The organism is Bradyrhizobium sp. DOA9 (assembly GCF_000617845.2).
GTDB lineage: Bacteria > Pseudomonadota > Alphaproteobacteria > Rhizobiales > Xanthobacteraceae > Bradyrhizobium.
In genome coordinates, this window is the sequence record NZ_DF820426.1 from 690,255 (window position 1) to 736,085 (window position 45,831).

Genomic DNA, 45,831 nt, shown 5'->3' on the forward strand with positions numbered 1-45,831 from the left:
CCGTTTGCGATTTGAGCTGCTTTGGTTTTGTCTTTAAAGAGCTCAAGGTGCTGGTCGCGATTGCTGCCGGCGCTCTTCTGACTGGCGGCTTGGCTGATCTTCTCATTCAGCGTTGGTTGTTCTTGCGCGACATGCGCATGACGCAGAGCGAATCCAAGCGCGAGTCCAAGGAACAGGATGGTAATCCGCAGATCAAGGGCGAACACCGCAGGCTCCGCCGGGAGTCGGCGAACGAGTCTCCGCTTGGCGTCCATCGGGCGACAGTGATAGTGACGGGGCGAGCGACGCTGATTGGGCTGCGCTACGTTCGGGGCGAGACCGGCGTCCCGGTATTGGTGTGCCGCGGTGAGGGCGAAACGGCTTCACAATTACTGGCGGAGGCGCGCGCCCAACGTCTGAGCATTGTCGAGGATCATGTGTTGGCGCGTCAGCTGATCCGAAAAGGTGCGATGGGCAAGGCCGTTCCGATGGAGTGTTTCGAGAGGGTTGCAAAGGCAGTCTTTGCCGCCGGCCTAGTTTAGCGTCGCACAAAACAGCGATGCGCTCAAATCTCTGGTCAACGACCCAACTGTCCCAAACCTGATCTGCAAGCTGCACGATCCCAAGAAAGGATCGAGCAAAGAGTCGAATCCTGGAGGCTCGTCGGCCGATTCCAAGACTGACATGGACAAGAATAGCCAACCGACGTTCATGCTGGTCGGGTCTGATGCGCCGCTTATTGGGTTTCTGGCACAACCCTGTTATGCGTTTCATCCTCCAAATTACTCCTGTTGCCCGCCGACGTGGCCCCACGCGCGGTGATGGGAAGCACTGCACGATCACCACTGGTCGGCATGACAGCGTCGTTGCCTAACAAGTCGCCAGGTTCATTGACCATGACCGCAAGGTTATTCCGGACTGAGCAGCCAAGGGTTGGATTGAACGAATTGTCGTTCACTGTAGGACCGACGATGGAGAGCGAGGGGCAGACCGGAGGATGGGCTTCGAAAGTGATCGCTTCGATCCTCACCCCGGAACGAGCCGGCAAATCCACACGAGAAGCGGACAGGCGGATGTTGTAGGTGGCAACGCCCATGGCGCGAGCCTCGTGGGCCACCTGTGCAATGAGTCTGGGTGGGCCGATGACACCCACATGGAGGGCATCCCGCCGGCCGCGACTGGTCGCTGCAATAAAGCTTCGCAGCCGATGCCGTTCGGGGCCACGGAGGCTCTGCAGGAACAGCACGCTACTCTTCTGCTCGACCTGGATCTCTTGGTCAGCCGGCGCGGGCTGGATCGAGGCAGTATTTGCGCAGCCCCCCAATGTTGCTCCAATAGCGATCGGGTAGCACAGATGTCGCAAAGTCATTTGGCGATCCTCATTCGATAATAAAGCCGGAGCTGCCGGTCAATCCTGGCGCGCTAGCGCGAGGCGCATCGCGCTCTCGCGGCGGCCGGGCAACCGTGTTCGTCAAAATCCGCCCCGCGTCTGAGGGCGGTGAGATGCGGTCGCTCGGCGCACTCATCCGGTTTGGATTCGGTCCGGGTCGCACGATATAGGGCGTGACAATAATGACCAACTCGGTTTCACGTTTTTGAAACGATGAGGAGCGAAAAAGCGCGCCCAGGATCGGCACGTCGCCGAGCCAGGGAAACTCGCCGATATCAGTGTTGAAGTTGCGCCTGATGAGGCCGCCGATTGCAAAGCTCTGACCGCTGGCGAGCTCGACCACGGTGCTCGCCCGCCGGGTCGAGAGGGCAGGGACCGCTATGCCATTGATCTTGACTTCGCCCTCGCTCGACAGTTCGCTGACTTCGGGCTTCACACGGACATTGATCTGATTATTGTTGAGAACCGTCGGAACGAACTCAAGGCTCACTCCGAACTGACGAAATTGGACGGAAACCTGCCGGTTGTCCTGCATCACCGGAATGGGGAATTCGCCCCCGGCGAGGAAGCTTGCGGCTTCGCCGGACATCGCCGTCAGGTTCGGCTCAGCCAGGATTGAGGCGAGGTGCTCGCTCGCGAGAGCGTCCAGAACAGCGCTCAAGTTGGTGTGGCCGGCGCTAAACCCAATCCCGATCGTGCCGCCGCCGCCGGCTGCGCCGGACCCTCCCCCTTTGCCGGTGACTAGGAAAGCGCCGTTTGGGCTCGAGGCGGTGAAGTTGATGTTGAGATCCTTGACGGCGGTGCGGGAGACCTCTGCCACCCGTACGCTGAGATTTACCTGTAATGAGCCGGCGACCTGGATCTTGTTGGCAACCAGCGCACCAGCCCCAAGAAAATGCTCAGTGACCTTCCTGGCGGTCTCGACAACCTCGGCATTAGGCGCCGTACCGCTAAGGATCGCGCCGCGCGGGGTATAGCTGACCTGAATCGGATAGTCGCCGACCTCGGCCTTCAGCGTGGCCCGCAGATCCTCGATCGGTTGGGTGACGACAACACGCAGCTCGGCGAGAGCCTCTCCGTTGTCGTTTAGGGCGAACAGGCTAGTCCGTCCCGACTTTTTGCCAAACACGAAGATCGTGGTGTTCGACGGCGCCTGATAATCCGCGATGGTCGGGTCGGCAATAAAAACGCTCGCAGCCGGTCCGGTCAGATGAACCGTCTTTCCCTGTGAGGAGGTAAGGTTGAGCGTGCCGGTGGTGCTGCCAGGCGCCGCACGCGGCGCTTCTCCTTTGCCATCTCGCTTTACCTGAGCTGCGGCAGCAAGTGGAAATAGCAGAGCGACTGCACACAGGGCGTAGCAGAGGCGGGGAAAAGCGGCAGAGTGCGAGCTGCTGGCGGCCACCGACGGCTCATCGGCGCCGGTGTCATTGTTAACGACGTTCAAGGGATTGTTGCTTTCAAGTGAGACTGCTAGGCAGCCGATGCTGCGCCGATGAGTTCAAGAGTGTAGCCGATACCGCGCGCGGTCTTGATCATGAGCGTTGCCCCCGCCTGGTTCAAATGCGCTCGTAAGCGGTAAATCCCGACTTCCAGCGCATTGGTCGAGACCTCGTCGTCAAATGCATACAAGCTTTCTTCGAGCGCTGTGCGGGGCACGGTACGGCCCGCGCGGTTGAGCAAATGTTCAAGAATGCACACTTCGCGGCGCGCAATTCTCAGTCTTCGTCCACCGACGGAGACTTGTCTTGCGATCGGATCGAAATGCAGATTCCCGAATGTCACCACCGGCGCCGTCATCTGCGTTGATCGTCGCAGAATAGCTCGCATGCGAGCAACGAGCTCGTCGATAGAAACGGGCTTGGGCAGAAAATCATCCGCTCCGGCGTTGAAGATCGCAATCCGCCGACTGAGATCATTGAGATTGCTCATCATCATAGTCGGCATTGATCGTCCTTCGCGCCGCAGCTGCTTCAACCAGTCCAAACCATCCCCATCGGGCAAGAAGCATTCGAGCAGTATCATGTGGTAGTTCGCGCAATCCAACGCGGCCGACGCCTCATCCAGCGTCTGCGTCACGTCGACAGCGAACCCGCAACTCAGAAGCGCTTCCTTTACGGCGCGGCCAAAGTCCGCATGATGATCAACCAGTAGAGTTCGCATTCATCGCCTCTCGTCCATCCTCGGCAGGAGTTGAGCGTGCCACGCTTGACCATGACGATCGGCGGAACCAGAGGATGCCGCTTTGACGTGAATTCGAAAACCCGTGCGCGATACGCACGGGCTTGTTGGCAGGGCAGCCAATGTCTGCACGTCCGCCGTCGGCGGATAGGTGGGGGCCTGCGGCGGATGGCTCCAGCTCGCGGCGCAGCTCACAATCTCCTTTACGCCGGCAGAGATCTGCAATCTTTCACGAGGCTGAGAGCCCCCGCGATGTGCTGATTCATCTGCGGGCCGAGCATAACGGTGGCTGCATGCATTAGGCGAACGCCTGCAGTGGCGATCGCGCCAAACTCGCGGAGCGGCGAGAGCGGCTGTACTTGCCGCCGAACGGACTTGCAAAACCGACATTGGAACTCCTAAATCGTCTTGATCCGCGGTCAGTCCTGCAGGGCTGTTGAGCCTGTAGTGTCGTCAAGTCACTACGATACAGTTTTACGCGTTCAAGACAGTTCACGCGCTATGCGTCGGCCGACGGGCTGTAAAAGGCCAAGATGCGATGAAACAATCAACACGCCCATCGGAGGGTTAGACATTGTCTCGCTCGCCGGTGGTAATGGCCAGACATGGTGTCAACCGTCCTGAAGCTCGGTTGCTTCCAAGATCTTCTCCGCACCAGCCGAGCGAAGGCTGCCAAGGAAGGACAAATAGAGACTGGCATTGCTGTCGCGCATTGTCTGAGGTCGTGAGGCCGGCTCAATTTCGTCAGACGGGTTGAACGGCGCAAGAACGATCTAGTCTCGAGCTTGGACTCAGCCTGTGATTGGTACGGCGATTGCTCGTCTTGTTCTCGCGCGCTGGATCCTTGTCTGGCTGCGAAGAGCGCGCTTCGTCTTACGTTCACAGAGCAGATTAACGATGCACGCTCTGAATCTGAGCAGTCGAGCAGTGTCCCAAGCCGTAACGGCCGAGCATTGAGGTTCTGAGACGTTCGCAATTGTCGCTACCTGTCAGGAAGAGTTCACGCGAGTGGATTCTGTCGCGAGACTGTCGAAAATCCTACAATCTGACGCTGGGTGAGATTCAAGTGCCTTTCAGGGCTCTTGTATCGGCGCCATCAACATCGGACTCCTTGTGAGGCAATGACGACATGCTGTCGAGCTGTGCTAAGGTCAATCGCCCTCTGTCCAAGGCCGAGAGCATTTGTCCGTCCAATCAAGCCTAGCGCCATAACTCAACCATGTTGAGCCAGCTTGCGTGCTTGGGAGTGTAGTGGAACTCGAGCCGTCGCAAGATCCGCCTGGCTTCGGCAGGCGGGAACGCCTGATAGAGGGCGCCGGCGGAGTGGGTCGATAGATTGTCCTGGACGACCCGGATGATCTCGGCGTCGGGATAATGGATGTCGACGAGATCACGCATGCATTGGGCGTAATCTTTTGCGGCTCGCCGCTCGGTGACTTTGATCTTGCGCCAAGGACGATGCACGTCGAGGAGGACGAAGAGATTGACTGTCCCATTGCGACGATACTCGTAATCGTAACGTTCGAGCTGGCCCGGCTTGGCCGGGATGGGCTGACGCACCTCGCCGATGAGTTGCACCGGGCTTTCGCCGAAGCACACCACTGGCCGTCTGGAGTCGGGCGCCTCGGCATAGAGGGCGAGCACATCCTCCATGCGGGCGACGTATTCGCCGTCGACCTGCGGAATGCACCACATGTCTTTGCGCCAGGGCTTGAGGCCATTCTCGGCCAGGCGCCGCCGAACCGTCTCGTGCGACAGGCTCTTGTGTTCGGTGAGCTTGACCATCGCACCCGCCAAAAGCTTGAGCGTCCAGCGGGCACGGCCCTTTGGCGGACTGGCGCAGGCTGTCGCCACCAGCAAGGCTTCTTCCTTGCCCGTGAGTTTGCGTTCCGCCCCGGGACGCGGCTCTTCGCTCAGCGCCCGCTCCAGATTGCCCTCCACGAAGCGTCGCTTGGTCCTATACACGGTCGAGCCGCTCAGGCCGACGCTTTTTGCGATCTCTCGTCGCTGGTCCCGGCATCGGCGGCCAACAAAATCTGCGCTCGCTTGAGCTTGCGGGACGCATGCTTGCCGCCGCTGAGCAGCGCCCTCAGTTCGGTGCGCTCGATCTGGCTGAGTTCGACCCGATCGCGTACATTCATGGCGTGCCTCCTCGTTCGAGGCACGCACGAACAACTGAATCGGATGGCCGGCGTGAGTATTTCGACAAAACCCTTCACGCCCACGCAGGGGCAGTATCTGGCTTTTATCCACCTCTATACCCGGCTGCATCGCAGGCCCCCGGCCGAAACGGACATGCAGGAATATTTCCGCGTCAGCCCAGATGGTGCTGACGCTGGAACGCGCCGACCTCATCAGACGGCAGCCAAGGACGCCTCGCAGCATCGAGCTCCTCATTGATCCAAAACTCCTGCCGGAGCTAATCTGACCGCCGGACCCAACCCGTCAAAATCACCGTGCAGAGCCACTAGTGGGAAAATCGGAGCGGGCGCGGGACCATGTGACGCGCAGGACCTAGCGTTCGGAATGCAGACTGCCGATCGCGCGAGCCAAGTGGTTCGGCAACCGGCTGAGGAGAGAGACGATTGCGAAACGTCATTTTGAATGCGGTCTCCATACATTGCGATCGACTATGAGGTCTTTAGGCATGCTCGGCAAAATTCATTGTTTTGATGGAACGCATTCAGGTTGCGGATCGGTTGTCTCCTGCGGAACGACAGCAACGGCGGCATACCAGTCCGCCCGATCGATCCCAACGAGATCGGTTCCATCAACCAGGATGCGCATCGATTTCAATGCTGGCTTAAAGACTGTCGATTTACCGCATCCGGTGTCGCCGATCAGGAAGGTAATGCCGCCGTGCGTAGCCGTAAACGATACATTGGTAACACCGCGGCCTTTTTCGTAGAAATAGCCAACGCCTTCGAATTTCAGCCGGCCGGCCGAGGGTACGAAATCGCGAGTATGAGATACCCACCGCTCCTGCCATGCCGCCCACACACGGGCGAGAGGTATGAGGTCGGCGCGCGAGCGTGCCACGTGTTCGATCGCGCGCGCGACCATTTCGAAGGGGCATATTGAGTTGGAGTAGGAGCGTGTTAAACAGCGCATATCGCCGATCGTTACTGCGCCGGCTTTGTACTTAGATGGGAGAAGTCGACTCGTAACGGCAAATTGTAACGCCACGCCGGGACCGAGCGCAGCGATGTAGGCGACCCGCTGCACCACATAAGCTCGCCAGTTGTCGTGGACTTCTCGCGCCTTCATCGTGAAGCGCAGGCTCATCCAGGAATGACTGCCGAAATGGCGCAAGGTCTCTATGGCGTTCAAGACGTTGCCGATAAAGCGCGCATTCGCCTGGCCGGCTTCGCTGGCCCGGTCGAGGAACACCCTGGCCCGTCGCGTAGAACTCCACGTCAAAGCAATCGCGGCTCCACCATTGATCTGAGGCCGGCAAACTGGACCATTTTTGGCTAGAGTTGCGCTGCGTCAATCCCCTCGGCTGGGGGGAGCGGACAACGATGAAGGTCTCGAAGTTTTCGGGCGCCCAGAAGGCGTTCATTCTCAAGCAGGGCAACGACGGGGTCCCGGTGGCGGAGATCTGCCGCAAAGCCGGGATCAGCCAGGCGACCTATTTCAACTGGAAGAAAAAGTACGACGGGCTGCTGCCGACCGAGATGCGCCGGTTGAAGCAGCTCGAGGACGAGAACGCCAAGTTGAAGAAGCTGGTGGCGGACCTGTCGCTCGACAAGGAGATGCTGCAGGACGTGATCCGCCGAAAGCTGTGAAGCCTGGTCGGAAGCGCAAGCTCGTCGATGAGGTTTACGGTGAGTGGCAGGTCTCCTGGCTGCTGTTATGTTCCTCTGTGAGTCACTGGCGGAATTGATGAGGCTTCATGAAGAAGCAGATCGTGGACAGCGGGCGCTACAAGCCGAATACTTCGATGACCTCATTGACGAGAGCGACCCTGTTCGGGTGAGCGACGTATTTGTCGATACGCTCGGTTGGCTGAGATGAGCTTTGAGGTTGCGGAGCCAGCGGTCGGCGTCGTGCCCCTCTGTGCTCATCGAACGTTGCCAGAGATGGAGTTTGTGGCGATGGCGAGGCGTCGCCATCGACGGCAGCAAGTTCAAGGCCGTGAACAAGCGGGACAGGAACTTCACGCGCGCGATGATGGAGCGACGGCGTGCTCAGTTGGAGTCGAGCATCGCACGCTATCTCGGTCAACTCGACACGGCAAAGCGACAGGAGCCGGTGCAGGCGCTAGCCGCAAAGGTGACAAAGCTTGCCAAGAAGCTGACAAAGCTGAAGGATGAAGTGGACAAGCTTGCGGCTACAAGAAGCATGCTATCTTCGCCAGAGCGCCATCGCGGCCGAGGCCGTCAAGCTGGTTATTGTTCTGTTCGCCATCGCACGCGAGATCAATTGTCTTGCGCTGCGGGAGCGCCGGCGCGTGCCGCAGCAGTGCAGCCGAGTCTTATCCTTGAACTGCAGGGATGGTTGCTCGAACAACGCTCGAAGCTCTCCAAAAACTACGAGACGATCATGGCGATCAACTATTTCCTCTGGGACACAGTGTACCCCCTCTTGTTGATAACCGATGAATTTGCATATTCCCAGAATTACGGCCCATCGCGAGCTACGGGCCGCCTCCGTGGACCAAAAGAAATTGAACCTTCGCCGGCTCCGATGAGGGCGTGCGGCTGCGATCTATGCCTTGATTGCACCGCCAAGCCTCCACGAGATCGATTCCACAGGCTGGGCTCGACGACGTGTGTCGTAGAGAGCCTGTCATGAGCGTTCGGTGGGAGGACATGGTTGAGGATCGGTGCCACCAGCGATGTTCATATCTTAGTGAAGCCGCTCTCCGAGCGATACCTGTCATTGGCTGAACGCGAGGAAATCGCCCTTGTTAGCTTGCAGGGCCATTACGTACAGGAGATGGGGCGTCGCCTGGAGCGGGCTGCTTCGACAGTCTCGCGTGAACTGCGGCGGAACGCGGCCACCCGCGGCGGCGGGTTGGAGCATCGGGCAATAACTGCCCAATGGAATGCGGACCGATCTGCCCGCCACCCCAGCCAAAAAAAAGCTCGCGGCGAGGGCGATTGGGGCTTGAAGTCTACGTGGCGTCAGGTTGTACAGTTTGGATCATACCTACCGCTATCGCTCTGAACCTTCATGATCACGAGAAAGGCGTCAATGTTTCAGGTTCTTCGGGGCCTTAGAGTATGTGGCTGTGCAGGCACGATCCGGTTGGTTGTAGCGAATGTGAGGACATGAACTGAAGAATTGAAGACGAAGCAGAATATGCAGTGCAAGTATCAATCCCGAACGTGTTCCAATTGCAATGGGACGGCCTGCTTTCGATCTCGATGTGCCGCATGCGGCCTTGCCCAGGAGGAAGGTCCCACGCTGGTGCTTTTCGGATGGGCAAGTATTTGGCTTTCGTTTCTCTTGAATTGTTTGGTTTGGCGAGCGGTCATATGTTGCCCAGGAGGCTAGGTCGCTCTTCTGCAGCCAAGGCTGAGCAAGTGTGAGTAATGCACGAGCTCACAGCGGCGCGTGATAACGGTCCTTTTGTTCGATTTGGTGATCTTGGTGTCTGGTTTTTTTAGGCCGGAGTTTCTGTGGTCTCTGCACCGGAGTGTGGCTCTGGGCAGCTATGAATAGTCATGTCATCTAGGGAGAGTGGTATGGAATCGAGCTATAACGATCCGAACTATTGGATGCGCTGGTACGCCGAGCAGCAGGAGCTGCAGCGTGCGCGGCAAGAGGCCGATGCAAAGCCTGCGGATCGAGCTGGCTTTGAGCAGCAATTGGGTGAGCTGCAGCTCCGCTCTCCTGAGGATAGTTCGCCTGAAACTAGTTCCCCCGACACTCCAGCCGCACGGTCGCTTGAAAATATCCAGCGTACGGATATCGGTGGTTCGATGCGGATGCCGCCCAGGTCCGACGTGCGGGATAATTCATTCAGCAGCACGCGTTGCGGTGTCGATGTTCCGCACGCTCATCTTGGCTCTGCTGCAAATGATTACCGGTCTGACTTGCGGGACAGGCGATTCAGCAGCATGCGCTACGCACCTTCGGAAGCACAATCTACGGCGAGGACGAAGGACAACAAGTCCCGTGGACTGTTCTCTCGGGTCAAATCAGGACTAGGCAAAGTCTTTGGAGGAAGCCACCGCCCGAAGTGGTCCGGCGGGCCGACAGATGAGATCTATTCAGAGCTTCGCATCGACTTGGCAAAGCGCGGTCGCCCGTCCCAAGCGGACCTGGAGCTAATTGAGGAGTTCAAGATGGCGTTGGGCGGCGCGAACCGCAAGACCAAGACCATCGAGAACTACGTGGCTGCTCTTCGAATGCTCAGCGAGTTCCTCCAACCCAAAGGCGTCACTCTGAAAGACTTGCTTAGCAATGCTGATCTGCTGAAAGCCTATAAAGATGAATTCTTGAAGGTGGCGAGCGCCAATAGCAGGAACTATGTGGGTGGAGCATTGGAAACGCTGCAGAGTTTCCACGCTGGAAATCCCGTCTCAGCCCCAGCTTTTGTGGAGACGCGCGAGCAACCAATGCACCCCCAGGACGAGCGGATGATTCGCCAATTCGTGGAAAACGTCAAAGACTACAGAGTTGCTCCCGATGGTACCAGAGGCCGCGGTACTGGAAGGGTTCCCCCCGCTACGATCAAGTCCAATGTGCAGGCGCTCAACACGTTCGCTCGTTGGCTCCGAGCCCAGGATAAGGACCCGCTGACTACTCGAGCCTTCAATGAGCCAAGGTCGCTTGCCGCCGACATAGACGAGTACGTCGAAGCTGGCGGCGATGATCGTGATCGTCTCAGCGCGGCACTGTCTCATCTCCGCAGGATCGGAGCCGAGGGGCTCCAGGCTGTCGGTGCGGGGGCCCGCCTGATGGGACGCGAAACATTGTCGGCTCATCCAGAGGACGTCTCGACCATCGATGACTTTTTGACGAACGCTCTATCCAAGCTTGGATCTGACGCAACTCGCAAAGAGAAAGCCGCCGTTTCGACGATGGCTTCCATGCTACGCTCATTTAGCGATTGGCTCCAAAGGGAGGGCAGGCCGAGCATCATGGACCGAATCGACGGCAATGCTGAGCAGCAGTCGTCATTGAACGCAGACTATGCGGCGTTCTCCAAAGCCACAAAGCGGACAGCCCCGCTCGATCGCCTTCGAAAATACCTAGGGCTCCAGCCCCAGGGATTTCGGCCTCATGACGACGACGCCGGCCTGATCGAGGGTCTCGCCAACGAAGAGCTGAGCAAGCTCGACCCGAGTTCCCAGCACAAGAGAAAGACCATTCAAGATACTGCGTCGGCGCAACGCAAATTCAGTGATTGGCTCCGCACAGAGGGTAAGGAGAGCATCGCGAGGCGAATCAACGGCAATAATGAGCAGCGACGCTCGCTGCATGCAGATTACCGGGCTTTCATCGCAGCCAAAGGGAGAGTTAGCGTGAGCTTTAAGAAGCTCAGGCAGTATTTGCAAGTCATCGAGCTAAACAGAGCGCTGGGTGTGGCCATCCCTCAGCCTCCGCAAGGCCCATCTGAACTGGCCGGTCCGGAGGAACCAGCCAGGTCGAGTTCGACCTGGTCTCCACGGGTGCCGTCCGACTTTGATCCAGGTGAGTGGCCGGCGCCGCAAGGCCCGTTTGGACAGGCCGGTCGGCAGGAACCGGCCGGATCGAGCTCGACCTGGTCTCCACGAGTGCCTTCCGATTTTGATCCAGGTGAGTGGCCGACGCCGCAAGGCCCGTTTGGACAGGCCGGTCGGCAGGAACCGGCCGGATCGAGCTCGACCTGGTCTCCACGAGTGCCGTCCGACTTTGAGGTGGGTATGTGGCCAGCTCCGGAAGGCGCGCCAGCTCGGTCCTTGGACATCTATCGCGGTCTCGGCTCATTCACTGATTTGCCGTCCACACCGCAGGAGATGCGTGACGACGCCCAGTCAGGACCAGTGCTCAGCCCTGCCGGCAGATCCCCGTTCTTCATCGGGCCATCAGGCATGCCTCAAGAGCTCGAGGATGTCGGATATCTTGTCGGCGAGGATTGGCAGCATGGCTCACAGCCGGTGCCAGATTTCCTGCTCGATGTGCTGGACAATAAAATGCTGCTGCCAAGTTCGCGAATGGCTCCCCAGCCGATCTCTATCAACGGTGAGACCTACTCCGTTGTGTTGGGGCCGCGAGATCGCCGCGACGCTCAGCTGATCCATCATCCTCGCCCATCCTCGGATCAGGATGCCCGGATTGGCGCTTCGGCTACAAGTGCCTCTGCCGGCGGCCGCAGCGGACGTGTGCTCGAATCCAGGCAATGGCTGGGCGACGAGCATATCCAGCGGGACTACGAGCTCCTGGCGCAGCAGTTGCGGGAAAGCAATCCAAACCTCGCCGCACGGACGCGGTTCGCGGATCCTCTCATAGCCAACTATCATCTGCGCTTGGGCGCCCCCGATGTCTCGCTATCGGCCTTCCAGCGCATGGTCTTTGATCGGAATGGAACAGACGTCGCCGACTTCCTGTTCCTGCCCGTGAATAATGCCAGTGCGACCGACCCTGATCACCGCGGCACCCATTGGTCGCTGCTGTTCGTTGATCGTCGCGATCGGGAAAGCCCGGTCGCCTATCATTACGACTCCGCCCAGGGATACAATAACAGACCTGCAGCAATGCTCGCAGCAGCGGTGGGAGCCGATCTGCAAGATTCCCACATAAGCCAGCAGAGGAACGGCTATGATTGCGGAGTCTTTGTGGTCGACGGCACGCGAGCGCTGGTCAGGCGGCTCGCGGGAAGACGGCAGGCAGACTTGAGCCTCGCCAATCTCGTAATCGATCGGCAGGCACTGCAAAAACGATTGAGGGGCTGACCACGATCCGGCAAGGACGCGCTGGGACGACTCGGTGCGTCCCGTCTCCCTTCGGCTGATCGAGTTAGCTCGTCGTCCGCGAAGAACTCTCCAAGCCGTTGAGCGGGAGTCGGTTTTTGGAGCGGAGCGAGGTTTGAGATTGCAAGCTTTTTGGGTAGGCCGGAAAGCTTGCAATTCATTTTTGCGATTCCCTCGAATCGCGGGTCTTCGTTCCGACATCGCATTGGTTGCGGCACTGGCACGAGATTATGGCTCGAACCGGGGCTTACCAAGAGGTCGATCACAAGGCTTTTGCGAACAAGGTCAGCACACTGAAAGAGCTAATCTCGGATTACCGCGGGCGAACGTCTGTCGGCGGGGAAGTGCTGCAACGCGAACATGTCCGTGACATTCTCCTGCAGTTTCCTCTCGCGGTCCCACGCGCCCGTCGCTCCCTGCCATTCAGCGATAAGCCAGCAAGCCAAGGTCGAGGTATAAAGCAGCAAATCCTCGATCAGCGCCGGACTGAGTAGCATCTTGAAGAGCACCACGATCGGATCTTCGGTAGTCTCAAGAGGTCAGCTTCAAGTCAGGTTAGAACAGTAGCAACGAGCTCGCGATTGTCTCCCGTTTCGCGGCAGCAGCTAATTCGTGGGGTAGGTGGCACTGCTCCGTTTACATCGGAGATGAAATGAGGGGCATTGACGCGAACGGGAAGTCGCCCGTCTCGGAATCTGGCGCCTGCGAAAGCGGAGGCAACGACGAGTCTCACGTTGAACCGTCATTCGGATCGGCCCTGGAGCGGATGCATTCCGAGTATCACGACTCAGGAGCTTCCTCCTCTTGCATGGCGCCAGGCAGCTCTGGTGCCTTACCGCGCAGGTCCGCTGGTCCTTCCCTCGCCCCACATCGAATTTTCAGGGCTGCGCTGGGCGCCATCGGTGCGGGCCGTCGACGTCTCCGCTCCTTGCCCGAATCTGGCTCGTCACGTTCTGATGGGACGCCGCAGCGCGACGATCGAGAGGCCGAAAGCGCACAAACAGGCTGGCTCGAACCGCACACGCAATCGGAGTCCGGCCATGGACCAGCAAGGTGGCGCATCGACGATGTGTCCGCGCAGACCACCGATGGCTCGGGCGCGCAGCGACCTTATCGATCCTACGATGGTGCCCCAAGTGGGGACGCAGGCCCGTTGCGTTCGGGAGGGCAGCCTTACGACTACCTAACCGGCGGAACCTCGCAAGAAGGTGTGCTCCCGCTGCATGCGCACTCCGCGTCCGGCTGGATTTACGGACCAGGAAGGCTGCCCATCGGGGACGTGCCTGGGCACGCAATCCAACTTAAAAGCTCGCCGCAACCTGACAGAGCCTACGGTGACGCAACAGATCGGCAGGCGAGCGCGGTCCGTTCTGGTGGTGAGCGGTTCGGCGCCGATCGAGCGGCGGGAAGCTCGCGAAGGGGCGATCGGCAATCCGTCTCCGACGTCGGTCGCGGACGAGGAGCGCTGCGGATTGACAATGCGGCCGCGCAGAACACCCAGGGTGCAATCTCGGGAGGACATTCCAGAGGTGCAGATGAACTAAACGCGGCGCTAGGAGAAATCGCGCGCGCGCGCGACATCTCTGCTTTTGCTGATGTGGCGGTGCGTCGCGGCAATCAGCTACAAGGACAAGACGCCGCAGGGTTCCTGAAAAGGGCGGCCGCCGATTTCGTTGCTCGTTTTGTCCCGCGGCTGACAGAAAATGTCCGGTCGTTATGGGACTACGCGAGGACGTGTAACGAGGTGAGCAGGGAGGCCGCAGGTGAGGCCGGCATAGACGCTTGCAAAGCCGTGGCGGCTCAGGTGTCGCGGCTCGACAAGGCGCTCATGAATCGAATGGGGGATCCCCGCGCCCTTTCCCTCCTCGCGTTATCCTTTGGTCGCCACCGACGGCAACCAAAATGCCGCGATGGAATTCTCTGCATCGCAAGATTCTGTTCCGATGGAGGCCGGGCAGTCCAGGATGTCGAGATTCAAAGTCTGGCATTGCTGGCCAACGGCTTCAGCAAGTGGCCGGCAGAGAATGAGTGTTTTCAAGCCACGACCGTGATCGCTCGCGAGGTTTGCACCCGTGGCCGCCTATCTGATTATATTTCACAGCACGTGGCGAGCTTCGTGAACTGTTTCAGCAAGTGGCCGGGAGGGGAGGAAACGGGTCGAGCCGCGATGGAGATCGCACGTGAAGTCCTTCGGCGTCGACCTTCTGATTTTGAACACCGGCAGCTGGCAAACTTGGTGAACGGTTTCAGCAAGTGGCCGGCAGAGAAGGACGCGGGCCGAGCCACAGAAGCGATTGCCGGTGAAGTCATTCGACGCCGGCCTTCATATTTCACTGAGCAAGAGCTCGCAAATCTGGTGAACGGTTTCAGCAAGTGGCCGGCAGGGCAGGACACGGCCCGAGCCACAGAAGCGATCGGTGGTGAAGTCATTCAGCGGCGATTGTCCCGCTTTAATGAGCAGGAGCTGGCAAACCTGGTGAACGGTTTCAGTAAGTGGCCGACAGGGCAGGACACGGGCCGAGCCACAGAAGCAATCGCCGGTGAAGTCCTTCGGCGCCGACCATCTGACTTTAATTCGCAGGAGCTGGCACAGCTGGTTAACGGTTTCAGCAAGTGGCCGACACGGCAGGACACGGGCCGAGCCACAGAAGCGCTCGCTGGTGAAGTCCGTCGACGGCGACTTCCTGACTTTAGTCCGCAGGGGCTGACACAGCTGGTGAACGGTTTCAGCAAGTGGCCGACAGGGCAGGACACGGGCCGAGCCGCAGAAGCGCTCGCTGGTGAAGTCCGTCGACGCCGACCGTCTGACTTTACTCCGCAGGAACTCGCAAACCTGGTGAACGGTTTCGGCAAATGGCCGGCAGGGCAGGACACGGGCCGGGCCACAATCGCATCCGCCCGCGAAGTCCTTCGTCGCCCACCATCGGATTTTGTCGAACAGGATCTGGCAAATCTGGTAAATGGTTTCAGCAGATGGCCGGCAGAGAAGGACGCCGGCCGAGCCACCGAAGCCATCGCCGGTGAGGTTCTTCGTCGCCGCCTCTCCTATTTTACCCGCCAGCACCTGGCAAACCTGGTGAACGGCTTCAGCAAGTGGCCGGCAGGGCGGAACACATGCCCCGCCACAGAGGCGATCGCCGGTGAAGTCCTTCGGTGCCCACTCTCTGATTTTACTCAGCAGGAGCTGGCCAACCTGGTCAACGGTTTCAGCAAGTGGCCGACAGAGAAGGACATGAGCCGGGCCGCGGTGGAGATCGCCGCCGAGGTCCTTCGGCGCGGACCGTCTGACTTTACCCCGCAGGAACTTGCAAGCCTCGTAAACGGCTTTAGCAAGTGGCCGACAGGGAAGGACACGGGCCGAGCAACAGAAGCGATCGCCAGTGAAGTCCTTCGTCGCCGACCATCAGCCTTTGATGAGCAGGAGCTGGCAAACCTGGTTAACGGTTTCGGCAAGTGGCCGACAGCGCAGTACATGGGCCAAGCCACAGGGGTGATCGCCGGTGAAGTCCTTCGGCGCCGACCATCCGATTTCACTCAGCAGGAACTGGCACAGCTGATGAGCGGATTCAGCAAGCGGCCGACAGAGACGTACACCGTCCAAGCCACAGAAGTAATCGCCGGTGAAGTCCTTCGACGCCGACTCTCTGATTTTACTCCGCAGGGGCTGGCACAGCTGGCGAACGGTTTCAGCAAGTGGCCGACAGGGGAGGTTACCAGCCAAGCCACAGTGGAGATTGCCGGTGAAGTCCTTCGGCGCCGACTCTCTGATTTTACTCAGCAGGGGCTGGTAGGCCTGGTGAACGGGTTCAGCAAGTGGCCGACAGGAGAGGTTACCAGCCGAGCTACAGTGGCGATTGCCGATGAAGTCCTTCGGCGCCGACTCTCTGATTTTGCTCAGCAGGATCTGGTGCAACTGGTGAACGGTTTCGGCAAGTGGCCGACAGAGGAGTACACGGGCCAAGCCACGGAAGCGATCGCCGGTGAAGTTCTTCGGCGCCAGCTCGCTGACTTTACTCACCAGGATCTGGCACTGCTGGTGAACGGTTTCAGCAAGTGGCCGACGGAGACGTGCACCGGCCAAGCCACGGAAGCGATCGCCGGTGACGTTCTTCGGCGCCGACTCCCTGACTTTACTCAGCAGGATCTGGCGATTCTGGTGAATGCTTTCGGCAAGTGGCCGGAACAGAACAACACCAGCCAAGCCACAATCACGATTGCCCGTGAAGTGTGCGACGGCGACCGGGCCACTCGCTTAAACAGCCAGGATCTGGCAAACTTGGTGAACGGCTTTAGCAAGTGGCCGGCAAAGGAGTGCATGGGCCAGGCCGCAGCCGTCATCGCCGGTGAAGTTCTTCGGCGCCGGCTCGCTGACTTTACTCCGCGGGCTCTGGCGAACCTGGCAAACGGCTTCAGCAAATGGCTGGACGACGAGGCATGTCAGCAGGCCGTGGTCGACATCGCGCGGGGACTCGGCCGTGGCGGGCAACGATTCGGTGCCTTCACGACGCCTCAGCTGAGCATGATCGCTCATGCTCTGTCGCGAAGCGTCATGGCGGCAGAGGACAGCGCCGAGATCATCGAGACCACTCTGTTGAAGGATCGGATACACGAGCTGGCCCACCATCTGCACTATGCCGATGATCGCCTCAAAAACGCTGACGTTCTGAGCATTGCCAACATTTTCAAGGCGCTGGGCAAGACCCGCATGGTCGATGATCTCGGTTTGCTCGCCCGGCCAGGGCTGAATCGGCTCGAGGAACTGCGCCATCAAGCCGCTTTTTCAGAGAACAACCTCGAAACGTTCGGCACTCTCTGCGTCGCTGTGTTGCCGCTGGCGCGCAGCTCGAAGAAAGAGCTGCGCTGGCACCGCAGGCCGGCGCTTAACCTGCTGAACAACATCCAGCGTGTCGTGGAAGACAAGATCACGGCGCATCTTGGAGCAAGCGATGCGGAGCGCATCCGTGGCCCGCACGCAAGCCGCTGCCCCGCCTTATCGATCTATCAGGTGCTCAAGAGCCGTTTGGTCCTGGAGCGGTTGTACAGACGCCCCTATGTCGAGGGCATCAAGTCCGATCTGAGGGCTAGGCAGCAGGAGTTGCAGCGCGGTACGAAGGAGATCCTGCACCGTTCGCGCGAGCTGATCGAGCGCGATCTGTCCAACATGAGCTGGAATCTGATCGCGCAGATCGAGGCAGAAAGCCCGCTCGAGGCACTGGATTCGTTCCTGGCGGAGAATGCGGCAACGATCCAGGCGCAACATTCTGCATCCCGGTTCAACGTGGATCAGGTGTTGTGCGAGATGGACCACGAGCCGAGGTCGCCGCAGGGGGATGCGGGACTGATGCAGTTGCCGGTCGTCGACATGCAGGGGCGGCGAATGGCCATCGAGTCCGAGACCCGATATTCGGTGTTTCACCGCTTGACGCAAGGTCAGGTGCCGGTGGTCGCGGTGCAACTGCCTGCGCAACCGAGTGCCTTGATGCTGGCGCGGACGCTCACCGTCGAGGGCGTGCCCTACCGGATGGACCTGTTCGGCGGCAGCAAGTTGAAGCCGCCGAGAAGGACGCTGGCGCAGATCGCCGCGCGTGCGCCCGGGGCGCCGCGCGCCGAGCCGTCCGGGGGCAAGCTTTTAGCCATTCCGTACGCCGACACCGCCGCCGGCACCGACTTCGAGCGGCTATCGCGTGCGTGGGCCCCGTTCAAGGAGGCCTACTATTATACGCAGCGCCGGGGGTTTGCAGCGCCCCCGGCGATCAAAGGGCTCGGCCCCAACGACTGTGCGCTGGAAGGCGCCTTCAGACTGGCGCTTTTGCCTGACCGCCCTGCCGACGAGGCGCATCCGTTCCGGCTCGCCGGACCGCACGGCGCAATCGCGTTGCAACCGCATGACGGCTGCGGCTTCATCAAGGGCTCGCTGGCCGAGCGCATGCCAGCCGTTCGCCGCGCGGGCCAACAGGGCGGTGCTGATCGCCTGCCGGCCTTTGGCGAAAGACGCAGAGCATCACTGCCCGCCTCGGCGCTGCAACACTACCCGCGCAGCGAAAAGGTGGCCGATGAGGCGCGCGAGAAGGCGAGGAGCTGGCTTGCAAGCCGAGACGGGCAAGAGTTGACCTCCGAAGAACTCTACCGCACCGTAACCGGTGGACACATCGATGGCCCCGGGGCTGTGGCCGTGCCCTCCAGCGATGGCCGCCTCCATGTGCCGACGCTCAAGAGCGAGACCTTGGTGGGGACGAAGGGCGTGCTGATCGGGCGATCGCCTTACGACAAGCCCAACCTGCGGCCGTTCGCAGCCGCGCAGGTTAGCTTGAGCGCTGATCCGGACCCGACCGCCGCGTTCCTCGATCATTGCGTGGCCATGCAGTACAGCTTCAATGTCGCCCAGAAGTCGAGCGGCGAGCTGGCCGACAACGATCCAACGTTCTTTGCCAAAGGGATTCTGATCGTGGTGCCCGACGCGATGTGGCCGGTCGCCTTCGCCGACTGTGCGCTGGTGCTGTCGGCCGAGGACGTCAAGTGTCATTCGCGTTGGACAAGGACCAAGGACCGCGCCAAGGAGGACACGTTGCTGGAGGGCGTCGGCATCCTGCAGGCGACTGAGGTATTCGCGCCGGGATCGCTGGTCGCGGTCCCGCCCCCGGAACAAAAAAAGCTCGATGGCGACTTCGACGGGGATGCCGTTATCATAGTCGGCGACCGGCCGAAGCTTTATCAGCACGTCCTGCAGTTCGATCAGAAGGAGCAGGCACGCCGCGTGCAGTCGCTCAAGCCGCCCAAGTCGCACACCCCGGCGATTGAGGGTGAGCACTACCACTTCAGCCGCGCCAGCCAGATCCTGGCGGCCACGCAAAACGTTCTGGAGACCTATACCGGGCTACAGCGAGACTTCCTGGCGCAATCCCATGAGGCACGGCGCTGGTTTGCCGAGCGTGCGGTGTTCGGGATTTACGAGGGCGTCCACCACGAGCTCAGGCGTGACCTTCGTGAGTTGCTAGCCCAGGACGAGGTGAGCCGGCAGGACATCGAGGACAAGCTCGAGAAGGCGAGCCAGGAGATCGAGGTCGCGGACCATCCGGTCGCCCGTGAAATGGCCGACCTGCTCTTGGCCGATCTTGAGGCTTGGGTGGCCGAGGAGGGGGGCCTGCCCGCAGCCGGCGAGAGCGGGAACGACGCAAGGACGACGGTGAGCGAGGAACTCTGCGAGCTGTTCCCGGACCTGGCGGAAGCCTATCCGACGACGGCTCAGCCACGAGAGCGCATCCAGCTAATCATCGACCACTATCCGGCGCGCATTCATCCCCGACCAGATGGGTACGTTGCGAATGACCTCGTCCGCAGTGCCAACAATCTCCTGAGCCTCGGCATCAAGGTCGGGACCGACGCCTATAAATCCGACACGGGCGCCCGCCTATTTGCGAAGAAAAGCCAGCAGCTTCAGCGACTGCTGCAGCGGACGCCGGGGCTGAACGCGGTCCCCTACACCAAGGGTCTTGCGGCAGCTGTCAATCAGGGCAGGCTTGATGTCGACGCGACCCTGGCGGATCTGAAGGGCAACCCCACCCTAGCGGCTTCTGTTATGGAAGCCTCGCTCAAGCTCGCTGTGGAGCGAGGCATTCTGCCCGAACCGTCCGACCGACGGCTTGCCAGCGCTGATTCCGACACGATGATCACAGTGACCCGCGAAGAGGCCACCGCCCGCGCCAAAATTGAGGCTGATCGCGCGACAATACAAGAGGTGACAATTACGGCGACCGTACGTGAGGTAATCGAACATCTTGGACAATCCGACATTCGGGTGAACTTGCCCCATTACGACCGACGCTTGAGATCGGAATCCTCCATGCAAGACCAGCTCACCGGCATCAGCCTCCCCTCAGGGGACACTTCACAGCTGATCGCCAACGCCGTGCGCCATATCTTCGAAATCTCTGAGAGGGAGTTTACCGCCGCCTTCAGGAAGACCGTGCTGGCGTTCGAGGAGCATGGCTACACCGAGGTCAGCACAACCAACTGGTTCAGGACGCTCAATCCGAAATTTGTCGGAATCAAAACCGTATTCGCCACGCCGAAAGATTACCGCTTCGAAGTGGAGTTCCATACGCCGGACAGCTACAACGCTAAGCTTGCCAACCACGATACTTACAAGCAGCTGCAGCGAGGTAACGCAGGGACTCTCGATCAGTCCAAGGCCGAGCAACTCGTACAGCGTGCGCGAGACATCTGCAAGGAGGTCACGGTCCCCGATGGAGTCTCGGACATTCCCCACTGGAAAGCCGAAGCCACCGGCACAGCTGGCGCCAGCGCGGCGCCTATCTTGCGAGCTGCCCGCCCACATATGGCAAAGAGGTCTCCAATAGCCGACCAGATTGTTGCCGCCCTGGGCGAGACGTCGGTCGTGCTCGTCGGGATGATGGGCGCGGGAAAATCCAATATCGGTGACAAGCTCGCCAAACGGCTAGGGCTGAAGTTCGTCGACTCCGACAAAGTGATCGAGAACAATACCGGCAAGAAGATAACAAACATTTTCAACGACCATGGCGAGGCGTATTTCAGGAAGCTGGAGGTGAATGAGATCACGCAGTTACTGCAGCGAGGGCCCGTAGTGCTCGCAACAGGGGAAGGCTCCCTCACCAACGAGAAGACCCGCAAGTGCATCGGCGAGAAGGCGATCTCGATCTGGCTCAACCCTGACCTCGACCTGATCATCCGACACTTGGCGAAACACACGACCCGCCCGCTGCTGCAGACCGAAAACCGAGAAGAGGGGATAAGGGAGCTGATGCGCAAGCGTGCCCCTATCTACGGACAAGCCGATCTCAGAATTGACCTGAAGAAGCGGAACGTCAACGAGAGCACGAATGTGTGCCTAAAGAAGCTCCACGAGAAGCTTCGCGCTGACGTTCCTGTCGAACCGGACGCATCCGAGGAGCGGCGTGAGGATGCTCCCAACAGCGCTTTGGACGAGCGGCGCGCAACGAGTGCCTCGATCACTATAGACGTGCCGCAATCCTGGCCAGAACGGAGAGAATTGGCGCAACATCGCTCCTCACGGAGGGCTGCCTCGTCGCCGGTCGTGCTGTCCGCTGGAGGACTGCCGCAGGCAGTCAACGGCCGCAGCGGCCTGGTGCCTGGCGACACGGAATGGCTCGACGACGAGCACATCGCGGCGGATTACGCGCTCCTTGAGCAGGAGTTGCAAAGCAACAATCCCGGTCTGGCCGCGCGGACGCGGTTCGTTCGCCCCGCGCAAGCCCAACTGCTGCGCTTAACTGAGAACCGGGATGACCAGCTGGAAACGTTACTTGGGATCGTCAATGACCAGGATGGTCACAATACGGCCAACTTCCTGTTCGTGCCAGTGAACGATGGCGATGTTCAATTCGGCGGCTCTCATTGGTCGCTGCTGCTCGTTGATCGTCATGCGCCGGGAGCGGCAGTTGCCTATCACTACGACTCCTCCTCCGGGGCACACAATCACAGCGTTGCAACTGAGCTCGCAGCAAGGCTGGGCGCCCGTCTGCAGCCAGCCGGCATGGCCCAGCAGCGGAACGGTTATGACTGCGGCGTGTTCGTGGTGGACGGCACAAGGGCGCTAGTTCGAGGATTGGCGCAGATCCGGTCCGCCGTGCTGCAGCTCGACAACCTTGTTGCCGATCGCGAGGCGCTCCAAAACCGACTCCGAGCTCCTAGCGGCTTGGCGCAACGCATGGCAGGAGACCGCAACTCTCGATATCACAAGCAGGCAACTCGTGCCTCCAGCGGGGCGGCGGTACCCATGCCGTGGGATCCGACCTCGCCCGAATGTCGCGATCAGCCGATGCCACCCGGTTCTCGGGGAGATACCCAGATCGAGCGCGAGTAGTTCGACGACGCTGATGCGTGCATATAAACACGCATCGCCCGATCTCCGGCCGCGTCTACTTCGGAGTCCGCCTGGCGCGATGGACTTGCCAAGCCTCGCTCCGCCTCATCGATCTCTACACTGCGCTTGCACCACCAGCCGAGAATTCGTAAGCGCTTAGCCGGAACCCTTGCTTCGGGATCGGGATAGCTGTGCGAAGAAGCCTCCGGGTTGGACGGAGGTTTGAGATGGGATTGGACAGCAAAAAGGACGTCCATTTAGACGGCCCATCGGCGGGGTCGGTGAGCCGGCTGGAAGTTCTTGAAGGCCGTCGGGGCGCCGCCTGCGTTCGGAAGCTGCGAGAGCTCGGATCGTCGCCGAGAGTCTGTTGCCCGGTGCCGCTGGAGGAGCGTGTCAATCGCTGGCGGTCAATGATGCATAAGATTGACTCCTATACCATCCACGACTGGTCGGCTGACTACCTCCGGGAATTGGATAAAAGTCGCATCACCGTTCCGGCTGACCAGTTCCACCATCTGGGTCTCGGCTGGACCAACGAGGCCCGGATGCCGCTCTATCAAGATTATGCAGCGGCGCTGTCCGCCTATAACGAGATCGATCCCGCAGCTGGCGCCTTAGCCTATGCAGATTTGAAGTCGGCTTTTGAGGCATTGGCGGTTCCGCTGAAGCATACACAGGACAGGCTCTGGGATTCTTGCAGCGCCACCAGCTTTACAAGACACCGCCTCCACGCCACCCTTGCAGAGTTCGACGTCTACCACGGAAGATACAGCACGACCTTAAGTTTCATGATTATGACCTTCGATCTCAGCCGTTGGGAATTCCAGAGGTCGTGTCCCAAGAAGTGGTGTAGCTGATGAGCAAAGTCGCCCGCCCGCGCGCCCTCCGATAGCGCCGTAGCGGGCGGGCGGCTTTGCGGGTGGTCACCGATGATTCGTCGGTAAGGTTTGGATTGCGACAGCCAACCTGATTCGAGGAACCACCGATGACCGACGACATGATGAACTTGCGCGCGCTCGTAGAGAAGACCCCTGATGCCGATCTGTTGCGCGAGATGATCGGCTTTGCCGCCCACCGGCTGATGGAGCTGGAGGTCGAAGGCCTGACCGGAGCCGCTTACGGCGAGAAGAGCCAGGAGCGTCAGGTCCAGCGCAACGGCTACCGCGATCGGAGCTGGGAGACCCGCGCCGGCACGGTCGAGCTGCGTATTCCCAAGCTGCGCAAGGGCTCCTACTTCCCGGGTTTCCTCGAGCCGCGGCGGATGGCCGAGAAGGCACTCACCGCCGTGGTGCAGGAAGCCTACGTGCAGGGCGTCTCAACCCGCTCCGTCGACGATCTGGTGCAGGCGATGGGCATGAGCGGCATCTCCAAGAGCCAGGTGTCGCGGCTGTGCACCGAGATCGACGACAAGGTGAAGGCCTTCCTCAACCGCCCAATCGAGGGCGACTGGCCGTATTTGTGGATCGATGCCACCTACGTAAAGGTGCGCCAGAACGGGCGCATCGTCTCGGTCGCGGTGATCATTGCGGTGGGTGTCAACAGCGACGGCCGGCGCGAGGTGCTCGGCATGGATATCGGCCCGTCCGAGGCCGAGACGTTCTGGACCGCGTTCCTGCGCAAGCTCGCCCGCCGGGGCTTGCGTGGCGTCAAGTTGGTCGTCTCCGACGCCCACGAGGGCATCAAGGCCACCGTCGCCAAGGTGCTCAACGCCACCTGGCAGCGCTGCCGCGTGCACTTCATGCGCAACGCGCTGGCGCATGCCGGCAAGAGCGGACGGCGCGTCGTCTCCGCCTTCATCGCCACCGCGTTTGCCCAGGACGATGCCGAGGCGGCACGCGCGCAATGGCGGCGCATTGCCGATCAGCTGCGTCCCAAACTGCCCAAGCTCGCGGCGTTCCTCGACGAGGCCGAGACCGATGTGCTGGCCTACATGAGCTTCCCAGCCGCGCACCGGGCCAAGCTGCACTCGACCAATCCGCTCGAACGCGTCAACGGCGAGATCAAGCGGCGGACCGAAGTGGTCGGCATCTTCCCGAACGAGGACGCCATCACCCGCCTGATCGGCGCCATCCTGCTCGAACAGAACGACGAGTGGGCGGTTCAACGCGGTCGCTACATGACACTGGAAACCATCGCCCCGTTGGGCGATGATCCCGCCGTCAGCTTCCCGGCAATCGCCAGCTGACCGATCCGGCCCATGCCGGCGAACGCGGTGAACTGCACTCAGCTACACCACGCCACGGGACACGATCATTCCAGATGGTCAGATTGTTGTGGGAGCAGTGCAGCTTCATCGCTACCGCAAAGGGTCCCGCATAGGGGCCGTCGCCGACCCACTGATCGATGGCGGTGCCAGTGACAGCAATGGGGGCGACAATCTGGCGCGATGCCAAGCAACATGCATTGCCGGTGGATCGACAGCGCATCGTCGGCGCGATCGAGCATTCCTACGGTCCGGCGTGCTCATCTTCCGGACCTCCGTGGTAAAAAAGTCGCGATCGCAAGCATGCCGCTCGCACCGTTATCAAACCACTGGATATAACCCGACATTTTCGGTCCAGCCTCATTGAATGCTCCATCAAGAGCGACGATGAGACAGGCAGGAGGAGAGTGCAGGACCTCGCTTACCGCAGCTGCGGCGGTCCGATATGGCGCCTTCCGCGTTATGCGAATCCACCAAGCAGGCCTGTCTCCCGATTGTCGTTTCTGGTCGGATCTCGCAGCCTAACAATGAAACCATGATCCAGCCAAATTGAGACCGAAATCGCCAATCACATCTCCGGCGCCGTAGAGCGGGGGAGATGTGAGACGTGACGAAAGAGCGCCGAAACAGGGCTGTTCGTATAGCCGAGATTGTGATTGATGGTTCTCCGATGCGCTGTAAGGTGCGCTACCTTACGACTTCCTCCGCAATAGTTCAGACGTTGCATGCTCCGTTTATGCCAGCAGTTTTCGGCCTGCGCATTCCGAGCGTTGGGCATGATTTTTATTGTTCCGTCATCTGGCGTGACGAGCGACGGTTGTGCGTGACATTTCTCAACTGACCGCAAATTTCTTTGTAGAAATATATCCTAACGTTGAACTCGGGCCGTATTTGGTTGTAGGCAGATTTCGGTGCATCACTCGCGCGGGTTCGAGCCCCGCGTAAAAGGCTGTCATTCGGCCCTTTAATTGCGGATTATTGTCAACTCGCTTTTTGAAGCCATTCGGCAAGACAGTAGCGCTTGACCCGTCGGAGCGGGTCGGGTTGCGGAGACGGGGCGAGCGCGGCTGGTAGAGCGATAGCCAGCTCGGTAGTCGTGGGCCGATTGGCCGTTACCTAAATCTCAATGCGATCAGCTGCCCGTCGCTGGGGTCATGGTCCTTTCCGAGGTCGCAAGCGCCTCATGATGATGTCCGGATCGGGTGCCTCATCGTTTGCAACGGCGTGCGGGCGAGCCCGCCACCAGCCGATTGACCGAGGTCACCACGACCACCGTCCCAGCGGGACATCGCCGGGCCCGGCGGACCGGGTCAGGAACTTGCAGAATAAGGTCAGGTCGGCGCGTGGCCCCAGTCGAACGACGTGCCATCGACCCAAATGCAGTGGAGGATCACAGCGATCTTGCGGGCAATGGCGACCTTTGCCTTTTTCATGCCGACGCGCTTCGCGAGCTTCATTCCCCAGGCCTTGAGGGAAGACCATTTTTTGGTCCGATAGAGAAGGACCGTCGCTGCCTCGAATAGGTAGGTTCGGAGAAGCCTGTCGCCCCATCGGAATATCTTGCCACTGGTGTCAGTTTCACCAGATTAGTTGCGCCGAGGTGTGAGGCCGAGATAGGCGCCGACTGTCGAGGCCGATCGGAAGGCGGGACGGGTCATCGATCGTATGGCGGAAGGTCAAGGCAGTAACCACGCCAACAGCAGGAACCGTCATCAGGCGACGCATCGTCTCGTCAGACTTTGCCAATCGGCGGACCTCGTCGTCGAATTTGCTCTGCTCCTGGCAGATATGCTCGTGAATCGACAGGAGTGGCTCGACCACGTTGAGGAGTTGATGATCTTCGCCCAATAGCTCGCCGACCTGGTTACGGAACTGCTGGCCAATCGCGCGAGGGAATAGCAACCCACATTCCTTGATCAGACTGCGGACTTGGTTCTCGATATCCCGCCGCATGGACACAAGGCGAGATCGCGCGACAAGAACCGCTCGAACCTTCTGGCTCTCCTCGCTCTTGACCTTGACTTCTCGATACCATCCAACCCGCACCAGTTCGGCAAGGCCCCGAGCATCATTCCGATCGCTCTTGTTCATGCGGACAGACAGTGCTGCGTGTGCATGCCTTGCATCGATGCAAACGACGGGGAGTTCAACCCTACGAAGCTCGTGCCAAAGCCAGCTTGCCATCGCGCCCGTCTCAAAGCCGATTCGCTCCGCCAATGGCGCATGCTTGCGAAGCAGCTTGGACAGATCGCCGGGATCAGACTTGGCCTTCCCTTCAAAACTCGCTTGACCGGTCTCGTTGACTACGTAAACCGAAGTCTCTCTTTGCGAGACATCCAGGCCGAGGTATTGCCTCATGACAGCTCCTCCGAATCGGTTGATTGCGAGAGCTCGACGATAACGGAGCTTTTGTGCCCCGGGTGCTGACCGCAATTACGTCATCGTCTTCCTTTAATTATGGTTTGTTGTCGAGCTTACATGTATCAGCCGGAGCGCCGTCTCCGCAACGTCGACCAGCTCCGACGGCACAGGCGCTACCAGGTCCTTTCCGAGGTCGCGCAGCCCCTCATGATGATGTCCGGGTCGGACGCCTCAACGTCTGCAGCGGAGTACAGTCAAGCCGACACCAGCCGAATGAACGAGGTCGCCACAACACCGTCCCAAGGGGACATCGCCAGTCCGGCAGACCGGACCAAGAACTTTACAAAATCGGATCAGGCTTCGTTCGCCAGGCCCCGGTCGAACGATGTGCCGTCGACCCAGATGCAGTGCAGAACAACGGCGACCTTGCGCGCGATGGCGACCTTCGCCTTCCTCATGCCAATTCTCTTAGAATGGACGCTGTGTGCAGCAGCCTTGGTCTTAAATGGTGCATAGTGCTATCCCCGACACGCAAGAACACGACGTTGGTCGCGTCGGCGGGCGGCGCGGCAGGCCGCCTGGACGCAGCGGACGCTGACATGTTCGCTTGGGTCTTGGCCTGGAAATAGAGCCCCGGCCGTGTTCACGTCCAGTACGCACGCAGAATATCCGAGCAACGAGCCAGATTGTCTGGGAGCGTCGAACTCCAGGGCGAGCTCGGCGAGGACGCTGTCGGTGCGGTTCAGAATGCTGGCACGGGTGTCGCAGAGACGCTTTCATCACAACCTAAGCTGACTCCTCCGGCTACGTGGAACGGCTTTGGTATGTCGCAACGACCCGCGCCCGCGACCTGCTCGTGATCCCCGACCTGCCCGGCGCTCCATCACGGTCGTGGTCGCGGGTGATGGATCTCGGGCAAAAGCAACTTTACGAGATTCGAGCCGACTTGTTGCCTGAGCCCATCCTGAGCGCTGCGCAGTCCGTCGCTAACGATCAGACCCCGACAGTATTCGCTGTTGAAGGCCAGAGACTGGCCGAGGCCTCACCGCCGATCATATGGGACCGTCCGAGTGAACGGGACACCGACCGCAGCTCTGACATGGTCGATATGTTCGTCGTCGATGCGGCATCCGACGAGCCACAGCGCATTGTTGGGGCGGGCTCACTCCGTGGCACGGTCCTGCACAAGCTGATGGAAGAGCTGCTCACAGGTGAACTTGGACGCATCCCTGATGAGGTCATCCGGCGCGCAGCCGAACTCCTTGCTCGGCTGCAATCCACGGACGAGACGGATGCTGCAAGGCCGGATTCGAACGAGATGGCGGAGACGGCGCTGCGCACATTGGCTCTGCCGGAGCTCACACACTTCCTCGCGCAACTGGTGCCTGAAGTCCCACTCTGGACTGCAAAGCCGCCGCATTTTCTTGCCGGCCGTGCAGACGCTGCCGAGGGGGAGCGCATCGCGCTTGTCGTTGACTGGAAGTCTGATGTCAACCGCCACGGCGGCGGCACACAGTGATGGGGTGGACGCCCCTCGACGGCATGGATGTGCCAAAGTGAAGGGCGTTGAACCGTCACAAATGAGGAAGCGTCCATGAACGAAGTTAGCACGATTGGACTAGACTTGGCGAAACATGTGTTTCAGGCACATGGCGCAGACGCTAGCGGCAGTGTTGTTTTCCGCAAACAGCTGCGTCGTGACAAAGTGCTGGGTTTCTTCGCCCAGCAACCTGCGTGCCTGGTAGCGATGGAAGCCTGCGCCAGCGCTCATTACTGGGCTCGTGAGCTTGGCAAGCTGGGTCACACCGTGCGTCTCATTCCACCGTCCTATGTAAAGCCGTTTGTTAAGCGTCAGAAAAACGATATGGCCGATGCAGAAGCGATTTGCGAAGCGGCCCAACGCCCCACCATGCGCTTTGCCGCCGTGAAGAGTGAAGACCAGCAGGCGAGCGCGGTCGTGTTTCGCGCTCGCGATCTTTTGGTCAGGCAACGTACTCAGATCATAAACGCGTTGCGAGGTCACCTCGCCGAATAGGCCTGGTCGTTGCAAAGGGAACGTCCAATGTCGCCGCGCTGGTTGAGCACGCGCAAGCTTCCGGGAGCAGCGTGTCAACGGCGGCGCACCCGGCGCTCGATATCCTTGTCAAGATCCTGGGGGTGCTGGAAGAGCAAATCAAGCACCTCGATATTGAGATCGCGCGACGAGCCCGAGAAGAGGAAGTTGCCCGGCGACTTATGACCGTTCCTGGCATCGGCCCAATCACGGCGACAGCTCTGATGGCGCTAGCGCCTGCCCCTGAAAACTTCAAACGTGGCCGGGATTTCGCCGCGTGGTTAGGGTTGACGCCGCTGCAACGTTTCACTGGTGGAAAACAGAAGCTCGGCCAAATATCGAAAATGGGTGAGCGAACACTACGGCGTCTCCTCATCATCGGGGCGAGTGCGGTGGTGAAGCTGGCTCGCCGACGCGGTGCATCGCAAGGGAGATGGCTGGGGCGCATGCTCGCTCGTAAGCCGCCCATGCTTGTCGCGGTGGCTCTTGCCAACAAGATGGCCCGTACCGTTTGGGCTTTGATGGCCAACGGTGGGGTCTACAAAGCTCCGGTCGCAGCGGCTTAATCGCTAATCCGCCCGACCAGAGGTCGTCGAGGAGGTAGGAAGGTCAAACGGAAGGTACGGCGCAACAGTCGATGAGACGGGGTCAGGAAAACCAGTACATGCCAGGTGCTTCCAAGTACGCCGCTGTGATTTGGACCTGATCCGCGAACTCCCATACGGGCCCGCGACATATGACGGTCGCAATAAAGGCCGGACAGATGTCAGCACCCGACTACGCGCAACACCTGATCGAAAGAGTCTTCCACCGGGGCGCCCACAGATGGGCATGTGGCTCAGCTGCGCGACTACCTGCGCGTCACAGGCACCGAACGGGGCGCTATCGTCTACATGTCCGCAGGACAAGTGTCCTGGGTCGCACTTGCTTAGCACTCTCACCACGGCGGATTGAGAATCGGCTAGGGCGAGCAAACCAAAACCCGGCACGATCCCCGGGTCATCGCGACGTAGAGATTGCGCGCGTTGAGCGCGCCAGCATTGAGGACGACCGAGATGTCGGCTTCGAAACCTTTCAGTAGGAGGGTGCTCCCGACGGAACGCTTGGCGAGCGGCCGGCCCATGAGCCGAGATTGTTCGCGGATCGTCACGGTCGCCTCTTGGAACGATGGACCGCCGGGAGAGGCTGCAAGTTGCAGAGCTCAGGATTGACACCAGGTCTGGGCTGCAAGGGCCTGGTCGCTCAACAACCTATGCCGAGACGTGGGGCAGGTCGATGAATATCCCAACCAATGTGCCGCTGAATTGGCTCTCACGGGCAAAGTGCGCATTGCACCGATCGACGATAGCGTGACAGACGACGAGCAGGGCACGATTGATCTCTATTTCCGCAGGGGCCTGATCGGGCAGAAGCTCGATGCCGCAACAATAGTCGATTCGTCCTTGTCGGGAGCGATTGTCAAAGGCTCAGCTTTGTAAAGTCGAGCTCTGTCTCAAGGTGTGATGCTATCGCCTGAACGTGGATGAATGGACATAACCAGGGACGTTCTAGGGCTTGCACACCACAGGCTGCACGAACTCGGTGCGAGCTATCACCATACGCCAGTTCACTCCTTTCCCGTTGAACGCAAGCATGGAGAGGGGGAGAACTGGATCAACGAGATCCTGCTGTTCGTTTCCGGTTGCCTCCGCGTCGGCAGCGGCGCTCCAAAGCTTGTTTTAGCAGCTGGGCAACACGGGCGAGACAGCTTGCCGTCAGCTTGGCCAAGTACCTTGGCAACGGGGGGACGACACAGCCTTAGCGCAAGGGAGCTCGAGATGCTCAACCGGATCAGCCACTCATCAGTACTTGCTGGCCAAACTGATGAGCTAAGCAAGCCGGCAAACGATGACAGGTTTGATAAAGCTCTTGCGGCTCTGCCCGAAAGAATGGGGTGCTGCACCAGTAAGGCAGATGCCGCGGATCCAGCCAACCCCAGCACATCCTCTCCACCTAGGATGAGCATCTTCCTGTCCCAACACATGACGGCCGAATTGCAGGGCGCGAACAGAACTAACATCTGTGTTGGACTCACTGCAGCATGGCTCGGCAATCTCCCGAACAGCCCGAGATCCCGAATGACTGCGCTGCTACCCGGCTCCGACGGACACCGTTCAGCGGCTGTGTACCAGCGGAACTATGAGAGCCTTGTGCGATTTTTGCGGGGCGAGGAGATTGAAAGGTCTGAGGCGGGTTTTCGTGCAAGGGCCACCGTGTTGAGGGACGCTGGTTTGCTTCCGTCTGAGACAGGGAACACATACACATTTGGCGATGCAGCGAGCTTCTCGGAATTAGCGGGCAAAATCACCGCCGATGGAAGAGCGTATTCGCTCAGCTTGTGTTTCGAGCGGGGTGGACGACGCGAAAGACACTTGGTTGCGACATCAGCGTCGGACGGAATGGTCACTCTGTTCGATCCAAACTACGGAGAATTTGCTGTTCCACAGGAGCAGATCAGTGACTTGTTCGAAAACCTCGCCAATCGTTACAGAAACCCCAATGGATTGGAATTGCTGAGCATCACCACGCAAAGGGTACGAACCGATTAAGGCCTTGCAGTAGGCCACGACCGGATGCGCAGCGTCATCGGTGACAACGACGCCGTCGTCACTGTCGCCGCCACCGTCTTGTGGATGCGATAAGTGTCCACATTGCCTAGCGTGGCACAGCTCCATCGCTGAGAAGCGGTGAATGAGCAGATTGTGGGCCGCTGGGCATCTCGGCGATTTCCTGCGCTAAATCGCGACACAACGCAGCAAAGCTGCGCATGTGCTAAGAAAGACGCGCGGCACGAACGTATGGCAGTGGACCGGGCGTCTTGGCCGCTGCCCAGGCGCCAGGAATGCAGTCCCGTTCCACGCCAGCATGCCGCCGTGCTCGGGGCGGCTGCGAGATCGGTGGCCGGGACGGAAGAATGGCCCGCGGCGCTGCCGAACAAAAGAATGGACGCTACGCGATTTCCGCAATCGTCATCTCGGCTCGAGCTCGCGGCTCAGGGTATGCATCGGCCAGAAGCCGAGTGCGCCATCGGCGATGACGAGCCCCGGCGGCACGTCGAGACATGCTGCTTGCCTTCTACGACTTCCCGGCCGAGCACTGGAAACACTTGCGGACGACGGATGAGATGGACAAGCGATCCGACGCGCCCGGTCCAGTCGACGCGAAGGCGTACACGGTGTTGCCGTGCCATTCCGAGATTTGAAGGTCGCTCTCACGCAATCGCGTCCAGAGTGCGCCAATGTCGTCGTTGTCCCTGGCAAGCTCTGCTTTCATCCACGGCCGGTATTCTGCGATCCGCGTCGCGTCGGCCGCGATCACCGAGCGCGTGTCGCGCCAATACCGGTCGTCGATGCTGACCGCCGAAAAGGAAAATCCGGGAAACGCCTCTGTCAGCGCGGCTGCCAGCGCCGTTTCGTCAGCTCCGGTTGGAAGACGTGTGAGGAGGCCCTCGATCGTGGCGGGATCGGGCAGTCGTGCTGGAACATTCTCCGGAGGTGTCAATCGGGATTGGACTGGGACCCCCGATCGGCGTCCAAAGGGGGCTCTGACGCAATTTTGGTGCAGCTCCGATTATTCTGCGCCGATTAATCTGGCCTGAAGCAGATCGATTTTTCCGCGACTGTACATCTGTCGTCTGGCGAGCTTGAGGCGGGTGATCTGACCTTCAGTCTGCCCGTTGGACCAAGGCGAAGTGATTGCCGCCCGAACCGCCGCTTCATCCTTTGCGACGCCGCTGGCGAACGAGGCAACAAGACTGGCACGGGCGCGTTCGATCCACGGCGTGAGCCCTGCGTCGGCCTTGCGCCGGATCATCCTGTGGAACTCCGCGATGATCTCGCGTGTCTCGACCAGCGTTGGTACGCCAGCTTCGATTGCCGCGACCGTGACGGACTCCGCTTTCGTAAGCAAATCCCGCCCGATTGTCATGAGGCGCGCAATTGTTCTGGCTGACGGGATCCGCGCAAGAATTTGTGCGTCGGCTTTTTCGGCCCGTCGCCTACGGGTCGCCCACTCGCTGATAGCGCGGAGCGAGCCTCGGAAGCCGCGCCCCGTTAACCGGCGCCAAAGTTCAGCTCCGTTGCGGCAGCCGGATGCCCACTGATCGTCGAGCCATGGCAAATGCAAGTCCAACGAACTTTGCCGGGTCCGGAAGACATCGCTTCGTTCGCCCCGGATCACCTGTCGTACCAGCTTCCTGCTGTGACCAGTCTGGCGCACAATCTGCTTGATGGGTATGCCATTCTTCGACAGAGCCAGGATAGCCGCATTGGTCTCCTCGCGGTACAGATAACCATCATACTGGATCCGCTCTGCGGCTGTTAGCAGCTTGGGATCAATCGTGGTCGCACCGATCACTGTGCGTATCTGGCGCATCGATTTGCGAACAGCATCGAGGAAGGCGCGACTGGCGTTCTCTATCAGATGCCAGCGATCTGCGACCTGTACCGCGTGCGGCAAGGCTTTTGCTGTTGCTTGGCCATATCCTCCGCCGCGGTCACGGGCAACGATCGCGATCGTGGGATGAGCAGCGAGCCAGGCTTGGGCAGTTGCGGGCTCCCACGACGCATCACCGGAAAGCCGGCCGCTGCTCGATGAAGGAACGGCGGTGTGAAGTAGACCGGTGATCGGCCGTGCTCAAGGCTGGCGCGCTGCGCCACCGCCTTCGGCGGCTGGCGGCCTTGACCACGCCCGATCACCGGTCTGTTGGCTTGGCAAGCGCTCGGTCGAGGACCGAAAGCGACATCGGCGCGCTCGGAATGCCCACCAGTTGTGCGACCGGCTTCCTTCGCTCCCCTGGCTAGGGAGCAAAATAGATGAGGCAACAAGAGGTCTATCGGGAACATCGCTACATGCGGCAATACGAGGTCTCACCTTGATCGCCGCCGCCCAACAGAACTCGATTCGAGCCGAGTTTATCAAGTTGTGCGCTCCGGAGAGGAGCGCACTGAACTGCGCGCGATCACCAGCCCCGACCTATCAGCTCACCTGTCTGCCATTCATACGCGGGCGTCAGGCTCCGGACAGCTAAGCTGTCTACAGGCGGGTAAGGTCAAATTGACCTGAACACAATGCAACGTATGATTCATAGGAGTGCGCTCGTCATGTACGGTCGAATTAACAATTGGTCCGGGAATGAAAGCTATCATTGGGGAAATGCTGAGCATTCCGATACTGAAGGCCAAGACTTCGCGGATGCGTTCGCTAGAATGCGATTGCAGGATTCCGCTGACAGCTCATCTTCGCATCCGAATTATTCCCTCGTTTCAAGACCTCCCGTGTTCGAGATCGATCAAGCGACATTCAGGAGAGAAGCGAGGAACTTTCACGGCGACGCAATCAACCGAATCGCCAATAATCCTCAGGAGTACTCTGAGTTTGTATCCGAAAGAGCTAGGCGCACAGCAGACGTTGCCGAGAAGTACGCCGTCAGAAGAGATTCCGAGGACGCCCGATACTACAGCTACCAATTAGGAAATACGTGTGTCGGCCTCCAAAGGACGGAACGGGGATTCAGCATGACGGAGTTCGAAAGCGATAGGTGGCGAGACCAGTTCCCTGGAAGAAGTGAAGTCACCTCAATTGTCGATTTTCAGGTGGCTCATCCGCTTGCCACTAATGCTGGCGATATTCTGCTCGAGCATCAACTTCGGCAAGACGGCGAACGACCGTTGGTGAACTGGCGTCCTGCTAATCCAGAAGCGAAAGCCCGCGCAAAAGCCATGGGATTCGTTGAAGTGGATGAGGACGACATGGTGCTCGATCCCACCCAGTCCGGAAAGTGGGAGCTAAACAGCGATGGTGAATGGCAGCGTGCAACTAGTGCTCGGCGCTATCTCTCCAAAGCGGACAGTGATACTGAAACTGCAGCAGATTCCGACGAGGACGGTGACTTTATGTAACGCGGATCTGTAAGCGTTCGTGTTGCGGCAGGCGGCGGAGCAACGTAAGTCGACATCGTCGGCTTACGTTGAGTCTTCGGCGGAGTGAAACCGACCGCTTCGACAGGATGAGATGCCTGGTAACAACGGCACCGTGCGCTTGTGAGAGTTGCGCGGCGATGAATAGCTCAACAAAAGCCCTGGCTTCGAGCCGGGGCTTGTATTGCTCGACGGACTGCCTCCGTCGTGGTGGCGCAGCCGTGTAAAACTTGTCCCATAGCGCATCCTTCGAATCGTGCGATAAGAATGCACCGTCAAAGCCTGGGACTAAACACCTAGTTACCTGACCATCCTCATTTACAAGTTGGAATGCCGGGCCCTGCCCCGATCTCAACCGTGGGCAAGGCTTTTTTTTGCGCAATGGTCGGCGCCACAGCGGGAGGATGGTATCGTAGCCCAGCGCCGTGAATGCAGGGCAATCGACAGACGAGTTAGCGAACCCGGTCGTGGTCGAGTAGCTCAGCCATTTGGCTTTCGCCCTCACAGATCCGGGCAGGCGGCTTTCCCGCACCCGGCTCTTCCCGAGGGTAACCCGCGTCATATCCGCGCCTGCGCCCAAGTGCGAGTGATGCGTGGACCGGGCAGACGGAAGCGTGCCGTCAGGGTCTCGAACTCCGACCAGCCCATGCGCCGACTTTTCTGGCTGCGCCGTCTCAGACAGCGCATCCACGTCCGACGCACTTCGCGGTAGAAGCCGTTGAGCGCTGGATAATTGTGCGGCCTGCCGTAGTAGCCATAGTGTCCTCGCAGAACAGCGGCGAACCACTCGTGCTGCGTGGCCAGTGACTCGTGCATGAGCCGCCAGGCGTCCTGGCGCAACGCCGTCAGCTTGCGCGTCAGGCGTTTCCCTTCCGTCTTGTGCTTCACCATGAACCGGCCGTCCCGGGTCCGCCCGCAGTAGTGGGTGAAGCCGAGGAAGGCGAAGGTCTCGGGCCGCCGCTCGCCGCGCCGCTGACGCGAGAGGGCCGCTAACCGGCCAAACTCGATCAGCCTCGTCTTGTCCTCATGTAGCGTCAGGCCGAAGTTGGCGAGCCGCGCCTTGAGGGCCAAGAGCATCTCCTGCGCATCCGCCTTGCTCTCGAAGCCCATGACGAAGTCGTCGGCATAGCGCACGGTCACAACGCGACCGCGTGCATGGCGACGGCGCCATTGGTGGGCCCAGAGATCGAGGACGTAGTGCAGGAAGACGTTGGCGAGGAGCGGGCTGATGCCCGCCCCTTGCGGAGTACCCCTGTCCGTTTCTTGCTTCTCGCCGCTCTCCAGAACACCGGCCCGCAGCCACAGCCCGATGAGCCGTAGAATGCGAGGATCGGCGATCCTGTGCGCCACCATCCGCAACAGCCACTCGTGGTCGACCGAGTCGAAGAAGCTGCGTATGTCGGCATCGAGCACCCAGTTCACACGCTGGCTCATGATCGCCGTATGCAGGGCATCAAGCGCCATGTGCGGGTTGCGCCCCGGCCGGAAGCCGTAGGAGAAGCCGAGGAAGTCGGCCTTATAGATGGCGCTCAACATCTCGGCCACGGCGCTTTGGACAATCTTGTCCTCTAGCGCCGGCGCCCCGAGAGGTCGCTTACCGCCATCGGCTTTTGGGATGTAGACTCGCCGCACCGGCTGTGGCCGGTAGCGACCAGTGTGGACTCGTGCGCAGAGGTCACGGATGTTATCCGTGAGCCCCTCTTCGTACTTCGCCACCGTTACCCCATCGACCCCCGCGCTGGCCTGCCGCTTTTGTCGTCGAAAAGCCCGAAGCAGAGCGTCCTCGTCGATGTGATGCAGCAGGGCCGTGAACCGGGTTTGGGCGGCTTGGCTGGCCGCCGCGTTCACCCGCTCGAGGTTCGGCGGCAAGGCGACCCGGCTCTGTGTCCGGACCCTGGCCTTCTCGCGCGGGCTCCCCTCGGGCTGGCCCCTTCCCTCCATACGTCTCGTTTCCTTCGACGACTTCATAGGTACTATGGACCAGTCCGACTCCCGACCTCAGCTCGGACAACGGCTCTGGCAGTGCCTTGCCGCTGTCCCCCACTGGAGACCAATCCAATGGACCCGGTCGGGCCTCTCATGTTCCGATGATTGCCTTCCATGCGTGATGCGGCCATCGACCCCGACGGAGCGGCATCGTCTCGCGTATCGACGATGCTCGTGCAGCCTTCGTGCTTAGGGAACACACTCGGCCTCCGCGAACATCCACCTTTCGAGGCTCATTCCCGCACCCCGCATGGCTCCTGTCTACACTTCAGACCCCGCGTGCCCGCGACGCCCGCAAGACTCGGTCCCGGCTTGCCTGCTACGGCTTTGGCCGGATGGGACTTGCACCCACAAGCACTCATCAGCTTGGCATGACGTACTCCCCGGTGGTGGTGTAGCTCGGTAGAGCAAAGCCGCCCGGACGCGCGCTCTCACATAGCGCCGTAGCGGGCGGGCGGCTTTGCGGTGGTCATCGGCAGTTCTCCGGTAGAATCGGGTTGCGACACGCCAACGCAACCGAGGAACCACCCGACGACATGATGAACCTGCGAACACTCGTGGAGAAGACCCCTGATGCGGATTTGTTGCGCGAGATGATCGGCTTTGCCGCCCAGCGCCTGATGGAGCTGGAGGTCGAAAGCCAGACCGGAGCAGGCTACGGCGAGAAGAACCCCGAGCGTCTGGCCCAGCGCAACGGCTACCGCGGCCGGACCTGGGAGACCCGGGCCGGTACGGTCGAACTGCGTATTCCCAAGCTGCGCAAGGGCTCCTATTTCCCGGGCTTCTTAGAGCCGCGCCGGATGGCCGAGAAGGCGCTCACCGCCGTTGTCCAGGAAGCCTATCTGCAAGGCGTTTCAACCCGCTCGGTGGATGACCTGGTGCAGGCCATGGGCATGACCGGCATCTCGAAGAGCCAAGTGAGCCGGCTGTGCGGTGAGATCGATGACAAGGTGAACGCCTTCCTCGGCCGTCCGATCGAGGGCGACTGGCCGTATCTGTGGATCGACGCCACTACGTGAAGGTGGGCCAGAACGGGCGCATCGTGTCGGTGGCGGCGATCGTCGCAGTTGGTGTCAACAGCGACGTCCGGCGCGAGGTTCTCGACATGGACTTCGGGCCATCCGAAGCCGAGACGTTCTGGACCGCGTTCTTGCGCAAGCTCGCCCGCCGCGGCCTGCGCGGCGTCAATTTCGTCGTGTCCGACGCCCACGAGGGCATCAAGGCCACCGTCGCCAAGGTGCTCAACGCCAGCTGGCAGCGCCGCCGCGTGGGGGTGTTGAAGAACCGCGACGGCGCTGATTCACTCCATGTGAAGGTGAGTCGCGATAGGATCAAGGGCGATGCTGGGATGCAAGGAACGCGGGCAACTCGAACTGTTCATCACCAGCTCGCTACGCCAGCTTGTCCCCGACGATCACATCCTAGCCAAGGCTGATCGGATGCTGGATCTCTCCTGGCTTCGCGGCGAAGTGGCGGGCCTCTACTGGAACGACAATGGCCGGCCGGGGATTGATCCGGAGGCTGCGCTTCGGCTGATGCTGGCTGGGTTTCTCCTGGGCGTCGTTCACGATCGGCGCCTCCTGCGGGAGGCCCAGGTCAACATCGCGATCCGCTGGTTCATCGGCTACGACCTTCACGAGGTTCTGCCTGACCATTCTTCGCTAACCCGCATACGCCAGCGTTGGGGCGCTGATCGTTTCCGCCGCATCTTCGAACGAACCGTTCAAGCCTGCCTCGTGGCGAAGATCGCCACTGGAGAGATCGTGCACATCGACGCCTCCCTGAGCGCAGCGCGCAGGTTCATCCGATGCTGCGCAGTGATGACGGCTACTACGAAGAGGATAGCGCCTGGGCGATCGTCGCCAGCACTTTTCCGCATCTGTTCACGAGCCACGAGCGGCGTGCCGCCGAGCGCACGATCAAGGACAACCGGCCGGATGCATGGGAAGCGATCTCCGGCACGATCCTCGGCTCTGGCGAGTCCTACGAGAAAGATCGCCGGGCCTTCGAGCAGACGCATGCCGATGACTGGATCGTCATCTCGGCGATCAGCTCCAGCCACCAGAAGGGGTTCGTCGAGTGCGTGGCCACATCCGGTGGCCGGCGCGGGGCCGGCACGGAGGAGCGGCGCTTTCTCGTGCCGTCTTGCAAATACGAAGTCGGGCGTTTCGGCTTTGTGGTCGATCCGGAGCGTCACCATGTTTGCGGCGGACCATCGGACTTCATCGGCTAGCAGCGGAGGGCATCGTGACGCTCGCTTCCGTTTGCCTCGTTCAACTCGCACGCAGGGAGGAAGCGCGGCGACAAATCCAACGCCAGCTTGACCTGATCGACAGGCAGATCATGCAGCGGATGACAGCGATGATTCCGCGGCTCAAGCCAAAAGGCACGCGCTACCGGCGCGGCAAGGCTCCGGATCCGACTGCATTGCTCGAGCAATATCGCTCGCGCCTCGCGGCAATTGCGGCCGAGCGCCAGCCGGAGATCGACGCGCTTTCGCGAAAGTTCGCCCGGCAGGATGCGGCCGTCGAGGCGTACTGCCTGCGCCAGGGGTTTGTGCGCGACCATGGCGGTGCCCCTAAACAATCGTCTCCCGGTCCGGTCGATCGCCGGGGCCCTGGGCTAACATCGCGCAGGCAGATCGAGGGCGGCCATCGCTGACGCCACGCATGCTGCGACATCGCCGAATTCGATGAATGGATCGCACAAGCAGGCAACAGCGAGCTCAGGAGCTTCGCCAACGACATCGCGCGCGACATCGACGCAGTCTAAGCGGCAATAACTACCTCCTGGACGACCAGTCCGGTCGAAGGCCAGATCAGCAGGATCAAAGCCATCGAAAGACAAATGTATGGCCGGGCAGGCTACCCACTATTGCGTCGACGCGTCCTCCTGGCTGCTTGAGAGCGATCGGGCAACCAATCCAACCATCGATCGCTCATGCTGCACCAAATGTGCGGAAGAACCCCTGATTGTCGGGCTATAGACAAGGCTGATTTTAAAGCAAGACGTCTCTGTTCTGGTCGGGCGTGTCGGCACCGAGGTGCAAGCTTTAGGGATCCGACCTGCAGCGCATGCGGTTTCAACCAGAGTTACTGCCGATCCACAGCAACTCGCGCAGGAGATTGAAGACGGCTGCGGAACGTCCAACATCATCGTTCGATAGCGGACGTTCCGCAGCCGGCAGGTTCCAACGCGCGGGCTTCGAGCGGATGGCGGCCGAGGTCTGCCTCGGCAAGGTCGGCGCAGTCTGCGCGGGAGGCCTCGCGCTTCGCGCGCAATATCCGGTTGGCAACAGCTGATTGAGATGTGCCGCTCAGAAACAGCCCCTGAGTCGATTTTGCAGTGCCTGCCGGTCGGCGACGAGGTTACGCAGCCCGGCTGGCGGCTGTCTCTGCGCCAATCGTCCAACCAGCGTCCTCGTGGCGTCCACCAAGAAGACGCCGCAATCAAACCTGTTCTGCTGCTGGGCCATGGGGGCTAACTCTAGGCGGGCACCCAGCCGTTGTGCGAGCATTGCTGCAACATCACCGTTTCGTTTTCGGAGTGAGTCGTAATGATAGGCGACCGGGCTTTCCCGATCGCGACGATCAACGAACAGCAGCGACCAATGGGTGCCGCGGTGATCAGGGTCGGTCGCACTGGCATCATTCACGGGCAGGAACAGGAAGTCGGCGACGTCTGTTCCATTCCGATCAAAGACCATGCGCTGGAAGGCCGATAGCGAGACATCGGGGGCGCCCAAGCGCAGATGATAGTTGGCTATGAGAGGATCCGCGAACCGCGTCCGTGCGGCCAAATCCGGATTGTCCGTCTGCAACTCCTGCTCCAGGAGCGCATAATCCGCCGCAATATGCTCATCGCCGAGCCACTCCTCGTCGCCGAGTGCTAGACCGCTGCGGCCGTGCAGCGACCCTGCCTGAGCTGACGTGCCAATCGGAGCATCCGAGGAAGAGGTCGGAGACGCCCGCACAGAATGAGCCTCATCGCTTAGCCCAGACGGCGTAGGCGTAGTCAGGTCAACCAAAGAGAGGCCGCGGTAGCTGCCTGTTGGAGCCCTAGCAGACAGCGCAGGCGCAAAGTGAGCATCATCGCGCAACTCCGAGGGCGTCGGCGCATTCAGATCAACAAACGACGCAAGTCCGCCGTAGGTGTCTGAGCGAGCTCTGGCAATTGATGGCGAAGTGGGTTCTTGCATCTGCTGCCTCAACAGAGCCCAAGCTCCCTCGCTCGGGGTAGGCGGGGTTGCGGGAAGCGTCTGCGGCGAGCTGGGCCACCCAGCGCCCCTGGCTGGCAAAGCGGACTGCTGAGGCGCTTGTAGCCCCAGGGCTTGGTTCGCTCCGACGAGTTCTAAGTAGCTTCGAAGATGCGACAAATCGGTATAGTGTAACGTGCGCCCAGCGAGCTTGAATGCGACCACATCGTCGCGCAGCCCAAATGCCTCCTGATTGGAACGGTTAAGGCGGCCAGCCATGCTCTCCCTACCAGTTTCCTTAAGCCAGGCACTCAGGTTACGAAGACGCGTAGCCCGCATCTGCGCAGATCGCCTTAGCTCCGCCGTCGGGGTTCTAAGATATTTCAAGGCTTGGCCGAGCGCGCCATCGATGAGAGCGGCGTCTTGAGGATACAAACCGGCATCCCCTGAGCGGCTTGCGCCAGAGGCGGCCACCGCGAGCCGAAACTCGTCAATCATATTCAACCCACCCATGAGCGGTGAATCGTTCGGAAACAGCTCTTTGGCGCGCCTGATCAGTGTTTCGTGATCTAGACTGACGATGTGGTGGCCCTCCCGGTTGAGCGCTTCAGAAAATCTGCGAAGGCTGGCGCTATAAGCCATGATAGACCCTGCGAGTCGATTGCTGCTGCGAGCTGCGTTCTCGATGAGGGCCTCGTCTTCCGTCGGAATAATTCGCCGGGGCCGCCGGGGCCTCCTACGGGCCGGGTCAAGATACTCCGCAAGACAGCGGACGGCCGTCCTAAATCCAGGGTTAGTGTATTTTCCTGCGCAAACCACTAGCGAATCGTAGTCGAGCGCGGAAATCGATTGACCATTGCGCGCAAGATCGTTCCCTAGCCGACGAAGACGGGTTGTATACTTATGGACCGTCGTCGCGCTTAATCCCCCGCGCTCACCGGCTGACTGCATGGCATTGTCGATGAGGGAGGCGTCTTCATTAGAGAGATGAGGGGGAGACCGGTCTCGCTGTTGCCCGATCAACTGTTTCGAAAGCTTCTCGGGCGCGACGGCGAGCATCGGCCCTTGACCAGCTTCCCCCTGGTTATGCAATGAGCTGCTTGCGCCAGATGAGGCCCGCCGAAACTCGTCGATGACCTTCAATCCCTGAAAGAGGCACCCATCGTTCGGAAGCAGCTCTTTGGCGCGCCTGACGAGTGTTTCATGATCTAGCTTAGTGATTTGGTGGCCCTCGCGGTTTAGCGCCTCAGAAAATCTGCGAAGGCTGGCGCTATAATTCTTGGTAGCCATTTCGGATCGATGGCTGTTGCGAGCTGCGTCCTTGATGAGGGCCTCATCTTCCGCCGAAATACGGCGGCGCCGGCCACGCTGTGAGACGGGGGCCGCATCGACTTGTCGCGCCTCGTCCAAGCGCTGCTCAAAGCTGGGATGCGAAGCCTCGTCCGCTTGCCGCCCCTGACCTGCCTGTTGCTCTGCCAACGCGGAGTCATCCCAACCTTGCCGGTCCGAAAGGAATGGATTGAATCTGCTGGCATCCATAGCGACCTCGACTCGACTTTAGGAAAGACACAGCAGCCTACCGTTGCAGCCTGACGACAGGCTGACGACCATGCCAGCGTTCGCTTTGGGAATTAGCGCTTCGACACCTCCTTGCTCGTTGAGGGCGATAGCGGCTTCGGGAACTTCACAGCGCATCTTGGCACGCAAGCTCCGTTAACTTGGCGCAGCCGGTGTCCGCTCGATAACAGCCGCTGTCCGACGATGAGGTCGCCTCTTGGCAAGTGCCATACCTCCGCAATTGCCGAATTCTCTGGCGGCCGCGGGCAGTGAAATATCACGGAGCACTGTATCAATATTCATTCGGTCGAGTGCATCACGCATGCTGATCGCTTCTGGGCAAACACTGGCTCCGTGATCCGCATGGCGTTCGTGTGCGTTCTATTCGCCGTTGAGTGCAAATGTCCAAGCCGCTTCGCCGCCGAAGCACAGCGGGTGCCATTTCTAATTCCGTCGACCCCAGATTGCTGAAGCCCACGCTTCCGACGATCATCAGCGGTAATTTCGGCGCGGCAATGGTCGGCATAGGTCCTCGCTGTCTATCCTGCCAAAGCCATCACCTCACGTTCTCCCAAGTTGCGAACCGGACGCTTCTCATCGGGGACGCGGTCGCACGGCGGCCTGCTTGAGGAAAATCCGTGTCGCGACAGCCCGGATCCGTTGCTGCCTGATCGGGAGGGCAGGGAATGCCAGGCATCATCTCCGATGTTTTCGCGACGGGCGCACCATCTGCGTCCTCGATTAAGGCTGGTCTGACCGAGGGTCGATTCCGCTTCGCGCGCTCTCGATCTCATCCCCGCAACGTCCGTCCTCGACTTTCTTCTACTGCCGGCATCGCGATGCAAGAAGGTCGCGGCCGGCCGCCCTCCATTTCATTGCGGCCCTTCGGGTGCAGGTCGATTGCCTCCGGTCTTTCGACCGCCATCAAGGTCGCGGTTGGCGCGGCCCGAGAAAACACAGGATGAGACAATGGCTACGATCGGCACCTTCACCTCGATCGTTAACGGCTTTTCGGGGACCATCAGGACTTGAAATGGACCCCGGTTTGGGACCAGAGGCAAAGTTGGAAAACGGCCGCTCCGTTGATAGACGGAGGGCATGATGGCGAAGAAGACACGACGGAAGATCGACGCGGCGTTGAAGGCAAAGATCGCGCTGGAAGCCGAGCGGGAGCAGGCGACGGTGGTCGATCTGGCCGAGCGCTATGAGGTTCACCCGAACCAGATCTATGCCTGGAAGAAGCAGCAGCTGGACCATGCGGCTCAGGCTTTTGACGCGGGTCTCGGACGGGAGAGCGAGGACGTGCGCGAACGCGAGATCGAGAAGCTGCACGCCAAGGTCGGACAACTGAAAGTCGATCGCGATTTTTTAGCACGGATAAGTTGTTCGCATGACCTTCATTTCGGAATTTATTCCTAGGCCAGAAGGCTTTGCGATCGCATCTGGACTTCACCGGGCGGTTGCCCATTGTGCCGATTCCCTGGCATTTCCATGCCTGTCCGGTCCCCGAAAGTCTCACCCTGAATTGAGCTGCTCGACCAGGGGCAGGGAGCCCACACTGACTGGAACTTGAACGAGTTTCGTTTATTTCACCTGTTGCGTTTATTTCGATTATCGCCTACATACAAGGCCTCCAGGGGAGAAGCTACAATGACGATGCCAGCGTATGCCGAAGAGCTGGGAGGTACTCGCCTGCCTTCCGCGAGCGAGAAGGCGGCAGCCAACCAGCTCCGCCAGATACTCGCGTCGCATGCGACAGGAGATGCCAAACTGCGCGTGCTCGATGATACGCAAAAGGCCGCTGAGATCACCTTGTCACCGGCCCTGTCGAGTCTCTTGATGGAATTGCTGCGGCATATCGGTCGCGGCGATGCGGTGACGCTCGTGCCTGTGCATGAGATGTTGACTACCCAGCAAGCTGCCGACATCCTGAATGTCTCGCGTCCGTTTCTGGTCTCGCTGCTCGAGAAGAACGAAATTCAGCACGTGACAGTGGGACGTCATCGCAGGATTAGGGCGGAGGACCTCTTCGCCTATAAGCGCATGCGTGATGAGAAGCGGGGCAACGCGCTTGCGAATCTCGCTGAGCGGGACGCGGAGCACCTGTAAGCTTGTTTGCAAACCGCTTCACCGCATTCATCGATGCGTGCTCGCTTGCGAGCGCGCTCAAAAGGAACCTGCTTCTCTCCTTGGCGGAGGCGGAGTTTTTTCGTCTCCGCTGGTCGAGCCGCGTCCTGGATGAGACCGAGGCAGCCATCGAGGAAATTTTGCGCGGCAAAGGCTTGGACGATGCAACGGCGCGCGCGGAGCGGGCGCGCGCCAGCATGGAAGCTGCCTTCGAAGACGCCATGGTTACAGATTTTGACAACTTCTTGTCGGTTGCGGCGGGTCTGCCCGATCCCGGCGATCACCACGTTGTTGCTGCGGCGGCCAAGACGCAGGCCGCAATGATCGTAACTGAAAACCTTAAGGACTTTCCAGCGACAGTTCTTTCCGACCTGAACATGGAGGCGAAAACCGCTGACGCTTTCATTGCGGAGATCGTGTCCCGTGGCGTGGTGTAGCTGAGTGCAGTTCACCGCGTTCGCCGGCATGGGCCGGATCGGTCAGCTGGCGATTGCCGGGAAGCTGACGGCGGGATCATCGCCCAACGGGGCGATGGTTTCCAGTGTCATGTAGCGACCGCGTTGAACCGCCCACTCGTCGTTCTGTTCGAGCAGGATGGCGCCGATCAGGCGGGTGATGGCGTCCTCGTTCGGGAAGATGCCGACCACTTCGGTCCGCCGCTTGATCTCGCCGTTGACGCGTTCGAGCGGATTGGTCGAGTGCAGCTTGGCCCGGTGCGCGGCTGGGAAGCTCATGTAGGCCAGCACATCGGTCTCGGCCTCGTCGAGGAACGCCGCGAGCTTGGGCAGTTTGGGACGCAGCTGATCGGCAATGCGCCGCCATTGCGCGCGTGCCGCCTCGGCATCGTCCTGGGCAAACGCGGTGGCGATGAAGGCGGAGACGACGCGCCGTCCGCTCTTGCCGGCATGCGCCAGCGCGTTGCGCATGAAGTGCACGCGGCAGCGCTGCCAGGTGGCGTTGAGCACCTTGGCGACGGTGGCCTTGATGCCCTCGTGGGCGTCGGAGACGACCAACTTGACGCCACGCAAGCCCCGGCGGGCGAGCTTGCGCAGGAACGCGGTCCAGAACGTCTCGGCC

23 protein-coding genes and 11 pseudogenes (1 of these 34 cut by a window edge) are annotated in these 45,831 nt (G+C 60.3%); 20 read left to right on the top strand and 14 right to left on the bottom strand.

All coding sequences use genetic code 11. From position 1 onward, the window contains the following. Positions 1-521 carry the 3' portion of an EscU/YscU/HrcU family type III secretion system export apparatus switch protein gene (locus tag BDOA9_RS36325; RefSeq protein ID WP_025038821.1) on the top strand. It extends 517 nt beyond the left edge of the window, so 521 of the gene's 1,038 nt are visible here — the last part of the coding sequence; the start codon falls outside the window, past its left edge; it ends in the stop codon at positions 519-521. A gap of 194 nt (positions 522-715) precedes the next feature. On the opposite strand, the gene BDOA9_RS36330 is transcribed toward BDOA9_RS36325, so the two are convergent. From BDOA9_RS36330 to BDOA9_RS36355, 5 genes and pseudogenes are all read right to left on the bottom strand, one after another. Then, the gene (locus tag BDOA9_RS36330; protein ID WP_025038822.1) at positions 716-1,348 is read right to left on the bottom strand and encodes a CpaD family pilus assembly lipoprotein; all 633 of its coding nucleotides are present in this window, start codon (positions 1,346-1,348) and stop codon (positions 716-718) included. 10 nt (positions 1,349-1,358) lie between these two features. Continuing rightward, the gene (locus tag BDOA9_RS36335) at positions 1,359-2,813 is read right to left on the bottom strand and encodes a type II and III secretion system protein family protein (RefSeq protein ID WP_025038823.1); all 1,455 of its coding nucleotides are present in this window, start codon (positions 2,811-2,813) and stop codon (positions 1,359-1,361) included. A gap of 26 nt (positions 2,814-2,839) precedes the next feature. After that, on the bottom strand, positions 2,840-3,529 hold the full coding sequence (locus tag BDOA9_RS36340) for a response regulator (protein WP_025038824.1): 690 nt from the start codon (positions 3,527-3,529) through the stop codon (positions 2,840-2,842). A gap of 1,227 nt (positions 3,530-4,756) precedes the next feature. Beyond that, positions 4,757-5,688: pseudogene (locus BDOA9_RS36345) on the bottom strand (IS630 family transposase); the annotation flags it as partial. A gap of 520 nt (positions 5,689-6,208) precedes the next feature. Further along, positions 6,209-6,937: an ATP-binding cassette domain-containing protein gene (locus BDOA9_RS36355; protein WP_244521638.1), complete on the bottom strand. Its 729-nt coding sequence runs from the start codon at positions 6,935-6,937 to the stop codon at positions 6,209-6,211. A 131-nt stretch (positions 6,938-7,068) separates the two neighbouring features. On the opposite strand from BDOA9_RS36355, the pseudogene BDOA9_RS36360 reads away from it, so the two are divergent. The 4 genes and pseudogenes from BDOA9_RS36360 to BDOA9_RS36365 form a co-directional block, all read left to right on the top strand. Continuing rightward, positions 7,069-7,362: pseudogene (locus BDOA9_RS36360) on the top strand (transposase); the annotation flags it as partial. A gap of 292 nt (positions 7,363-7,654) precedes the next feature. Then, positions 7,655-7,805 (top strand): annotated as a pseudogene (locus BDOA9_RS38615) (IS5/IS1182 family transposase); the annotation flags it as partial. Positions 7,806-8,353: 548 nt separating this feature from the next. Next, a pseudogene (locus BDOA9_RS38620) lies at positions 8,354-8,644 on the top strand (helix-turn-helix domain-containing protein); the annotation flags it as partial. Between the two features lie 596 nt (positions 8,645-9,240). After that, entirely contained in the window at positions 9,241-12,435 is a 3,195-nt protein-coding gene (locus BDOA9_RS36365; protein ID WP_244521639.1) for a Ulp1 family isopeptidase, read from the top strand. A 320-nt stretch (positions 12,436-12,755) separates the two neighbouring features. Here BDOA9_RS36365 and BDOA9_RS36370 read toward each other — a convergent pair whose 3' ends face one another. Beyond that, the gene (locus tag BDOA9_RS36370) at positions 12,756-12,965 is read right to left on the bottom strand and encodes a hypothetical protein (RefSeq protein ID WP_042337083.1); all 210 of its coding nucleotides are present in this window, start codon (positions 12,963-12,965) and stop codon (positions 12,756-12,758) included. A gap of 416 nt (positions 12,966-13,381) precedes the next feature. On the opposite strand from BDOA9_RS36370, the gene BDOA9_RS36375 reads away from it, so the two are divergent. The 3 genes from BDOA9_RS36375 (at position 13,382) to BDOA9_RS36385 (ending at position 24,500) form a co-directional block, all read left to right on the top strand. Then, complete coding sequence (locus BDOA9_RS36375; protein WP_244521640.1) at positions 13,382-22,315, top strand: shikimate kinase; 8,934 nt, start codon at positions 13,382-13,384, stop codon at positions 22,313-22,315. 227 nt (positions 22,316-22,542) lie between these two features. Next, entirely contained in the window at positions 22,543-23,172 is a 630-nt protein-coding gene (locus BDOA9_RS39235; RefSeq protein WP_244521641.1) for a hypothetical protein, read from the top strand. 128 nt (positions 23,173-23,300) lie between these two features. After that, positions 23,301-24,500 (top strand): IS256 family transposase, encoded by a 1,200-nt coding sequence (locus tag BDOA9_RS36385; protein ID WP_025032487.1) that lies wholly within the window; start codon positions 23,301-23,303, stop codon positions 24,498-24,500. Positions 24,501-25,849: 1,349 nt separating this feature from the next. Here the strand turns inward: BDOA9_RS36385 and BDOA9_RS36395 are convergent. Then, positions 25,850-26,876: pseudogene (locus BDOA9_RS36395) on the bottom strand (IS110 family transposase). Positions 26,877-27,232: 356 nt separating this feature from the next. Continuing rightward, positions 27,233-27,352 (bottom strand): annotated as a pseudogene (locus BDOA9_RS38630) (IS110 family transposase); the annotation flags it as partial. Positions 27,353-27,735: 383 nt separating this feature from the next. On the opposite strand from BDOA9_RS38630, the gene BDOA9_RS36405 reads away from it, so the two are divergent. Together BDOA9_RS36405 and BDOA9_RS37510 are read left to right on the top strand one after the other, a co-directional pair. Continuing rightward, entirely contained in the window at positions 27,736-28,398 is a 663-nt protein-coding gene (locus BDOA9_RS36405) for a hypothetical protein (RefSeq protein ID WP_152033760.1), read from the top strand. A gap of 75 nt (positions 28,399-28,473) precedes the next feature. Further along, a pseudogene (locus BDOA9_RS37510) lies at positions 28,474-29,498 on the top strand (IS110 family transposase). A 395-nt stretch (positions 29,499-29,893) separates the two neighbouring features. Here BDOA9_RS37510 and BDOA9_RS37515 read toward each other — a convergent pair. Then, positions 29,894-30,082, bottom strand: a complete 189-nt coding sequence (locus BDOA9_RS37515) for a hypothetical protein (protein WP_192859691.1) — start codon at positions 30,080-30,082, stop codon at positions 29,894-29,896. Between the two features lie 112 nt (positions 30,083-30,194). Between BDOA9_RS37515 and BDOA9_RS37520 the strand changes: the two genes are divergently transcribed. Further along, on the top strand, positions 30,195-30,410 hold the full coding sequence (locus tag BDOA9_RS37520; protein WP_042337087.1) for a hypothetical protein: 216 nt from the start codon (positions 30,195-30,197) through the stop codon (positions 30,408-30,410). Between the two features lie 339 nt (positions 30,411-30,749). Then, positions 30,750-31,520 (top strand): YopT-type cysteine protease domain-containing protein, encoded by a 771-nt coding sequence (locus BDOA9_RS36580; protein WP_025038834.1) that lies wholly within the window; start codon positions 30,750-30,752, stop codon positions 31,518-31,520. A gap of 526 nt (positions 31,521-32,046) precedes the next feature. Here the strand turns inward: BDOA9_RS36580 and BDOA9_RS36425 are convergent. Both BDOA9_RS36425 and BDOA9_RS36430 read right to left on the bottom strand, forming a co-directional pair. Continuing rightward, positions 32,047-32,472, bottom strand: a complete 426-nt coding sequence (locus tag BDOA9_RS36425) for a hypothetical protein (RefSeq protein ID WP_025038835.1) — start codon at positions 32,470-32,472, stop codon at positions 32,047-32,049. 69 nt (positions 32,473-32,541) lie between these two features. Then, positions 32,542-33,528, bottom strand: a pseudogene (locus BDOA9_RS36430) (transposase); the annotation flags it as partial. Between the two features lie 959 nt (positions 33,529-34,487). Here BDOA9_RS36430 and BDOA9_RS40000 point away from each other — a divergent pair. Further along, the gene (locus BDOA9_RS40000) at positions 34,488-34,871 is read left to right on the top strand and encodes a hypothetical protein (RefSeq protein ID WP_042337227.1); all 384 of its coding nucleotides are present in this window, start codon (positions 34,488-34,490) and stop codon (positions 34,869-34,871) included. A 576-nt stretch (positions 34,872-35,447) separates the two neighbouring features. On the opposite strand, the gene ltrA is transcribed toward BDOA9_RS40000, so the two are convergent. Beyond that, positions 35,448-36,857 (bottom strand): group II intron reverse transcriptase/maturase, encoded by a 1,410-nt coding sequence (gene ltrA / locus BDOA9_RS36440; protein ID WP_025038838.1) that lies wholly within the window; start codon positions 36,855-36,857, stop codon positions 35,448-35,450. A 554-nt stretch (positions 36,858-37,411) separates the two neighbouring features. Between ltrA and BDOA9_RS36445 the strand changes: the two are divergent. The 4 genes and pseudogenes from BDOA9_RS36445 to BDOA9_RS37535 form a co-directional block, all read left to right on the top strand. Further along, positions 37,412-38,160: pseudogene (locus BDOA9_RS36445) on the top strand (IS256 family transposase); the annotation flags it as partial. A 55-nt stretch (positions 38,161-38,215) separates the two neighbouring features. Then, positions 38,216-38,668 (top strand): annotated as a pseudogene (locus BDOA9_RS37530) (transposase); the annotation flags it as partial. Next, positions 38,659-39,108: pseudogene (locus BDOA9_RS36455) on the top strand (DUF7007 domain-containing protein); the annotation flags it as partial. The pseudogenes BDOA9_RS37530 and BDOA9_RS36455, both read left to right, overlap by 10 nt. A 14-nt stretch (positions 39,109-39,122) precedes the next feature. Further along, a complete protein-coding gene (locus BDOA9_RS37535; protein WP_025038840.1) occupies positions 39,123-39,536 on the top strand; it encodes a hypothetical protein in 414 nt (137 codons plus the stop codon). 655 nt (positions 39,537-40,191) lie between these two features. Here the strand turns inward: BDOA9_RS37535 and BDOA9_RS37550 are convergent. After that, positions 40,192-42,609, bottom strand: a complete 2,418-nt coding sequence (locus BDOA9_RS37550; RefSeq protein WP_025038841.1) for a Ulp1 family isopeptidase — start codon at positions 42,607-42,609, stop codon at positions 40,192-40,194. 1,116 nt (positions 42,610-43,725) lie between these two features. On the opposite strand from BDOA9_RS37550, the gene BDOA9_RS36470 reads away from it, so the two are divergent. The 3 genes from BDOA9_RS36470 to BDOA9_RS36480 all read left to right on the top strand — a co-directional run bounded on the left by BDOA9_RS36470 (position 43,726) and on the right by BDOA9_RS36480 (position 45,191). Then, entirely contained in the window at positions 43,726-44,046 is a 321-nt protein-coding gene (locus BDOA9_RS36470; RefSeq protein ID WP_152033762.1) for a transposase, read from the top strand. Between the two features lie 231 nt (positions 44,047-44,277). Then, positions 44,278-44,736, top strand: coding sequence for a helix-turn-helix domain-containing protein (locus BDOA9_RS36475; RefSeq protein ID WP_025038843.1), 459 nt, complete (start codon positions 44,278-44,280; stop codon positions 44,734-44,736). 2 nt (positions 44,737-44,738) lie between these two features. Further along, entirely contained in the window at positions 44,739-45,191 is a 453-nt protein-coding gene (locus tag BDOA9_RS36480) for a PIN domain-containing protein (RefSeq protein WP_042337232.1), read from the top strand. A 42-nt stretch (positions 45,192-45,233) separates the two neighbouring features. On the opposite strand, the gene BDOA9_RS36485 is transcribed toward BDOA9_RS36480, so the two are convergent. Continuing rightward, positions 45,234-45,831: IS256 family transposase (locus tag BDOA9_RS36485; protein ID WP_025038844.1), on the bottom strand; the 598-nt coding region annotated here is incomplete at its 5' end.

Bases quoted from the DNA above. Each gene is read 5' to 3' on its own strand.
- BDOA9_RS37550 (WP_025038841.1), bottom strand. From the start codon at position 42,609: ATGGATGCCAGCAGATTCAATCCATTCCTTTCGGACCGGCAAGGTTGG.
- BDOA9_RS36385 (WP_025032487.1), top strand. From the start codon at position 23,301: ATGACCGACGACATGATGAACTTGCGCGCGCTCGTAGAGAAGACCCCT.
- BDOA9_RS36340 (WP_025038824.1), bottom strand. From the start codon at position 3,529: ATGCGAACTCTACTGGTTGATCATCATGCGGACTTTGGCCGCGCCGTA.
- ltrA (WP_025038838.1), bottom strand. From the start codon at position 36,857: ATGAAGTCGTCGAAGGAAACGAGACGTATGGAGGGAAGGGGCCAGCCC.
- BDOA9_RS36580 (WP_025038834.1), top strand. From the start codon at position 30,750: ATGCTCAACCGGATCAGCCACTCATCAGTACTTGCTGGCCAAACTGAT.
- BDOA9_RS39235 (WP_244521641.1), top strand. From the start codon at position 22,543: ATGGGATTGGACAGCAAAAAGGACGTCCATTTAGACGGCCCATCGGCG.
- BDOA9_RS40000 (WP_042337227.1), top strand. From the start codon at position 34,488: ATGACGGAGTTCGAAAGCGATAGGTGGCGAGACCAGTTCCCTGGAAGA.
- BDOA9_RS36470 (WP_152033762.1), top strand. From the start codon at position 43,726: ATGATGGCGAAGAAGACACGACGGAAGATCGACGCGGCGTTGAAGGCA.
- BDOA9_RS36475 (WP_025038843.1), top strand. From the start codon at position 44,278: ATGACGATGCCAGCGTATGCCGAAGAGCTGGGAGGTACTCGCCTGCCT.
- BDOA9_RS36365 (WP_244521639.1), top strand. From the start codon at position 9,241: ATGGAATCGAGCTATAACGATCCGAACTATTGGATGCGCTGGTACGCC.
- BDOA9_RS36330 (WP_025038822.1), bottom strand. From the start codon at position 1,348: ATGACTTTGCGACATCTGTGCTACCCGATCGCTATTGGAGCAACATTG.